Source organism: Acinetobacter sp. KAM396, from assembly GCF_021602765.1.
Taxonomy (GTDB): Bacteria; Pseudomonadota; Gammaproteobacteria; order Pseudomonadales; family Moraxellaceae; genus Acinetobacter; species Acinetobacter towneri_A.
In genome coordinates this window covers 1-57,671 of record NZ_BPPH01000014.1, presented here as the reverse complement: position 1 = coordinate 57,671, position 57,671 = coordinate 1, and the positions used below count along the sequence as shown (strand labels likewise).

56 protein-coding genes, 2 pseudogenes and 1 riboswitch are annotated in these 57,671 nt (G+C 42.2%); of the genes and pseudogenes, 28 read left to right on the top strand and 30 right to left on the bottom strand.

The window, feature by feature from the left end:
* Positions 1–15 precede the first annotated feature (15 nt).
* The 10 genes from L6C30_RS08900 to L6C30_RS08855 all read right to left on the bottom strand — a co-directional run bounded on the left by L6C30_RS08900 (position 16) and on the right by L6C30_RS08855 (position 8,504).
* Positions 16–855 carry a type II secretion system protein N gene (locus L6C30_RS08900; RefSeq protein WP_019838110.1) on the bottom strand — a complete coding sequence of 280 codons (840 nt, stop codon included), beginning with the start codon at positions 853–855 and terminating at the stop codon, positions 16–18.
* On the bottom strand, positions 855–1,595 hold the full coding sequence (gene gspN / locus L6C30_RS08895; RefSeq protein WP_236162888.1) for a type II secretion system protein N: 741 nt from the start codon (positions 1,593–1,595) through the stop codon (positions 855–857). The genes L6C30_RS08900 and gspN overlap by 1 nt, the downstream gene beginning before the upstream one ends.
* 162 nt (positions 1,596–1,757) lie before the next feature.
* Positions 1,758–2,084 carry an H-NS family nucleoid-associated regulatory protein gene (locus tag L6C30_RS08890; protein ID WP_019838112.1) on the bottom strand — a complete coding sequence of 109 codons (327 nt, stop codon included), beginning with the start codon at positions 2,082–2,084 and terminating at the stop codon, positions 1,758–1,760.
* Between the two features lie 160 nt (positions 2,085–2,244).
* Positions 2,245–2,661 (bottom strand): thioesterase family protein, encoded by a 417-nt coding sequence (locus tag L6C30_RS08885; RefSeq protein ID WP_019838113.1) that lies wholly within the window; start codon positions 2,659–2,661, stop codon positions 2,245–2,247.
* A 9-nt stretch (positions 2,662–2,670) separates the two neighbouring features.
* The gene (locus L6C30_RS08880; protein WP_019838114.1) at positions 2,671–3,864 is read right to left on the bottom strand and encodes a hypothetical protein; all 1,194 of its coding nucleotides are present in this window, start codon (positions 3,862–3,864) and stop codon (positions 2,671–2,673) included.
* A complete protein-coding gene (locus tag L6C30_RS08875) occupies positions 3,865–4,701 on the bottom strand; it encodes a hypothetical protein (protein ID WP_236162889.1) in 837 nt (278 codons plus the stop codon).
* Positions 4,698–5,477, bottom strand: a complete 780-nt coding sequence (locus L6C30_RS08870; RefSeq protein WP_019838116.1) for a uroporphyrinogen-III synthase — start codon at positions 5,475–5,477, stop codon at positions 4,698–4,700. The genes L6C30_RS08875 and L6C30_RS08870 overlap by 4 nt, the downstream gene beginning before the upstream one ends.
* Positions 5,478–5,498: 21 nt before the next feature.
* Positions 5,499–6,419, bottom strand: a complete 921-nt coding sequence (gene hemC / locus L6C30_RS08865; protein WP_230243889.1) for a hydroxymethylbilane synthase — start codon at positions 6,417–6,419, stop codon at positions 5,499–5,501.
* A gap of 122 nt (positions 6,420–6,541) precedes the next feature.
* On the bottom strand, positions 6,542–7,282 hold the full coding sequence (locus L6C30_RS08860; RefSeq protein WP_070154710.1) for a LytTR family DNA-binding domain-containing protein: 741 nt from the start codon (positions 7,280–7,282) through the stop codon (positions 6,542–6,544).
* A 67-nt stretch (positions 7,283–7,349) separates the two neighbouring features.
* The gene (locus tag L6C30_RS08855) at positions 7,350–8,504 is read right to left on the bottom strand and encodes a sensor histidine kinase (protein ID WP_019838118.1); all 1,155 of its coding nucleotides are present in this window, start codon (positions 8,502–8,504) and stop codon (positions 7,350–7,352) included.
* Between L6C30_RS08855 and argH the strand changes: the two genes are divergently transcribed.
* Positions 8,495–9,925 carry an argininosuccinate lyase gene (gene argH, locus L6C30_RS08850; protein WP_171257432.1) on the top strand — a complete coding sequence of 477 codons (1,431 nt, stop codon included), beginning with the start codon at positions 8,495–8,497 and terminating at the stop codon, positions 9,923–9,925. The two genes, L6C30_RS08855 and argH, sit on opposite strands and share 10 nt — an antisense overlap.
* Before the next feature lie 13 nt (positions 9,926–9,938).
* Positions 9,939–10,211: an oxidative damage protection protein gene (locus tag L6C30_RS08845; RefSeq protein ID WP_026438236.1), complete on the top strand. Its 273-nt coding sequence runs from the start codon at positions 9,939–9,941 to the stop codon at positions 10,209–10,211.
* A 548-nt stretch (positions 10,212–10,759) separates the two neighbouring features.
* On the opposite strand, the gene phoU is transcribed toward L6C30_RS08845, so the two are convergent.
* Together phoU and L6C30_RS08835 are read right to left on the bottom strand one after the other, a co-directional pair.
* A complete protein-coding gene (phoU, locus tag L6C30_RS08840; protein WP_019838121.1) occupies positions 10,760–11,482 on the bottom strand; it encodes a phosphate signaling complex protein PhoU in 723 nt (240 codons plus the stop codon).
* A gap of 154 nt (positions 11,483–11,636) precedes the next feature.
* Entirely contained in the window at positions 11,637–12,980 is a 1,344-nt protein-coding gene (locus L6C30_RS08835; RefSeq protein WP_236162890.1) for a TolC family outer membrane protein, read from the bottom strand.
* Positions 12,981–13,412: 432 nt separating this feature from the next.
* Between L6C30_RS08835 and L6C30_RS08830 the strand changes: the two genes are divergently transcribed.
* The 7 genes from L6C30_RS08830 to L6C30_RS08800 all read left to right on the top strand — a co-directional run bounded on the left by L6C30_RS08830 (position 13,413) and on the right by L6C30_RS08800 (position 20,191).
* The gene (locus tag L6C30_RS08830; RefSeq protein ID WP_019838123.1) at positions 13,413–14,477 is read left to right on the top strand and encodes a hypothetical protein; all 1,065 of its coding nucleotides are present in this window, start codon (positions 13,413–13,415) and stop codon (positions 14,475–14,477) included.
* Positions 14,478–14,576: 99 nt separating this feature from the next.
* Positions 14,577–14,724, top strand: a riboswitch (TPP riboswitch).
* Between the two features lie 102 nt (positions 14,725–14,826).
* A complete protein-coding gene (thiC, locus tag L6C30_RS08825; RefSeq protein WP_236162891.1) occupies positions 14,827–16,722 on the top strand; it encodes a phosphomethylpyrimidine synthase ThiC in 1,896 nt (631 codons plus the stop codon).
* Positions 16,723–16,799: 77 nt separating this feature from the next.
* Positions 16,800–17,420, top strand: coding sequence for an NUDIX domain-containing protein (locus tag L6C30_RS08820; protein WP_236162892.1), 621 nt, complete (start codon positions 16,800–16,802; stop codon positions 17,418–17,420).
* A 10-nt stretch (positions 17,421–17,430) separates the two neighbouring features.
* Positions 17,431–18,237, top strand: a complete 807-nt coding sequence (cpdA, locus tag L6C30_RS08815; protein WP_236162893.1) for a 3',5'-cyclic-AMP phosphodiesterase — start codon at positions 17,431–17,433, stop codon at positions 18,235–18,237.
* Between the two features lie 211 nt (positions 18,238–18,448).
* A complete protein-coding gene (dksA, locus tag L6C30_RS08810; protein ID WP_019838128.1) occupies positions 18,449–18,976 on the top strand; it encodes an RNA polymerase-binding protein DksA in 528 nt (175 codons plus the stop codon).
* 2 nt (positions 18,977–18,978) lie between these two features.
* A complete protein-coding gene (gene gluQRS / locus L6C30_RS08805; RefSeq protein WP_236162894.1) occupies positions 18,979–19,899 on the top strand; it encodes a tRNA glutamyl-Q(34) synthetase GluQRS in 921 nt (306 codons plus the stop codon).
* A gap of 52 nt (positions 19,900–19,951) precedes the next feature.
* Positions 19,952–20,191, top strand: a complete 240-nt coding sequence (locus L6C30_RS08800) for a zinc-ribbon domain-containing protein (protein WP_236162895.1) — start codon at positions 19,952–19,954, stop codon at positions 20,189–20,191.
* An 11-nt stretch (positions 20,192–20,202) separates the two neighbouring features.
* On the opposite strand, the gene ftsW is transcribed toward L6C30_RS08800, so the two are convergent.
* From ftsW to L6C30_RS08775, 5 genes are all read right to left on the bottom strand, one after another.
* Positions 20,203–21,399 carry a putative lipid II flippase FtsW gene (gene ftsW, locus L6C30_RS08795; protein WP_236162896.1) on the bottom strand — a complete coding sequence of 399 codons (1,197 nt, stop codon included), beginning with the start codon at positions 21,397–21,399 and terminating at the stop codon, positions 20,203–20,205.
* Positions 21,400–21,418: 19 nt separating this feature from the next.
* Positions 21,419–22,765 (bottom strand): UDP-N-acetylmuramoyl-L-alanine--D-glutamate ligase, encoded by a 1,347-nt coding sequence (gene murD, locus L6C30_RS08790; protein WP_236162897.1) that lies wholly within the window; start codon positions 22,763–22,765, stop codon positions 21,419–21,421.
* Positions 22,766–22,936: 171 nt separating this feature from the next.
* Positions 22,937–23,188 carry a DUF6587 family protein gene (locus L6C30_RS08785; protein ID WP_070154718.1) on the bottom strand — a complete coding sequence of 84 codons (252 nt, stop codon included), beginning with the start codon at positions 23,186–23,188 and terminating at the stop codon, positions 22,937–22,939.
* A 32-nt stretch (positions 23,189–23,220) separates the two neighbouring features.
* Entirely contained in the window at positions 23,221–25,077 is a 1,857-nt protein-coding gene (locus tag L6C30_RS08780) for a ferrous iron transporter B (protein WP_236162898.1), read from the bottom strand.
* Positions 25,074–25,334, bottom strand: a complete 261-nt coding sequence (locus tag L6C30_RS08775; RefSeq protein WP_019838134.1) for a FeoA family protein — start codon at positions 25,332–25,334, stop codon at positions 25,074–25,076. Before L6C30_RS08775 ends, L6C30_RS08780 begins: the two co-directional genes overlap by 4 nt.
* A gap of 184 nt (positions 25,335–25,518) precedes the next feature.
* Here L6C30_RS08775 and xerD point away from each other — a divergent pair, with 184 nt between their 5' ends.
* The 4 genes from xerD (at position 25,519) to thrC (ending at position 30,076) form a co-directional block, all read left to right on the top strand.
* Entirely contained in the window at positions 25,519–26,436 is a 918-nt protein-coding gene (gene xerD / locus L6C30_RS08770; protein ID WP_236162899.1) for a site-specific tyrosine recombinase XerD, read from the top strand.
* 123 nt (positions 26,437–26,559) lie between these two features.
* Complete coding sequence (locus tag L6C30_RS08765) at positions 26,560–27,375, top strand: DsbC family protein (RefSeq protein ID WP_070154722.1); 816 nt, start codon at positions 26,560–26,562, stop codon at positions 27,373–27,375.
* A 199-nt stretch (positions 27,376–27,574) separates the two neighbouring features.
* Positions 27,575–28,879 carry a homoserine dehydrogenase gene (locus L6C30_RS08760; protein WP_070154724.1) on the top strand — a complete coding sequence of 435 codons (1,305 nt, stop codon included), beginning with the start codon at positions 27,575–27,577 and terminating at the stop codon, positions 28,877–28,879.
* Between the two features lie 57 nt (positions 28,880–28,936).
* A complete protein-coding gene (gene thrC, locus L6C30_RS08755) occupies positions 28,937–30,076 on the top strand; it encodes a threonine synthase (RefSeq protein WP_230243873.1) in 1,140 nt (379 codons plus the stop codon).
* 120 nt (positions 30,077–30,196) lie between these two features.
* On the opposite strand, the gene L6C30_RS08750 is transcribed toward thrC, so the two are convergent.
* A complete protein-coding gene (locus tag L6C30_RS08750; protein ID WP_230243872.1) occupies positions 30,197–31,285 on the bottom strand; it encodes a serine hydrolase in 1,089 nt (362 codons plus the stop codon).
* A gap of 215 nt (positions 31,286–31,500) precedes the next feature.
* Between L6C30_RS08750 and L6C30_RS08745 the strand changes: the two genes are divergently transcribed.
* From L6C30_RS08745 to L6C30_RS08735, 3 genes are all read left to right on the top strand, one after another.
* On the top strand, positions 31,501–32,136 hold the full coding sequence (locus L6C30_RS08745) for a response regulator (protein WP_004975702.1): 636 nt from the start codon (positions 31,501–31,503) through the stop codon (positions 32,134–32,136).
* A gap of 50 nt (positions 32,137–32,186) precedes the next feature.
* On the top strand, positions 32,187–33,752 hold the full coding sequence (locus L6C30_RS08740) for a PAS domain-containing sensor histidine kinase (RefSeq protein ID WP_236162900.1): 1,566 nt from the start codon (positions 32,187–32,189) through the stop codon (positions 33,750–33,752).
* 73 nt (positions 33,753–33,825) lie between these two features.
* Entirely contained in the window at positions 33,826–35,259 is a 1,434-nt protein-coding gene (locus tag L6C30_RS08735) for a sigma-54 dependent transcriptional regulator (RefSeq protein WP_236162901.1), read from the top strand.
* Between the two features lie 50 nt (positions 35,260–35,309).
* On the opposite strand, the gene L6C30_RS08730 is transcribed toward L6C30_RS08735, so the two are convergent.
* The 4 genes from L6C30_RS08730 to lptF form a co-directional block, all read right to left on the bottom strand.
* Positions 35,310–36,473, bottom strand: coding sequence for a S41 family peptidase (locus tag L6C30_RS08730; RefSeq protein WP_070154733.1), 1,164 nt, complete (start codon positions 36,471–36,473; stop codon positions 35,310–35,312).
* A gap of 24 nt (positions 36,474–36,497) precedes the next feature.
* Positions 36,498–38,045, bottom strand: a complete 1,548-nt coding sequence (gene gpmI / locus L6C30_RS08725; protein WP_236162902.1) for a 2,3-bisphosphoglycerate-independent phosphoglycerate mutase — start codon at positions 38,043–38,045, stop codon at positions 36,498–36,500.
* A 143-nt stretch (positions 38,046–38,188) separates the two neighbouring features.
* Entirely contained in the window at positions 38,189–39,259 is a 1,071-nt protein-coding gene (gene lptG, locus L6C30_RS08720) for an LPS export ABC transporter permease LptG (protein ID WP_236162903.1), read from the bottom strand.
* A gap of 1 nt (position 39,260) precedes the next feature.
* Positions 39,261–40,361: an LPS export ABC transporter permease LptF gene (gene lptF / locus L6C30_RS08715; RefSeq protein WP_019838145.1), complete on the bottom strand. Its 1,101-nt coding sequence runs from the start codon at positions 40,359–40,361 to the stop codon at positions 39,261–39,263.
* 158 nt (positions 40,362–40,519) lie between these two features.
* Between lptF and L6C30_RS08710 the strand changes: the two genes are divergently transcribed.
* From L6C30_RS08710 to L6C30_RS08695, 4 genes are all read left to right on the top strand, one after another.
* Complete coding sequence (locus tag L6C30_RS08710) at positions 40,520–41,968, top strand: leucyl aminopeptidase (protein ID WP_236162906.1); 1,449 nt, start codon at positions 40,520–40,522, stop codon at positions 41,966–41,968.
* Positions 41,961–42,371: a DNA polymerase III subunit chi gene (locus L6C30_RS08705; RefSeq protein ID WP_070154738.1), complete on the top strand. Its 411-nt coding sequence runs from the start codon at positions 41,961–41,963 to the stop codon at positions 42,369–42,371. The genes L6C30_RS08710 and L6C30_RS08705 overlap by 8 nt, the downstream gene beginning before the upstream one ends.
* Before the next feature lie 47 nt (positions 42,372–42,418).
* On the top strand, positions 42,419–43,039 hold the full coding sequence (locus L6C30_RS08700; RefSeq protein ID WP_019838147.1) for a hypothetical protein: 621 nt from the start codon (positions 42,419–42,421) through the stop codon (positions 43,037–43,039).
* A 143-nt stretch (positions 43,040–43,182) separates the two neighbouring features.
* Positions 43,183–43,401 (top strand): hypothetical protein, encoded by a 219-nt coding sequence (locus L6C30_RS08695; RefSeq protein ID WP_026438238.1) that lies wholly within the window; start codon positions 43,183–43,185, stop codon positions 43,399–43,401.
* A 108-nt stretch (positions 43,402–43,509) separates the two neighbouring features.
* Here L6C30_RS08695 and L6C30_RS08690 read toward each other — a convergent pair whose 3' ends face one another.
* The 7 genes from L6C30_RS08690 to glnK all read right to left on the bottom strand — a co-directional run bounded on the left by L6C30_RS08690 (position 43,510) and on the right by glnK (position 49,707).
* Complete coding sequence (locus L6C30_RS08690; protein WP_019838149.1) at positions 43,510–44,055, bottom strand: VTT domain-containing protein; 546 nt, start codon at positions 44,053–44,055, stop codon at positions 43,510–43,512.
* Positions 44,056–44,178: 123 nt separating this feature from the next.
* On the bottom strand, positions 44,179–44,838 hold the full coding sequence (locus tag L6C30_RS08685; RefSeq protein ID WP_070154741.1) for a riboflavin synthase: 660 nt from the start codon (positions 44,836–44,838) through the stop codon (positions 44,179–44,181).
* A gap of 34 nt (positions 44,839–44,872) precedes the next feature.
* Complete coding sequence (locus L6C30_RS08680; RefSeq protein ID WP_019838151.1) at positions 44,873–46,165, bottom strand: DNA adenine methylase; 1,293 nt, start codon at positions 46,163–46,165, stop codon at positions 44,873–44,875.
* A complete protein-coding gene (gene ribD, locus L6C30_RS08675) occupies positions 46,162–47,265 on the bottom strand; it encodes a bifunctional diaminohydroxyphosphoribosylaminopyrimidine deaminase/5-amino-6-(5-phosphoribosylamino)uracil reductase RibD (protein ID WP_070154794.1) in 1,104 nt (367 codons plus the stop codon). The genes L6C30_RS08680 and ribD overlap by 4 nt, the downstream gene beginning before the upstream one ends.
* Positions 47,266–47,301: 36 nt before the next feature.
* Positions 47,302–47,760: a transcriptional regulator NrdR gene (nrdR, locus tag L6C30_RS08670; protein WP_004975665.1), complete on the bottom strand. Its 459-nt coding sequence runs from the start codon at positions 47,758–47,760 to the stop codon at positions 47,302–47,304.
* Positions 47,761–47,899: 139 nt separating this feature from the next.
* A complete protein-coding gene (locus tag L6C30_RS08665; RefSeq protein ID WP_236162904.1) occupies positions 47,900–49,306 on the bottom strand; it encodes an ammonium transporter in 1,407 nt (468 codons plus the stop codon).
* A 62-nt stretch (positions 49,307–49,368) separates the two neighbouring features.
* Complete coding sequence (gene glnK / locus L6C30_RS08660) at positions 49,369–49,707, bottom strand: P-II family nitrogen regulator (RefSeq protein ID WP_004650081.1); 339 nt, start codon at positions 49,705–49,707, stop codon at positions 49,369–49,371.
* Positions 49,708–49,983: 276 nt separating this feature from the next.
* Between glnK and L6C30_RS08655 the strand changes: the two genes are divergently transcribed.
* Both L6C30_RS08655 and L6C30_RS08650 read left to right on the top strand, forming a co-directional pair.
* The gene (locus L6C30_RS08655) at positions 49,984–50,211 is read left to right on the top strand and encodes an accessory factor UbiK family protein (RefSeq protein ID WP_019838153.1); all 228 of its coding nucleotides are present in this window, start codon (positions 49,984–49,986) and stop codon (positions 50,209–50,211) included.
* A gap of 72 nt (positions 50,212–50,283) precedes the next feature.
* Positions 50,284–51,129, top strand: a pseudogene (locus tag L6C30_RS08650) (YifB family Mg chelatase-like AAA ATPase); the annotation flags it as partial.
* Between the two features lie 112 nt (positions 51,130–51,241).
* Here L6C30_RS08650 and L6C30_RS08645 read toward each other — a convergent pair.
* A complete protein-coding gene (locus L6C30_RS08645; RefSeq protein ID WP_023187978.1) occupies positions 51,242–51,949 on the bottom strand; it encodes a hypothetical protein in 708 nt (235 codons plus the stop codon).
* A 429-nt stretch (positions 51,950–52,378) separates the two neighbouring features.
* On the opposite strand from L6C30_RS08645, the gene L6C30_RS08640 reads away from it, so the two are divergent.
* The 6 genes and pseudogenes from L6C30_RS08640 to L6C30_RS08615 form a co-directional block, all read left to right on the top strand.
* Positions 52,379–53,461, top strand: coding sequence for an ImmA/IrrE family metallo-endopeptidase (locus tag L6C30_RS08640; protein ID WP_023187979.1), 1,083 nt, complete (start codon positions 52,379–52,381; stop codon positions 53,459–53,461).
* A 205-nt stretch (positions 53,462–53,666) separates the two neighbouring features.
* Complete coding sequence (locus L6C30_RS08635) at positions 53,667–53,846, top strand: hypothetical protein (protein ID WP_001141891.1); 180 nt, start codon at positions 53,667–53,669, stop codon at positions 53,844–53,846.
* Between the two features lie 114 nt (positions 53,847–53,960).
* Positions 53,961–54,974 carry a nucleotidyltransferase gene (locus tag L6C30_RS08630; protein ID WP_023187980.1) on the top strand — a complete coding sequence of 338 codons (1,014 nt, stop codon included), beginning with the start codon at positions 53,961–53,963 and terminating at the stop codon, positions 54,972–54,974.
* A complete protein-coding gene (locus L6C30_RS08625) occupies positions 54,974–56,686 on the top strand; it encodes a ThiF family adenylyltransferase (protein ID WP_023187981.1) in 1,713 nt (570 codons plus the stop codon). Before L6C30_RS08630 ends, L6C30_RS08625 begins: the two co-directional genes overlap by 1 nt.
* Before the next feature lie 5 nt (positions 56,687–56,691).
* Positions 56,692–57,153 carry a Mov34/MPN/PAD-1 family protein gene (locus L6C30_RS08620; protein ID WP_005314752.1) on the top strand — a complete coding sequence of 154 codons (462 nt, stop codon included), beginning with the start codon at positions 56,692–56,694 and terminating at the stop codon, positions 57,151–57,153.
* Between the two features lie 2 nt (positions 57,154–57,155).
* Positions 57,156–57,563 (top strand): annotated as a pseudogene (locus tag L6C30_RS08615) (dsDNA nuclease domain-containing protein); the annotation flags it as partial.
* Positions 57,564–57,671 lie beyond the last annotated feature (108 nt).

Genomic DNA, 57,671 nt, shown 5'->3' with positions numbered 1-57,671 from the left:
AACATGCCGATTCATTTAAAAATTTTGTTGTATGGTCATCACCTGATCACCACGTTTTATTTCTAATTTCACCTGACCTTCACGACGCGCTTGTTCTAATAACTGCGCATCGTTTTGCCCTTGCCCGACGTTTTGTCCATTTAAAGACAAAATACGGTCACCTGGCTGTAAACCCAGTTTATTTCTTAAAGCGGCTGGCGTACGTGTGGTCACTTCATAACCATTGCCCGTATTTGCCTCAACACCCATCTCTTTTAAATATTGTTCGCGATCTTCCTGTATACGCTGCACTGCCTGTCCAATGGCGTTATTCGGTTGTACGGACTGGGGGGGTGCCATTGCAGGCTCTTGGTTACCATTTGAAATTAAAGGTGCGATAGGTTGATTTAAACCATTTTCAATACCCTTAAACAATACTTCACGCGTCGCGCCACTGCTATGACGTAAAACCACCCGATCCCAATAAACTTCTGCCAATTGGTACTGACTCGAATCAATCACATCTCCAACACGGTATCGCTCTGCCACGTCATTCACTTTAATAACCGCAGAAGAAAACTGACTCGGTTGCCCAACCACCACACCTTGCAAGGTCATATTTAATTGATCATCGGCAGTGTTGCTACGCCCAAGTTCTTGAAACAATGCAAAGGATGAAGTATTCGGGATTTGTGGTTGCTGTGAACCTAACTCCACCCGATCAATTTGCATGACTTGGGGCGGCGCAACAACCCACCAAAATAAACTCGCCAGCTTCCAACACAGGTACAAAATCAAAAAAGTTAAAAGTACAGGCGCAGCACGATCAAACTGCTTCCAGTGCAAATTTTCCAATCGTTCAGAGAGTGTACGCATTAGAAACCTCCTTTAAATAGAGGTTGGCGAGTACTGATTACATAGGTATCTAAGCCCGCTTTACCCTCATAAGAGGCGATATTCATTAATAAGCGTTGCATAAGTTGTACATCTAACATCAAGCTTTGATCAAGCGCAATATTCAGCATTTTTTGTTCACGCTGATCGCGAATATCAAATAACAGTTTGCCATTTTCATCAGACAAGCTGCCTTTTAACGCAGGAATATTCATACGGTCTTGGCGCTGAGCAAAACGATACAGCAATTCGCCACCCGCCCACTGCAACTGTCCTTTGCTTTTGGTAAAACCTTGTTGTTTTTTAAAATTCAAATGAATATCTTTGAGTTGAATCGCATTACTTGGCCACTGCCAGTCCACAATACTTTTTAAGGTTTCTGGCGCAACTTGCCCATCTAAAGATTGCACCAAGACGCTACCAAAACGATAGCCAATAATGCCTTCGAGTTTAGTATTGCCACTGTGCACTTCAACATCGGCAGCGACACGTAATAAAACTAAATCTAAAGGACGTGTATTCCAACTTAAAGAGCCACGTAACTGTCCTTTATGCCAATCAGCTTGTCCTTTCCAAATATTACCACTCACATTGTGTAAGGTCTGATTATTTTTATAAAATTTTGAAATCAACCACGCTGCGGGAATTTGTAACAACACAAAAAACAAAAATGCAATGAGGGCGAAAATCCACCACGTGATGTATTTGGGTTTCTTTATCATGCCACCACGACCAACCTTACTAATTTTTCTATGAATGACTTTTTATAACACTCACACATTATGCACACTTTTTCGGCGTCGCCAATTCATACCGATAAAAAAACCAAGCTGTATTGCTTGGTTTTTGAACTCTAAGTCAAGTCAATGACAAATTGATGAAGCTTAGATTAGAAAATCTTCAAGTTTTGCGCCTTTTTCTATTTCAGCGACTAACCAGCGTGGTTTTTTTCCACGACCCGTCCAAGTATCTGTAGGATTGGTTTTGCTACGATAACGTGGCGCTACAGTTTTACGTGGGCTTTTCTTACGCTTGCTTTCGCCAACTTCCAAAATCTGCTCAATGCTTAAACCCAAATTGTCTGCAATCGCTAAAATTTGATCATAGGCATCTTCAATCGCTTGATCTTTTTTTGTTGCAATTAATGCTTCCGCTTCCGCTTGTAAATGCTTTAACTGTTCTACAGACAAATTGCTAATATCAGGCATCATACTTACTCCAAAAACTATGCTTTTTATATTCAGTTATTAAATTAAGCAGATTCATTCTATTTTTATCAAACCCAAGCGTCAATAAAAAACCCACTACTCTACATATAAATAACAGTCGGACATATTATGAACTGATTATTAAGATTTAATCAAGAATATGCTATGCAGTTTTTTCTATTTTATGGATCGCCGCGCGTACATTTTCAGGGATTAAGGTTTTTTGCATATTGACGCAATCCACACATACAATCACTGCCTCTGCCTCTGCCACCACCATTTGCTGTGCTTCACTATAAATTAAATAATGCATACGCATGGCACTATTACGCAACTCTTCTACCCGAACACCAATTTTTAAAATATCAGGATAAACCACGGGACGTATATATTTGCACTGATTTGAGGCAATTACAGTCAAAACATCTTGCTGTAAAATTTTTAAATGGTTCAAATAATACAAACGCGCATTTTCAATATAACGGTAATAAATCACATTATTGACATGCCCAAAAGCATCCATATCTCCCCATGCGACACGCTGCTCAAAAACAATTGGATAATCTGCTAATGTTAACACTACTCACCTTTAAATTTTAATTTCGACAAAATTAGAATTATTTTCAAAGATTAAATTTAACTGTTTTAATAATTCAGGCTGATCTTTTAAGTTAGATTTAACTCTTAAATAACTCATTAATACGTGTTCAGGATATAAATCCAGTAATTGTTCGGCTTCTGAATAACGTGCTGTTGCCGTAAAAATATGCCATTTAGCAAAACTAAATACAGGTAATACAGGATATTTCTGTTCCCACAAATTTATTTGCTGTTCAATTTTTGCATAATCAGGTTGCTGTTTTAACAACTGATGTTGGAACCATAAATAAAACACTTCCTGATTAAACTGTTCACTCAACATATGTACCGCAAGACGTTCATGTTGTGCAGCTAAATCAGGCAGACGCGATAACAACTTCAACCACAACACCTGAGTGGCATAAGGCTGACTGAAAATCTGCTCCCCTAAGTCGCAATAACGCTGTTGCAAGGCCTGTAAATTTTCTGCATCGGTCTGCTCAAATTGTGTTAATAACTGGGTTAGCCACTTTTGTTTGGTGTCTGCATCTAAATGCCCGTATTTGGTCGAACGCAAATAATGCCAAGGATATTGCGTGGCAAACTCACCCCACAAAGCAACTAAACGCTTTTGATAAGCTGTTTTGACTTTAAATAACCACGGCGATAATTCATGCTGATTCAGAAACTCTAAATGTGTCAAAGCTTGTTCAGGTTGCTGCTGCGCTAAATAAATTTCAATACGCTGTATTTCTGCCAATTCAAACGCCATGGCACTACTTTGATTTAATGCAGTCAACGCTTGCGGATATTGCTGTTGAATGGAATACATACGTGCTTCTATCACCCCTTTGAGGAAGCCTGACTGGGCAAATACCTGTCGAATAAATGTATGTTGATCTTCAGCAGCATCTAACAACCAAATGACCCCCAATTGCTCATAAGGATGCAGATTTTTAAAGTTAAATACGGTTTCAACCTTACGCTGCTCACGGCTAAAATAGCGTTTTAACAACAACCATAAAATTTGTAGCGAAACACTGATCGACAAGAAAAAAAACAACAACAACCAAATATTGGTTTGCAATTGCCATTCACGCCAATACACATAAACATAGCCTGAACCATACCCATAACTCAGTACACTCAGCAAAGCTATCAGTAGAATACTGACCACTACATAGGCGAGTAAAATCTGTTTCATTTATACCGCTCCCAATAAAGCACGCGTTTTTAAACTTGGCGTTGGAACGATATTTAAGTTTTTAATTTTTTCTAATTGCTGAACCAATTGCTGTACTTTCTGATCAGGTAATTGTTGTAATAACTGAATAATGTCATTCACTTCTTGTTGATATTGCACATATTGACCTTGCATAAATACTTGTCGAGCCAGCAATAGACGCAATTGTGCCTCTTTTAAAATAATCTGGCGCTGCATCAACTGTGTTGCCGGTTGCTTGGCTGATTCAATACTCAGCCATTTTTGCCAAATATAACGATCATCGACATCTGCAGGGTTCAGCTCAGGTTGTTGAACTTGCTGTTTTATGTGTTGATCTAACTGTTGTAACAACTGACTCACTTGTTGATATTTCGCATCGCGTATTGTTATAAATTGTTGAATTTGTTTCTGATCTTGCTGAATAACTTGGTGCAAACTTTGTTTCAAAGCTGGCGCTAAAGCATATTCGTTTAATTCACGGTCTAAATTTGCTAGCATTTCGGTTGCATAGTGAAATTGCTGTTGCTGTAAAGAAAATTCCACCAAGTCTAATTGCTGCGCCACCATCTCCATTGGCTGAATAGCATCTTCTTGCGGCGCAGCGCTGGATACTGCGGGCTGTTCTGCTGCACCTTGTGTATAATTACGTCGCTGTAAAGCCACCAGTTGATCATTTAAATTGGCAATATTTTTTTCTACTAAATGCAAACTTTGACTGAGTTGCTGTTGTTGCGTCGAAACTTGCATCACATCAAAACTTAATTTAACGATCCAAATCAACGCAATCAACATCACGATCACAACCAGTTTTTTCATAGCTTTCCTTGCATGAGCATCATGTGCTGCAATATTAATTCTGTTTTTAAATGGGTCAACTTCAATACTTTATATTTTGCATGATGCTGCGTTTGATAATCGAGTAAAATTTTCTCTAAACGATCACCTAATACCCAATAATATCCTCTGTTCAGTAAATCAAATTCCTGCTGAATCAAGCTCAGCCAGTTTAACCAACTGGCTTCACTGCTAATCATCATGATAAATTCTGAAGATTGTATTAAACGTGCGCGTACTGCCTGCATTTTTCCAATAGAACTGGCAGGACATTCCCGCCGATACAACACAAAATTATGGATCTGCATCCCCTGATCAATCAGTGTTTGCATCATAAATTGCCGACCGCCCTCACCACGCCAAAAAGCAATTTGTGTGCCCACTTTTAAATTTTGCAAACACGGCAAACTCAGCATCCCTTCGGAGGTTTCAACCTGCGGGACTTCGCTATGAACACCATATCCGCGTAAAACTTCTGCAGTTTTCTCACCCACAGCCACCCAACGTATATGTTGCAAATCCTGCAAGGATATTTGGCTTTGGGTTAAATATTTCATCCCAATATCGACTGCAGTAGGACTGACCACCACAATAATATGTGTATGTGGCAACTGAGTGTATAAATTAGCCAGTTGCTCTGACCACGGCTGTGCAGTAAGCTGCAACAAGGGCAAGTCAATGACCTCAATATGCTGTTGTTGCAAAGCCTGAGTTAAGACCTCTGCACGATCTTTAGGTCGGGTATTAATGAATAGCATGGGCTTCTGGCGCAATATGGACTATTGATACAAGGCTTTCAGTAATTCACCCGCACCTTGTGCCAATAAAGCTTTTGCCAATTCTTCACCTAGCATTTCAGCCTGTTCAGGTGCACCATGTTGCACAGCTTTAAGAATGGTTCGCCCATCGACACTACCAACACGACCTTCAATCTGCAATTGACCATTCTGCAAAGTTGCATAGCCTGCAATTGGTACCTGACAACCGCCTTCTAAGTAAGCATTAAAAGCACGTTCGGCACGTACACACACATTGGTTTCAGCATGCATTAACGGCAAAATCAAATCCAGAACCGCCTGATCTTGGCTACGACATTCCAGACCCAAAGCCCCTTGCCCCACTGCAGGTAGGCTCACATCCGGCTGAATAGTATGGCGAATGCGCTCTGCCAAGCCCAAACGCCTTAATCCTGCACTGGCTAAAATAATTGCGTCATACTGACCATCATCTAGCTTAGACAGGCGCGTGCCCACATTGCCACGTAAATCAATAATCTCTAAATCTGGACGTGCTTTTAAAATTTGACATTTGCGGCGCAAGCTTGAGGTTCCGACTTTAGCGCCCTGTGGTAAATCTGCAAAACTGGCATAATGGTTCGATACAAAGGCATCGAACGGGTCTTCACGCTCACAAATGACCGCCAAGCTTAACCCTTCAGGCAATGCCATGGGTACATCTTTCATGGAATGTACGGCTAAATCGGCACGACCATCCATTAAAGCAGCTTCTAATTCTTTGACAAATAAGCCTTTCCCCCCAATTTTTGCCAGTGGGGTATCTAAAATTTTATCGCCCTGTGTGACAAAAGTCACCAACTCAACAGTTAAATCGGCATGCATCGCCTCTAAGCGGGCACGAATGTGTTCAGCCTGCCATAACGCAAGCGGGCTTTGTCGAGTGGCAATTTTCAGGGTTTTCATCATAACAGCTAAGCAAGATAAATAAGTTCATCTAAACTTAACCTGATCCCCTAAAAATGCAAGCCTATTTCTTTACTGATTTATCAATCTGTTGCGTATTCATCTGCGATGAGAATGATCAATTAGAGTTTTTGGATGCGTTCTCGCAATAAAGGTAAATGTCGTCGACTAACAGCCAAACGCTCATCTAGCTCGCGGCAACGCACCTGATACTGTCCTGAATTGACCACTTCTAGCCCCTCCAAAAACTGAATCGAGACCAAAGCATTTCGGTGAATGCGAATAAATTGATCACCAAATTCGCTTTCTAAATCTTTCAGCGTTTCATCAATCAAGACACTGCCATTTTTATGACGCACCGTGACATATTTCTGATCGGCTAAAAAATAATAGATATTTTCTAGAGGCACCAACTCTACACCACGATAGGTTTTCGCAGCAATTTGGTGACGTTTTATTTTTAATTCGTCCATATTTTCTTTTTGTTTTAAATGACTCATCTGCGCTTGCGTGAGTTTTGTTAAATGATCTAAAACCTGTTGCAATTCCTGTTGCATAATAGGTTTTAACAAATAGCCTTCCGCATGGGACTTAAATGCCTCAAGTGCATGTTGATCGTAGGCGGTACAAAACACAATGGCTGGCGTTGGGTCAAGCTCACGCAAATGTTGAGCGCAACTTAAACCATCCATTCCCGGCATTTGAATATCTAATAATATGACATCCGGCTGATGTTCATCTGCCAGTTCAATCGCCTGTTGCCCATGAGCTGCCGTTGCTACTACATGATGCCCCAATTGAGTGACCAAACGTGATAATCGCTCTCTTGCTAGAGGCTCATCATCACAAATTAGGATGTCCATTTCCCCTCCTTATGATTTGAATACTTTATTTTTATCAAGTTAAGAAAAATTTGAACAATCACAATTTTTATTTATAGCGATATTGCAATACCGTTGTGTACATACCTTTCCCTGCATAACTTTGAAAAGTGACACTTCGTCCATAATAAGCCTGTAAACGCTGTTTCACGTTTTGTAGCGCAATACCGTGTCCTTGTCTTAAATTTATTTTATCGCTGACATACGGATTTGTAATGACAATATTGACTTGGTTTTGCAATATTTCGATCAATATACTTATCGTACTCTTTGCTAAAACTTTTTCAACTCCATGAAAAATACTATTTTCTAACAAGGGTTGTAAAGTTAATAAGGGAATTTGTACCTGACTGAGCAGTTGCGGTTGTTCAATTTTCCATTCTACGGTCAGTCGTTCACCTAAACGAATTTGTTCTATATCTAAATATCGCTGACAAAGTTCAATTTCATCTTTCAGGCTTACCAGTTTTAATTCTTGCAAACTGGCACGAAATAAACGTGATAAATTGAGCAGCATTTGCTCGGCTTTATCGGGATCTATGGCAATGAGACTAATCACATTATTTAAACTATTGAATAAAAAATGTGGATGAATACGCGCCTGCATGGCATGTACCCGCGCTTGTAATTCACTGTGCTGTTGCTGAATTGCCTGTTCACGTACATAAATATACCGAAAGCAAAATGCGCCCAATAATACACCATAACTCAAATGCAGTCCGACACCATGTAACAGATCATCTATACCAAATTGTTGTAGATGAAATTTTTGCCCAAAATGCAACAATGTATTTAAACTGAGTGTGGTCAGCAACACGATGCCTTGCAGCAGCAAAAAGCTGACCAAAAAAGATAAACTCAAGCCCATGCGTAAAAAACGTGCTTGAAAAAATTCCACCAAGGCCGCAAAACATAACACCACCCAATTGATGTAAAGCACGTATTGCAGCACCCGAGCAAAACTTAAGCCGTGCCAACCTTGAGCTTCAGCCAATGCCAAGACCATCGCCAAGGCATTACTGCCAATAAATAATTCAATTAGATATTGCCAACGTCCTATTTTCGTAAAAAAATACAGCTCATGTTGTTCTGCCTGCGTATCAGCATAAGTTTGATTGGCTTGTTCTTCGGCAAGTGAATCTGAATTTGTTATACTCTTGTCCAAATCACCGCTTTTTACTTTATTGAGCCGATATGACCACATCTTCTAATTCCTCAAATCCGTCACAAGCCCAAACTTCGGGTATGTGGGGCGGTCGTTTCTCTGAAGCGACTGATGCTTTTGTTGCTGAATTTACAGCATCTGTTCAATTTGACCAACGCTTTTATAAACAAGATATTGCTGGCTCAATTGCGCATGCAACGATGCTTGCCAAAGTAGGCGTACTTACAACTGAAGAGCGTGACGATATTATTCAAGGTTTAAATACCATTCAGGCTGAAATTGAAGCAGGTCAATTTGAATGGCGTATTGATCTTGAAGATGTCCACATGAACATCGAATCACGTCTTACTCAGCGTATTGGCATTACAGGTAAAAAATTACATACAGGTCGTAGCCGTAACGACCAAGTAGCAACCGATATTCGTTTGTATGTCCGTGACGAAATTGATGCCATTTTAGAATTATTAAAAAAATTACAACACGGCATTTTGAGCTTGGCAGCCAAAAACACCCATACCATTATGCCTGGTTTCACCCATTTACAAACCGCACAGCCTGTGACTTTTGGTCATCACCTTATGGCGTGGTTTGAAATGCTGGTACGTGACTCTGAGCGTTTAATTGACTGCCGTAAGCGTGTTAATCGCATGCCTTTAGGCTCTGCTGCTTTAGCAGGGACTACTTACCCAATTGACCGCGCTTTTACCGCAGAATTATTGGGCTTTGAAGCTGTATCTGAAAACTCGTTAGATGCCGTATCTGACCGTGATTTCGGAATTGAGTTTAACGCCGCTGCATCTTTAATTATGATGCACTTGTCGCGCATGTCTGAAGAATTGATTTTGTGGACATCGGCACAGTTTAAATTTGTGAATATTCCCGACCGTTTCTGCACTGGCTCATCTATTATGCCGCAGAAGAAAAACCCAGACGTGCCTGAATTGGTGCGTGGTAAAACAGGTCGTGTTTATGGTGATTTAATGAGTCTATTGACCCTGATGAAAGGTCAACCGCTTGCCTACAACAAAGACAACCAAGAAGACAAAGAACCATTGTTTGATGCAATTGATACTGTACGCGGCTCGCTCATGGCATTTGCCGACATGATTCCTGCCTTAGTACCGAATATTGCAGAAATGCGTGAAGCAGCATTGCGTGGTTTCTCTACCGCAACCGACCTTGCAGATTACTTGGTGAAAAATGGCGTAGCCTTCCGTGATGCGCATGAAATTGTAGGTAAAGCCGTAGCCTTGGGTGTTCAAGAAGGTAAAGACCTGTCTGAACTGAGCTTAGCGCAATTACAACAATTCTCTGACTTGATTCAAGCCGATGTATTTGAAAAAGCCTTAACCCTTGAAGCTTCTGTAAATGCACGTGATCATATTGGTGGTACTGCACCTGCACAAGTCGCTGCAGCAATTGAACGTGCTCAAGCACGTCTTGCCCAACTTTATGCCTAACCGGGAAGTCGCTATGTCTAAACAAGTGTTTTGTCGTAAATATCAAAAGGAAATGGATGCGATGGATTTTGCACCATTTCCAGGTGCAAAAGGTCAAGAACTGTTTGAAACCGTGTCTAAGCAGGCATGGCAAGAATGGCTCAAACACCAAACTACACTCATTAACGAAAAGCGTTTAAATGTGTTTGAGGCCGATGCGAAAAAGTTTCTTGAAGAACAGCGTGAAAAATTCCTGAACAATGATGCTAGCTTAGAAGTCGCTGAAGGTTTAAAACCTCAAAACTAATTCCAAACCAGTATTTGCACTTGCATCATGCGATACTGAGATCACGCACTAATACCAAAGAAGAGTCTTCACGAAGGCTCTTTTTTATGCCTTTTTTTGCATGACCTACTGCCATGCAGCAAAACAACTGAAAGAAGATTCAAAAAATGAAAGCTGTTGCTGATTTTTTAAAGATGAACATTTACATTTTTAAGCCCTAAAAATAGTGGCTTAGGCGATGATTTCAAATAAAATCATAAAAAATAAATCACACGAATAACAATGTAATTCCAAAATACATTTGTACATAAAACGCTACATTCCACTACAATATACCACATGATTCTTGCGTGTGATTTTTCTATACTTATTTTGAGAAGATAAGCAAGGATCTCTCGCTATAATAAATATTCTCGATTTCAATCTCAGATTTCCCCCAAAGTCTGAGATTTTTTTATCCAAAATTCAGGCTGTTTCAAATCTTAAAGATCACCCAAAATCTAGAAGAATAATTTAAGCAAAAAAAAGCCCCATCGTCCGATGAGGCTGAATATTCAAAAAAACTGTACTTAGCGTTCCTGTACTTTTTCTTCAATTTCTTTAACGCTGGTATGACGTACGTCCAAACCTTTCACCATATAAATCACTTGCTCTGAAATATTTCGTGCGTGGTCACCAATACGCTCTAATGAACGTAAAACCCACATCACATTAATCACACGTGAAATATGTCGTGGATCTTCAATCATATAGGTCATCAGGGTACGTGTTGCAGATTGATATTCACGATCAATATCAGCATCGGCAAGTAAAACACGTAGTGCTTGATCGACATCTAAACGCGCAAAAGCATCTAGTGCATCATGAATCATGACACGCACCTGGTTACCAATATGACGTGTTTCCATATAGCCACGTGGTGAACCGCCTTCTTCACATAAGTTTTGAGCAATACGGGCAATTTTTGCAGCTTCATCACCAATACGCTCTAAGTCAGTATTGGCTTTAGACATGGCAATCACCATACGCAAATCAATTGCGGCAGGATGACGGCGCGCCAAAATTAATGTTAAGGCTTCATCAATTTCGGTTTCCATGCGGTTGACAGCATTATCTTGGAACTGAACTTCTACCGCCAAAGCTGCATCGGTATCCAAGAGTGCATGAATCGAGTTGGCAACCTGCTGCTCTACCAAACCACCCATGGTCATAAATTTGGTATTTACATCCTGCAAATCTTCATTGAACTGAGAAGAAATATGGTGACTTAACACAGGATTATTCGTACTCAAGGAATACACTCCACAACAAAAGGATAGACTGACGCAATAATTGAATATTAAAGCATAGCAATGATGACGCTTTTATGACATTTTCTCACCAAACTCTCAAGTCTGATCGTTTCCGTCTTTATACAACATACCTGATACAGATGACAAAATGATTTTATATGGCTTTCTGAATCAACCAAGCATTCATTTCCTGTATATCTTGTTCGGTCAACTGCCCAACTGCTGCTTTTAGCTGTAGCACATGCTTTAAATAATCATATTGCGCATTGAGATAATCCTGTTTGGCAGAAAAGGCGTTACGTTGTGCCAACAGTACATCTACCATGGTCTTTAAACCTTCCTGATATTGCGCTTTGGATGCTCGTGCCACCAAATCTGCAGAATTCATTGCAGCTTGCCGCGCCTGCAATTTGGCTTGATCGGTTTCGACTTGTAAATACGCCTGTTTCACATCGGTATTGGCTTTACGAATCGCAGCATCTAATTCAGCTTCAGACTTTTGTACCAAAACTGCTGCCTTTTGCACATTTTTATTGACCCGCCCACCGCTAAACACATTCCAGTTCATTTCAATCCCGACCTGATCGAACTGACCATCGGGCGACATGATACTTTCAGGGCTTTGCTTGGCATAACCATAACTGCCCACAGCTTCTACCTGCGGATAACGTGCTGCTTGCTCAACTCGACGTGCATCTTCGGCATATTGTCGCTGTAAACGTGCCTGCTGAATGGCCAAATTTTGAGTTTGTGCCAATTGTGACCATGCCTCTAAACTTTCAGGCACAGGTTTTTGAAATTGAAAGTCATCACGCAAAACCGCCAAACTTTCGTGATACGGTCCAATCAATTGTGCCAACTGCTCTTGTGCCAAAACCAACTGCACATGTGTGGCAATCCGGTTTGCCCGTGCATTTTGATACTGTGCATTGGCTTCACTAACTTCACTTTTCGCAACCAAACCCTCGCGCAGTTTGGCATTCATCATATTGAGCTGTTCGAGTAAGGCATGTTCTTCTTGTAAATATGCTGCAGTTAAAGACTGTTGTCGCAGTACGTTAAAATACGCTTCTGATACACTCAAAATATGTTGCTGTTGTTGTAAACGTAACGTGACTTCACTCAGGCTTAACGAGGTTTTGACTTGTTTTAGAGCTTGCCAAGCATCCCAACGGAATAAAGGCTGACGTGCTGTTAATGCGATTTGGCGTGAAGTTGAAGATGAAGATGAACTGCTTAAAAATTCAGGTGAGAAACTGACATCATTGAGCTGACTCATTTCCTGACTTTTACGCGTGATATTGCCTGACAAAGTCACAGTTGGCAGTAAATTGCCTTGCGCAAGCCCTAAATTTAATTGATCGGCCTGATATTGTAATTGCTGTGCGCGCCAAGTCGGATCGCTATTTTGAGCACGCTGATAGGCTTGCATTAAATCCAAAGCAAAAGCGCTTGAACTCATCCAACATAAGCATGTCACTAACATCATTTTTTTCATTATTATTCGATCGACCCACTGTGTAAATTCATCAATCCTACTGCAATGTATTTTTACACCGCCCATACTAAAGCGAATTTGCATTTTTTTCGTATGATTTTCATTAATTTGAAAATTTTTCATATTATTTCAATTCATTGCAATACCTAAGCAAAGCCATACACATACTAACAATCGCTGCATAAAGTGGTACTTACTCACAGGCATGTAACCAAACTCTAGCAGAATACTACAATTTACTCCGTGGCTTTGACTTTACAATACAAGCTCTCCCTTCGTCCTTCGATCCAAGTTTCTAAAACTGTGTGCTTCGCAGAGAATATTTGAAATTTAGAATTTTGGTATGAATGACTCATTTTGAATTTTTGGAATCCATTGTGCCTGAAATGAAGGTACTAGATGATGAATGAATACTCATGTTGAATTGCTGTAATGGTTAAATTTCTTCACGCCAGTAAACTTGCCCTGCTGCTTGGGAGTTGTCTGTGTTTGCTCGCTTGCCAAAATTCAGATACACCTCCCGTACCTGAACCACCAAAGGTAGAGACCAGTGCTAGCGAACCTGTAGATTTGACCCAAATGTGTGAAAACATTCAGCACAATATGCAGCAAATTGACAATACTCGCACCACGTTTGCGCTAGAACAAATCAATCAGGATTTAAAAGTCTGCCTACCCTTGCTGCCTTTAAATGAGCAATTAAATTTGCTTAATCTTTCGACCCAAATGTATCAGCGTTTTTTGCATGTGGAACGCAGCGCTGCAGAACAAGCAGCTTTTGATCAACATGCTTTTGATATGGCACAGCATCCGACCATTCAGCAAAGTCATTTTGAAAACTTTGCTTTGCGCGATCAATATTTATTGAAACACAAAGGACAAGCCTATTTAGAGCTATACGATGCTGGTGAAGCACAACAGGTTTATCGCCGTAGCCCGCAATATTTAGCCATTATTTTTGCCCCGTACATGCCCGATGCCGAGCAGATTTTTATTGAAAGAATGGCTAAAGACAATATGCAGCATAGTTTGCGTGATGGTGGGCTCACCCTTGATGCTACCGATTTGGCTGAACGCGCCTTATTTTGGGAAGATTACGTGCAGCGTTATCCTAAAAGTCACTTTATACGCGATGCACGTTACCTAGCCAAAGTGTATGCCATGCTGCTGTTTAAAGGCACAATCAATAATCCTGTTTCACAGGACTATGTCGATGAATCCAGTATCCAACCCGCCGTATTATTTGAAGTTAAAAAACTGGTAAAGTTGCAAAAATCACCCTTAGCAGAACAAGCGCGTAAATTTCTTGCTTTTATACACATGAGCAGTGAACAACGACTCACTGAAATTGCAGTACAGCCCACTGCACGTGAACAGCGTGATTACGGTGATTATGCCTTGGTCCATGCACAGTTGAATCAATATTTAAATTTAAAAAATATCTCAATCGATGCTAAACGTGATTGCTTTAGCGACGCCATTTGCATTACTCGTTAATTGTCCAAAGTCACTCAAGCCTCAAAGCCTTGTCAGGAAGTGCTAGAGAATAAAAGCCACGTGAAGTCTGCTTTTATACCGACAACGTGCTACTATTTATACAGCTTGACGGAGCGCGAGTAATTCCTCGCTGAGATTGTGTCCATTCTTTGTTGCTTGCTCAGTGGCCTGCAACACAGATTTAAACCCAAGTACCGTTGAACCTGATCAGGTTAAAACCTGCGTAGGAATCAAGCCACCTAAAAACCCAGCCACACGGTTAATGTTGAACTATTAAAGTCTCAACAACTCAATTGCAATGTTTTTGGTCGTGCTTGATTCGTTGATTTCATTCTTCAGGATCATTGCAATGAACCAATTAACGAATCTATCCCCTGCTGACATTTCTGCTCAACACGAGCAAGATGCCAAAGATTTAACCCGCATTTTGCCAGCATCGAAAAAAGTCTATATTCAAGGCTCACGCCCAGACATTCAGGTGCCAATGCGTGAAATCGAACTGACCGACACCCCAACAGGTTTAGGCGGTGAGCACAATCCACCACTTATGGTGTATGACACTTCAGGTGTATACACCGATCCAAATGTTGAAATTGATCTAAACAAAGGTTTGCCAAACGTTCGCGAAAGATGGATTGAAGAGCGTCAAGACACCGAAAAACTAGAAACCCTCAGCTCTGTATTTGGGCAAGAGCGTTTACGCGATATCCGAACTGCAGAGATTCGTTTTGCCCATATTCAAAAGCCGCGCCGTGCCAAAGCGGGTAAAAACGTCACCCAAATGCACTATGCCAAACAAGGCATCATCACTCCAGAAATGGAATATATCGCGATTCGTGAAAACCAACGCCAACGCGAAGGTGTCGATATGCGTCAACACCCAGGGCAAAACTTTGGGGCTAAAAACCTCACTGAAATCACGCCTGAATTTGTACGTCAGGAAGTGGCAGAAGGTCGTGCAATTATTCCTGCCAACATTAACCATCCAGAATGTGAACCCATGATTATTGGTCGCAACTTTTTGGTAAAAATCAATGCCAATATTGGTAACTCGGCACTGGGTTCAAGTATTGATGAAGAAGTCGCGAAAATGACTTGGGCGACCCGTTGGGGCGCAGATACCATCATGGATTTATCGACAGGTAAAAACATCCATGAAACCCGTGAATGGATTATCCGCAACTCGCCTGTGCCAATTGGTACTGTACCTATTTATCAGGCACTAGAAAAAGTAAACGGCATTGCCGAAGACCTCACTTGGGAAATTTTTAAAGACACCCTGATTGAACAGGCAGAGCAAGGGGTGGATTACTTCACCATTCACGCAGGTGTGTTATTACGTTATGTACCCCTCACGGCTAACCGCTTAACAGGCATTGTGTCACGTGGTGGTTCAATCATGGCACAGTGGTGTTTGGCGCATCATGAAGAAAACTTCCTTTACACACACTTTGATGAAATCTGCGAAATCATGAAAGCTTACGATGTATCGTTCAGCTTAGGTGATGGTTTACGTCCGGGTTGTATTCAAGATGCCAACGATGAAGCACAATTCAGCGAACTGCGAACTTTGGGTGAATTGACTCACCGCGCTTGGGAACATGATGTGCAAGTGATGATTGAAGGCCCGGGGCACGTACCAATGCACATGGTCAAAGAAAATATGGACTTGCAACTTGAAGTCTGTAAAGAAGCACCATTCTATACACTCGGCCCATTAACCACGGATATTGCACCAGGTTATGACCATATTACTTCTGCAATTGGTGCAGCGATGATTGGTTGGTACGGTACTGCAATGTTGTGCTATGTGACACCTAAAGAGCACTTAGGCTTACCGAACAAAAAAGACGTCAAAGACGGCATCATCACCTATAAAATTGCAGCACATGCGGCTGACCTTGCCAAAGGACATCCGGGCGCGCAAGCACGTGACAATGCCTTATCTAAAGCACGTTTTGAATTCCGCTGGGAAGATCAGTTTAACCTGAGCCTTGACCCAGATACCGCACGCAGCATGCATGATGAAACCATGCCAAAAGAAGCGCATAAATCTGCACACTTCTGTTCAATGTGCGGACCAAAGTTCTGTTCGATGAAAATCACGCAAAACGTGAGAGATTATGCACAAAATCAAAATGCTGCGAACAAAACGGAGCAAGTAGATGCAGAGGTCGAATCAGGTCTCAAAGCCATGAAAACCGCTTATCAGGAACATGGTCAAAAATTATACCATAAGCTCTAGTTTGTTTAAAAAGCGTTTGTATTCAATAAAATCTCAGTTAGGATGAAATTATGCTTTGCTCATCCTGATGAGAATTTATGAAGATTATTCAACAAGCAACTTATGGACAACACGATGCACAGATTCACCAACGTGAATACCTGTATCGTGGTTTTATTCAGGTTGAAAAAGTCAGCCTGAGCCATCGCTTGTTTAATCAAACTACATATACCCCAGTCCTTCAGCGTGAACTCATTCAACGCCCTGAAGCGGCTGGGGTACTCATTTATGATGCACCACAACAAAAATTTGCCCTGATTGAACAATTCCGTATTGGTGCAATTGATGATTGCGACTCGCCTTGGCAACTCGAAGTGATTGCAGGCGTGCTAGATGGCAATGAATCACCTGAAAGTTGCATTCGTCGTGAAGCTTTAGAAGAATCGGGCTGCGAGTTAAAAGAATTACAACATTTATTCAGTTTTTATCCATCTGCAGGGGCATGCGCAGAATTGTTCCACTTATATAGTGCGAACACTACCTTACCACAGGAAGGTGGCGTGTTTGGTATGCCTGATGAAGGAGAAAACATTCAATTACACATTATTGATTATCGGGAAATTCCAAACTTACTGACCAATGGTCGGCTAAAAAATGCACCTGTCATCATGGCATTGCAATGGTTACAACAACAAATTAAAACCGTAAAGGATGTCTAAGGGGTCAGGCATGACTTTATTCTCAAATAATCACCAGCAACGCTGGACCATTGTACAAATTTCCGATACGCACCTCATGAATCAGGAAGATTTAGAGTTTGTGCATATGAATCCTGAACGTAGCTTTCATGCGGTGATGCATGATATTCAACAGCAATACCCGCAGCTTGATGCTATTTTCCATACGGGCGATTTAGCACAAATACCCGTTACTGAAACCTATCAGCGTTATTTGCAGTTTATGCAGACTTTAAATACACCGCATTTCCAGATTCCGGGCAATCATGATGATGTAGCAATTTTTCCATTTCATTTACAGTCCAATCAAGTTCATGCAATTGAGTTGGGTAATTGGAGTGTCATTTTACTCAATACTGCAGTCAAAGGTCGGATCGATGGTTGGATGGATGCAGCACAATTACAACAGTTAGATCAGCTTTTACAGCAACATGCCCATCAGCAGGTGATTATTGCCTGTCATCACCATCCTTTTGATATGCAGTCCCACTGGATTGATCAGCATAAACTTAAAAATACCAAATCCTTAATTGATGTCTTGGCACGACACAACAACGTCAAATTAGTACTGTGCGGGCATGTGCATCAAGACTCACTCAATGAATGGCAAGGGATTCAGTTTTACTCTACGCCTTCAACCTGTGTGCAATTTAAACCGCATAGCCAGCACTTTGCGCTTGGGCCTGAAGCACCAGGTTACCGTGTGTTACATTTGAATGCAGATGGCAGTTATAGCACTCAAGTGCATCGGGTTGAGCATTTCGAACAACAAATAAATTTTGAAATTTCAGGTTATTAACTTTTCATTTTATTTTTTTTGCTTTACTTTATGCCTTCAACAAAAAATGCGATAACACATCCAAACATCAAAGACTATCCATAATCAAAAAAAGTCTATATGATGACGTCCCCCGAAGAAAGAATTCTTTCTGAGGGAGTGGATAAAAACACTTGCATATCACCATATTTTTCGCGTATGAATCTTACGCATATGATGAGGAATGTCCTACATGGCGAATGACAACCTAAATCAAGTCTTGGACGAACAAACAGATCTTGTAGAAGAAAAAGCTACAAAACGCGTGCGTAAGGCGAAGCCAAAGGCTTTAGAGGGTGGTTCTACAGCTAGCTTATTTGGTATTGCACCTTATCAGCCGAAAAAGAATGAAGAATACATGTCTGAAGGACAACTCGAACATTTCCGTCAAATTCTCATGGCGTGGAAAGAAGAGTTAATGTCAGAAGTAGATCGTACACTCAACACCATGCAAGACGAAAATACAGCTTTGCCTGATGTGAATGACCGCGCGACACAAGAAGAAGAATTTGCGATTGAATTACGTACTCGTGACCGTGAACGTAAATTGATTCGTAAAATTGAACAATCTATTGAAGCGATTAAAAACGATGATTATGGTTTCTGTGAAACTTGTGGTATCGAAATCGGTTTGCGTCGCTTAGAAGCACGTCCAACGGCAACACTATGTATTGACTGTAAAACTTTTGCAGAGATCAAAGAGAAGCAAAATAACGGTTAATTGTGACTGTTGAAAATTCCTTAGCGGAGCATACGCGTCAGCGAGATCATATTTCGCTGACACGCTACTCAGGTCGGTTCGCACCATCGCCAACTGGCCCTTTGCATTTTGGCTCTCTTATCACTGCCGTTGCCAGTTATTGCGATGCCAAAGCTCAGCACGGCACTTGGTTGGTACGTATTGAAGATACGGACATTCCACGCATCTACCCAGGCAGTGAAAGCCATATCTTGCGCTGCATAGATACCTTTCAATTTGAACCCGATGCCGAAATTATTTTCCAGAAAGATCGACTTGATCTCTATGCAGCCATATTACAACAATTGCAGCAACGCGGCTTGGTCTATGCCTGTCAATGCACCCGTAAAATGCTTGGCTCCAATCATATTTATGCAGGGACTTGCCGCAATTTAGGCTTAGATTTTACCAATCAAGCGATTCGGGTCAAAGCCACAGACCAAGAAATTTGCTTTCAAGACCGCTTGCAAGGAAAACAATGTTCCAACCTTGCACATGATTTGGGCGATTTTGTCCTGAAACGGCGTGATGGCATTATCAATTATCAATTGGCAGTGGTGGTGGATGATTATCTGCAAGGTATTACCCACGTGGTTCGCGGCGCAGATTTACTCGACAACACCGCACGGCAAATCTATTTGGGACAACTGTTAGGCTACCCTCAACTCACATACACGCACCTGCCTTTAGCCATGAATGCGCAAGGGCAAAAACTGTCTAAACAGAACTTGGCACAAGCTTTAGATTTAGCCCAAGCACCAAAGTTACTGCAAGCCGCTTTAACCGCTTTGAATCAGGCGACTGTCGAATTAGACACGCCTGCACGTATGCTCACACAAGCCATTCAACAATGGGATCTTTCACGTATTCCTGCAGGTACAACTTTACACGGCTATTATTTATAAAACTTAAAATTCAGTTATGCTCAAAGTGAAATGGATCATTTGAGGTTGTGTCATGTTTTTTATTTTTGGTGTGGGACCTAAAACCAAAGTAGTCGAGAAAAAGCAATTTAAATGCCCCGTTTGCCGCACCTGCAGTAACTATAAACTCAGACAGCAACGACAATATTTTTCCTTATTTTTTATTGCCTTGTTCCCTGTGTCTAGACGGCAAAACTCCACGGTCAAGTGTTTACATTGTGGAACAGTCATGCCAAGCATGGTGTTGCACCATACTCAGCACGAAGCGAAATAGAAGAATAAATTCTAGAAATTCGATTCCTCACGGCTTGGGTTAATTTCGTGCGTGCTGGCTTCAATTTTCAGAATCAAACTCACCATCACTGCACACATAATTAACGATGAACCACCATAACTAATAAAAGGCAGGGTCAAACCTTTGGTCGGCAACATGCCCATGTTCATGCCTGCGTTCACCATAATCTGCAATAAGAAAATAATACTGATGCCATAAGCCAAATATCCTGCACGTAAGTACTGGTTTTTTAGGGCACGATGACCAATTTTAATACAGGCAATCAGCATCGCAAAAGACAAGCTCAACACCACAAAAATGCCTAAGAATCCAAATTCCTCACCCAAGACAGCCAACATAAAGTCTGTATGTGCTTCAGGCAAATAGGACATTTTCTGGATACTATGCCCCAAACCCACGCCTACCCATTCACCGCGTCCAAATGCCATTAAAGCATTAGACAACTGATAGCCGACACCCAAAGGATCATTCCACGGGTTTGAAAACGACATTAAACGCTCAAAACGATAAGGCTCAAATACCACCAAAAACACAAAGGCGGCAATAATCGCGCCAAAAGCAATGCCAAACTGAATTAATGGTGCGCCCGCTAAAAAGAACACCCCCAACATGGTCAAGGCAATCACCACTGTCGCACCCAAGTCAGGCTCGGCAATCACCAAACCTACCGTGACTGCCATAATCACAGCAAGACGAATCAACCCTTTAATGTTATTGCGCACTTCTTCGGCACGGCGTACCACATAGTCAGCGGTAAAAATAGCCATCATCACTTTAGCGACTTCGGACGCTTGCAAGGTAAAGCCTGCGACTCGAATCCAGCGTTTAGAACCATTGACCTCAGTACCCACCAACAAGACTGCAGCTAACAAGGCAATGGTCACAATCCACAGAAAAAAGGTGTTGTTAAACCAGGTATTCAGCGGCACTCTATAGGCAATCACGGCAGCGCCCAATGCCACCACAATTGAAATGCCGTGACGCAATACATAGTGAAAGGCATTTTCATGCATACGCTCGGCATAAGGCATCGAAGCCGACGCCACCATGATTGAGCCAATACATAACAACGCCAGTACGCTAAAAATCAGTACATTGCGTACATTCACTTCCGCAGGCAGTTTAGGTAACCAGCGGTCATAGACCTGATTGAGTTTATTGATTGTTGCCTGAGCAAAGCCAGCCATATCTCACACCTTATTGTTGTTATACCAGTGCGTTGACATAAGCAACGAACTTGTGACCACGTTCTGGATAGCCCGAGAACATATCAAAACTTGCACATGCAGGTGACAATAGCACCACATCATGCGCCTGTGTATGTTGTTGGCAGATTTCAACGGCTTGTTGCAAGGTATCTGCAGTTAAGAGTTGGGTTGTTCCTGCAACTGCTGTTTCAATTTTCGTGGCATCTTCACCAATCAACACCGCCAATTTGGCATATTGTTGCAATGATTGACGTAGCGCAGTAAAGTCCTGCCCTTTGCCTTGCCCACCTAAAATAATCGCAACCTTGCCGCCTTGTGCCTGAATTGCTGCGCCCAAGCCATCTAAGGCCGCTAAAGTTGCACCAATATTGGTTCCTTTGGAGTCATTATAATAACGCACCCCATGTAATTCTTTGACGAACTCACAACGATGCTCCAAACCTTTAAAGGTTTTCAGCGTTTCCAGCATGCTGTGCATAGCTAAACCAATGGCTTCACCCAATGCCAAGCATGCTAATGCATTCGCAATATTGTGTGTACCTTGAATATACATCTCGGTACTTTTTAATAAACGCTCACGCCCACGTGCCAACCACATGCTGCCATCATCATCTTTTAACAAGCCATATTGATTTAAGTCAGGCGCATTTAAGCCAAAACTTTGCATAGGAGTTTGATCTGGCACTAACGGACGACTTAAAGCATCATCACGGTTAAACACCACTTTTTTCACACCCTGAAAAATACGATGTTTGGCGGTGTGATAACCCAGCATATCGCCATGACGGTCTAAATGGTCTTCACTCATGTTCAGCACCACCGCCACTTCTGCATTTAAATTCGAGGTGGTTTCTAGCTGAAAACTGGAAAGTTCTAAAATATACAGCTCAGGATTATCTTTGATCAGATCCAACGCAGGACGTCCTAAATTACCCCCTACTGCGACTTTTTTGCCTGCTTGCTCTGCCATTAAACCAATGAGCGTGGTAACGGTACTTTTCGCGTTTGACCCTGTAATTGCCACTATAGGTTTGTCGGTCGCGCGACGTAAAATCTGAATTTCACTCACCACAGGAATACCCTGTGCCATCGCAGACTGAATTTCAGGAAGTTTTGGATCTAGCCCCGGGCTAATCACAATTTCTTCTGCAGACAGCAATAAATCCTGATCAAACTGACCAAAGCGGGTTTCCACGTCGGCAGGAATTTGGTCATGCCCTGGGGGTGTGGGGCGAGAATCTGTCACAGCAACGCGGTAACCCTGATGATGTAAAAAATTAACTGCTGCAACACCAGAAATGCCTAGTCCTGCAACGACTTTTAAACCACCACGTTGTATTAACATTTTTTCCCCATTTTGTGCGCTAATTTTAAAACAGACAAAATAGTAGCACTTTGCTGTTTTGAATGCTTTTTCTGTTTGCAGTTCCTGCAGTTTTTTTTGTGTCAGTGCGTAAAAAAACCGTCATAATGCTGACGGTTTTTTAAAAAAGAATATCCCTACAGTGAATCAACTCTATTTCCACTTCACCGCTTGAACTTCAACTTTCTTTTCTGCGGTTTGGTCTGAATGATCACAACCACAACTACCACCACAGCCTGCCGCTGCTGCAGGTTTTAGCCACTTGGCCAAACCATGCCAGCCTTTTTCAGCACAGAAATTGGACAGTTTTAGAAAAACTGCGCTAGAGGTTTGAGGAAAGACTTTTTTAAAGACGACCACAGCACTCCACAGCACCAATGCAGCAACAATCAGAATTTCAATCATGTTTGTATTCTCCTGTAGGTCAAGCAAATACCTTAACCCAACAAATACGATGCTGTTTGATAAGTCAAAAATGACATGAAATAAGCCAAACCAAATAAATACACCGTCATAAAACTTACTGTACGCCATGAACCTGTTTCACGCTTTACGGTGGCCAAAGTCGCCAAACAATGCGGTGCATAAATAAACCACACCAATAACGACAAACCCGTTGCCAATGACCAGCCCAGTTCACCACCACCGCTAATTAAAGCAGCCAAGCCTTGAGACATAGCATCTTCATCCACTGCAGATAAGGCATAGACTGTGCCTAAGGCAGCCACGACCACTTCACGCGCTGCCATAGCAGGAATCAAGGCAATCACAATTTGCCAGTTAAAGCCCACAGGAGCAAAAATTGGCTGTAATACATGCCCCAGCATCCCTGCAAAACTATAGTCAATTGCAGGCATGGTCGCGCCTTCAGGAGGCTGCGGGAACGTACACAAGAACCACAATAAAATCGACAGTGCAAAAATAATGCCACCGACACGCTTTAAGAAAATTTTGGCGCGATCTAGCAAACCAATCCAAACACTTTTTAGGTCTGGAAAACGGTAGCTAGGTAGTTCCATCAACAAAACATGCTCAGATTTATCTTTTTGCAAAAATTTAAGTACAAAAGATACGCCCAAGGCACTCGCAATGCCTGCCATATACAGACCGAACAAGACTAGACCTTGTAAATTAAACATACCCCAGACGGTTTGATTGGGAATGAATGCAGCGATGAGCAAGGCATATACAGGTAAGCGCGCAGAACAAGTCATTAACGGTGCGACCATAATCGTAGTTAGACGATCACGTGGGTCGGCAATACTACGTGTTGCCATAATACCCGGCACTGCACAGGCAAAACTAGACAGCAATGGAATAAAGGCACGACCACTCAAACCTGCGCTAAACATCAGTTTATCGAGCAAGAATGCGGCACGTGGCAAATAGCCTGATTCTTCCAGAATTAAAATAAACAGGAACAGAATTAAAATTTGCGGCAAGAACACCACCACGCCGCCTGCGCCCGCAATAATGCCATCCACAATCAAGCTGTTCAGCAAAGGATGGCTAATGTTTTCGCCAATCACTTCACCTAACCAGCCAAATAAACTTTCGATGCCATCCATAAACGGTGCAGCCCAAGCAAATACCGCCTGGAAGACAATAAACATCATCACCGCAAGGCTGACTAAACCAAATACAGGATGTAAAAAGATTTTATCGAGGAAGTCGGAGCGTTTGTCTTCTTCATCTACAAACTGCACCACATCATGCAAAATGGTTTGAATACGCTGATGCTGGCTGCCTGTTAGGCCTGTCAATTCTGTCTGCGGAACAGCAAATTTACCCTGATCTAAGGCGTGCATTAAATTTTGAATACCTGAATCACGCACCGCAACAGTTTCCACCACAGGCACACCCAAACGCTCAGACAATTTTTGCGTATTAATTTGCATCCCGCGGCGGCGTGCTTCATCCATCATGTTGAGCACCAATAAAATTGGACGTCCCAACTCAATCATTTCAAGCACTAAACCCAAATGCAGTTTTAGGTTGGTCGCATCGACCACACACAAAAATGCATCTTGCTGACCTTCTTCAGCAATTTTGCCCTGAACCACATCTCGGGTAATGGCTTCGTCGGGACTGGTGGCTTCTAAGCTGTAAGTGCCAGGTAAATCTAAAACCCGCACCGCCTGCCCTGAAGGCAAGCTGAACTGCCCAAGCTTGCGCTCTACGGTAACACCCGCATAGTTTGCAACTTTCTGACGCTTCCCTGTCAAATGGTTAAATAAAGAAGTTTTACCGCAGTTTGGATTCCCTACAAGTGCGATACGTAAGGCATCGCTCATGCAGATGCTCCTTGTTCAATTTCTATGCGTTGAGCTTCTACTTTGCGCAAGGCAAAACGGGTAAATCCCACTTGAATTAAGATTGGATCTCCACCAAAAATACCTTTAGTGATCACCTGAACAGGCGTCCCAGGCACAAAGCCTAACGTTTCTAAGCGATTCGCAACCAAATCATTTAGGGATGTTGCACCATCGGCAGTCCGAAGTACCTGACGGATGATGGCTGTTTGTTTTGCTTTGAGTTCTGACAAACGCACCGTGAAATTCCTATACTATTTTGCCCATTATATACGCAAATGAGAACAATTAACAAATAAGGTCAACTTACATTTGAATGTTTTATATCACATCGACAGCCCTGCTGAATTGGATTAGAGTAGAAAATAACGCTGCTTATTATCAAATTTCTCAATTAATTTTGTGATTTCCACTGTGATGCCTATGCTGAACAAAAAACCTCGTATTCCTGCTGCAATATTAATTCCAGAAGCTCTGAGTTTTTTGGAAGGCTATCGCAACGATTTGATTGCACAAAGTGTTAGCCCGCATACTCGCAATGCCTATTTGTCCGATTTAATTCAGTGCAGCAATTATGTCAGCAAAGCTATGCCTGAATGGGATCATGACGATATTTCGGATGTACTCATCGAACTCACCAAACAACAAAAAAGCCCCCGCTCTATTGCACGTTGCCTGTCTGCGCTGCGTTCTTTTTATAAATTTTTAAGAGAACACAAACTACGTTCTGACAACCCTGTTGCTGCGCATAAAACTCCAAAATTAGGTCGTGCCTTACCCAAAGATTTATCTGAAGCCGATGTGGAAGCTTTAATTCACGCCCCAGATATCAATACTGCACTGGGGTTACGAGATCGTGCCATGCTTGAAGTCTTATATGCTTGTGGTTTACGGGTGACGGAGTTGTTGAATTTACGTTTAGAATTGATCAACCTAAAACAAGGCTATTTACGAATTGTAGGTAAAGGCAATAAAGAGCGTTTGGTACCCATGGGGCAAGTCGCTTGTGAGTGGATAGAAAAATATTTAACCGAATCGCGTCCGCAACTGTATAAAAGTGCCACCGATTATCTATTTTTAACGGTGCAGGGCGGCATCATGAGCCGTCAAAATTTCTGGTATGCCATTAAACGCTATGCCCTGCAAGCAGGGATTCAGGCCGAGTTATCGCCACACACATTAAGACATGCCTTTGCCACACATTTACTCAATCATGGGGCAGATTTACGCGTGGTACAAATGCTACTTGGACACAGCGATTTATCCACCACACAAATTTATACCCACGTCGCACAAATCCGTATGCAGCAATTGCATGCCCAACATCATCCACGGGCTTAAAATAAAAACCACGTAGAAGCATAGACTCTGTTGCCATTTTATAAATAGCAACAGAGTCTAACGATCATGAATATTTTTTGTTATGCTAGCGCTCTATTTTTTGCCAACAAGAAAGGGTTGTTTATGACATTTACCCGCTCGACACTTTTGATTGCCTGCTCACTGGCAAGTGCTTTTGCAATCACCGCATGTTCAAATGCAAACAACGACGATAAAAAACAAACCACGCTCACCGCTAGTGCCCCTGCTACGGGTGAAGCATCAACCCTAATTGAACGCAATGCACAACAGCGATTAAGCACGACCTTGCAACAACATTTTAAAACCGCAGGCATCAACGCCAAAATTACCGACATTAAAGCCACGGAAGTTCCAAATTTATTTTGGGTGAGTCTTGAAGGCATGTCATCGGTCTATGCCACCAGTGACGGCAAATACATTATTCAGGGTGATGTGATCCGTTTAGGTGACAAAGAACTGCATAACGTCAGTGAAAACCTACAAGCAGGTGTGAACAAAAAAATCTTTGCTGAATTAAAGCAAGAAGATTTACTGGTCTTTCCTGCCAAAGGCAAAACCAAACACGTCATTTATGTATTTACAGATGTCAGCTGCCCATATTGCCATCGTCTGCATGAACAAATGGATGAAATGAACGGCAAAGGCATTGAAGTCCGTTATATTGCTTGGCCACGTGGCGAACAGCACATGCCGAACATGGAAGCGATCTGGTGTAGCGAAGACCGTCATGCAGCCTTTAATGCGGTTATGAATGGTGCATCAATTGCGCCTGCCAACTGTAAAAACCCTGTTCGTGCTCAATATCAATTGGGCTTAAATATGGGCGTAAATGGCACACCTGCAATTTATAATGCCGAAGGCATATATTTAGGCGGCTATATGTCTACCGCTGAATTGATCAAGCGTTTAGACAACTAAAAATAGAGTTTCTGTGGATGCTGCATCATTGCAATACACCAAGATGCAGCATCTATAGAGCCATTATAAATAACGATTTCTTATGCGTTATTTTACTTTTTTTTATACGGTAAAGATAAGTGCGATCTGCCCTAGAGTCAGCGCGTTTTTTTAGCTATGATCTAGACTTGCTTAAAGTTATTAAAATATGGAGTGTGACGTGAAACCAGTTCGTCTGGCAATCCTCGGTCTTGGTACTGTGGGTGGTGGTGCCCTTAAACTATTAAAAGAAAATGCTGCTGAGATTAGACGTCGCACCGGTCGTGAAATTGAAATCACTTATGTAGGAACACGCCGTCCGCGTCCTGACCTAAACTTGCCTGAATCGGTCAAGCAAAGCTCAGACCTGATGGACATTGTCCGTCAACCCGATGTAGACGTAGTTGTTGAAGTGATGGGCGGTATTCACCCTGCTTATGACGTGATCATGGAAGCCATGAAACACGGCAAACAGGTCGTGACAGCCAACAAAGCCCTACTTGCAGAACATGGTAATGAGCTGTTTAAAGCGGCTGAAGATAATGCCGTACAAATTGCCTATGAAGCTGCGGTTGCGGGTGGCATTCCAATCATTAAAGTCATCCGTGAAGGTTTGGCTGCCAACAAAATTGAATGGTTGGCAGGCATCATCAACGGTACAGGTAACTTCATTTTAAGCGAAATGCGCGAAAAAGGTCGTGCCTTTGAAGATGTACTGAAAGAAGCACAAGAATTAGGCTATGCCGAAGCCGATCCGACTTTTGACGTCGAAGGTATTGATGCTGCACACAAACTGACCATTTTGGCTTCATGCGCATTTGGTATTCCGCTACAGTTTGACAAGGTCTTTACCGAAGGTATTGGCAAAGTGACCGCACAAGATGTGAAATATGCCGAAGAACTCGGTTTCCGCATCAAACACTTAGGGATTGCCCGTCGTACCGAAAAAGGCATTGAACTGCGTGTTCACCCAACCTTAATTCCTGAAGAAGAATTAATTGCCAATGTTAACGGCGTAAAAAATGCGGTCTTGGTACAAGCCAATGCAGTGGGTCCAACGCTCTATTATGGCGCAGGTGCAGGTGCAGGCCCAACAGCCTCTGCGGTGGTTGCCGATGTCATTGATATTGTCCGTGACATTTCTTATACCGAAGATGGCGCTGGTACAATTCCACAATTGGCATTTGAAGCCTTAACCGACTTGCCAATTTTAAGCCGTGAAGAAATGACTACGGGTTACTACATTCGCATTAATGCCGAAGACCAAACTGGCGTACTAGCCGATGTGACCACGATTTTAAGCCGTGCGGGAATCAGTATTGATGCCATCATGCAGCAATCACGCTTAAAAGACCTTATTCCTATCGTAATTCTGACTGACCCAGTCCTAGAATCGAAAATGGATGAAGCGTTACAACAAATTCAAGCATTGCCAACCATTCATGGCGAAATTGTACGAATTCGTTTAGAATCGCTTGATAATTAATCGGGTGAAGGGGAGTATTTCCCCTTGCCAAGCTCTACACACAATTGGAACATCATCATGTCGAATGCCAATCGTTATACTGGTTTAGTTGACCGTTATCGTGACCGTTTACCAGTGTCTACAACCACACGTGCAATCTCTCTAGGCGAAGGAAACACACCGCTGATTAAGCTTGAGAATATTCCACGCATTATTGGTAAAGATGTTGAAATTTATGTGAAGTATGAAGGCTTAAACCCGACAGGTTCATTTAAAGACCGTGGTATGACCATGGCAGTCACTAAAGCAGTTGAAGAAGGTTCAAAAGCCATTATCTGTGCATCAACAGGTAACACTTCTGCTGCAGCTGCTGCCTATGCTGCCCGTGCAGGTATCAAAGCATTCGTTTTAATTCCTGAAGGCAAAATTGCCATGGGTAAAATGGCACAAGCGATGATGTACGGTGCTATCACCATGCAAATCCGCGGTAACTTTGACGATGGTATGCGTCTAGTCAAAGAAATTGCTGACCATGCACCTGTTACCATTGTGAACTCAATCAACCCTTACCGCTTACAAGGTCAAAAGACCATTGCGTATGAAATTGTAGATGAGTTAGGTCGTGCACCAGATTACCACTGCTTGCCTGTAGGTAACGCAGGAAACATTACTGCACACTGGATGGGTTATACCGAAGCAGTTGCCAACCAACCTGCCGATCAATTCGAGCAAGTGATCTATGACGCAGCAACGGATAAATTCACAGGTCCAAACCCTGAAGGTCGCCCAGTCATGGTGGGTTATCAAGCTTCTGGTGCTGCGCCATTCTTACGAGGTGCGCCTGTAGAACACCCTGAAACTGTTGCAACTGCAATTCGTATTGGTAATCCACAAAGCTGGAACCATGCTAAAGCCGTTGTACGCGATTCAGAAGGTTGGTTTGATGAGCTCACTGATGCTGAAATCTTAGAAGCTCAACGCATGCTTTCAATGTATGAAGGTGTATTTGTTGAGCCTGCATCTGCTGCATCAATTGGTGGTGCAATGCGTGACATCAAAGCAGGTAAAATTAAAGAAGGTTCTGTGATTGTATGTACCGTAACAGGTAACGGTCTGAAAGATCCTGACACTGCCATGAAACAATGTGCAGATGCGGTGATGCTCTCTATTGATGCTACGATGCAACAAGTAAAAGACTCGATTCTTTCAAATATGTAAGTTTTGAATCGTGATCAAAAAAACCTGCATTAGCAGGTTTTTTTGTATTTGGAATCATGCAACTTTAACGGAAGTTGAGTCATACGATTGATAACTCAACGCTCCAAGCTGAATGTGCTCTTAAATACGTTTAGGTAACTGGCTTGCCCAACTCATTAAGCGGGTGGCGTCATTGGTACGTGCTTGTGAAGTAGCTGCACCCAAAAGCACCACCACTGCAGGACGGTTATTTAGAGTGGTATGCATCACCACACAACGCCCTGCTTCATTGATATAGCCTGTTTTAGACAGATTAATATTCCAACCACCATTACGTACCAGTGCATTGGTATTGTTAGATTTTAAAACACGATAACCCAAGTTAAAGTCATAGGTTGGCGTGGTTGAGAATTGGCGGATCAAACCATATTGCGAAGCGGTGCTGACCAAAATACCCAAATCACGCGCAGAAGATACATTACGCGGGTCTAAGCCTGTTGCTTCGGTAAAGCGAGTAGAATGCATACCCAATTCACGCGCTTTAGCATTCATTGCCGCTACAAAGGCATTTTTCCCACCTGGATAAGTACGTGCCAACGCGGCAGCAGCAGGGTTTTCAGATTTCATCAATGCAAACAGTAACGCTTCAGCACGATTTAACTTGTCGCCCACACGCAAGGTTGAACTTGAGTTTTTACCTGCCGCACCTGCAAAATCGATCGATTGCAAAGTGATTTGTTCAGACATATTCAAACGCGCATCAGAGGTCACCACTGCAGTCATTACCTTCGTCACAGAAGCAATCGGTAATGCCACATTGGTATTTTTGCTATACAGCACTTCACCTGTTTGTGCATCCATCACCAAAGCTGCACGTGCATTGACTGACGGTTGGCTACTATAAGCAGACGTATCTAAAATACGGACTGTTTTAGGTGCAGCCGAAGTAGGTGCAACACCATTGCTACTACGTACTGTCGTGGTAATTTTCGTTGAACCTGGCGGTGTAGGTTCAACAAAGCTCTCTAGGCTCGTCTGAGTGCTTGCACTTGTACTTTCTAGATCTCCATTTAAGAGTTGATCGGCTTGCTCCGAAGACCAACTTAAGGTCGCCTGACCGTCGCTCCCAGAGGAAGGATTGATGACAAGTTCAGCAAAACTGACAGAACTTAGGCTGAACATCATAGATGCGACCAGCACATGCATTAACGACTTCTTAGAATTTTTCACGACTGCTTACTCAACTCAGGGAGGTAAGATACATTTGCGTATTACCTCAAATATGCCTTACATTTAAAAATACAATAATGAATCGTTTTTGACACCATAGTGTGCAGAACTTTTCATTCTAGATTAAGAATAGCATTGCTAATTTTGTCGTTTCATTGCAAGCTAATTTTGCTTTATGTAACAAAAAAGATGATTTTTTCAAAGGGAGAGTGTAGGTGATCACAGTTTTAGTAGTCGACGATCATGAATTGGTACGTACTGGGATTTGCCGTATGCTCGAAGACCATGCCGATGTACAGGTGATTGGACAGGCTGAATCGGGTGAAGAAGCGATTACCTTAGTACGTCAGCATCATCCCAATGTGGTCCTGCTTGACGTGAACATGCCAGGAATTGGGGGTGTGGAAACGACACGTCGTCTGCTACAAACTGCTCCAGACACCAAAGTTTTGGCGGTGAGCGGTTTGGCAGAAGAACCTTACCCTTCTTTATTGCTGAAAGCAGGTGCAAAAGGCTATATCACCAAAGGTGCACCTGTCAGTGAAATGGTACGTGCCATTAAAAAAGTCATGCAGGGCGGTAAATACTTCAGTGCCGATATTGCCGAACAACTGGCTAGTTCATACTTATCTGACACACAACAATCGCCTTTTGATAGTCTTTCAGAACGTGAAATGCAAGTGGCGATGATGGTGGTGAACTGTATTAGCGCACAAGAAATTGCCGATAAGTTGTTTGTCAGTGTAAAAACCGTAAATACCTATCGTTACCGTATTTTCGAAAAATTAAATATTGATAGTGATGTCAAACTGACCCACCTTGCCATTCGTTATGGACTGATTAAACCCTAAATGTTCAAGAGTTTTCAACGCTGTTGATGCAAAGATAAGACCTTTATAATATGCCAGAATTAAAACAATATTCTGAGTTAAATCAGTATCATCTTGGCATGTGGTATGGTACTTACCGACTGCTGATTGCCTTTTGTTTGCTGCTGATTACCCTACTCACCTTTCAGCAGCTTGGCACACAATATCAATACCCAGGTTTATATCTGTACACCTTGGTTTGTTATTTTATTTTTAACTGCTTGCAACTGATCAGCTATAAATCCATCCCCTTTAAAATCACGCAACAACTGACCCTATTTTTTGCTGTTGATATTATCGCGCTGAGTAGCCTGACTTTTGCCAGTGATGGACCCAATTTATATTTAAGCCTACTGTTTGTGATCACGATTTTTGCGGCTTCACTCTTGCTGCAAAAGCGTAAAGCCTTAGCAATTACTCTAATCGCGATGATTATGGTGATTTATCAACACTTTGTTGGGAGTTTGCTGGACTTTTCATCACTCAATAATATTAGTCAAAGTGCGCTTTTGGCATTTTTATTTGGGGTGGTTTATGGCAGCGGACGTATTGCTGTACGACGTTTCCAAGTTTTGGAGAATCTAAACTTTTCACAGTCTTTGGAATTAAACCGCCTACAAAATATCAACCGTTATATTTTAGAACAAACCGAAATGGGCTATTTGGTTTTAGACGAAAATTGCCATGTCGTCCTTAGCAACCCTGCCGCCTGTCATCTGCTCGGAATTCATCCCAAATACGCACACGCGACTTATCCATTGTATAAAATTCAGCCCGATTTATTTGATCTGTTCAAATTTGATCAGTTGCATGATGGAGAAAAGTTTCAATTCGAATCGCAACTGAGTCATTTTCATGTGCACATACAGGTCCAAAAACTCAAAGTGCCACATCAAACGCTGACTTTATTGGCGCTGCAGGATGGACGTAAAATTAATCAACAAGTACAGCAACTCAAACTAGCCGCCTTAGGACAACTCTCTGCCAGTATTGCGCATGAAATTCGCAATCCTTTGGCAGCGATTGTACAAGCTAATAATTTATTTACAGGCAGTGACGCTGCCCAGCAACAATTGCTGTCCAACATGATCAGCAAACAAGCGACACGAATTGATAAAATTATTCATGACACGCTGAGCATGGTTAAAAACAAACAAACTACGCCTGTCGCGATTCAGCTCAATCAGTTTTTGCCGCAATTCATTCAGGAAGATTTACCTGATGCAGCGAGTCAAATTCAACTTACACTGACCGAACAACTGAGCATTCTGTTTGATGAATCACAATTACGCCAAGTGCTGATTAACCTGATTCGTAATGCTATTCGACACAATGCTGCACAGCAGCCCATTGAGATTACGGTCTATCCGGAAGCAACTTATATTTATATAGATGTGCGGGATTTTGGTGCAGGTGTCGCCAGTCAAGATCTCCTCTATCTATTCCAGCCATTTTTCAGTACCGAAATCAATGGAACTGGTTTAGGATTGTATCTATCGCATAGTTTTTGCGAGGCCAATCAAGCCAAGCTGAGCTATGTAGAACAAGAACAAGGCGCATGTTTCAGGATGAAATGTCTACGCGCCATTGGCCATTGAATAAACACGATTGATATTGGGTCAATCATGTTGCTATGGATTTGATTTAATTTTGTGTGGTTTTGGGGAAAATATGCACGCTGTTCAACCTTTGGTTTTATTGGTAGATGACGAAGAAGACCTTTGTACCCTCATGCAAATGACTTTGGCACGTATGGGTATTCAAACCCATGTCGCGTATCGTTTAGCAAAAGCCAAGCAGTTATTGGCAGAACATCAGTACGATGCTTGCTTAACCGACTTAAACCTGCCCGATGGCAATGGCTTACAACTGGTTGAATGGATTACCGAACAATATCCAAATGTGCCTGTTGCTGTATTGACCGCTTACGGCAATATGGATATTGCGATTGCTGCGTTAAAAGCGGGTGCATTTGACTTTGTCAGTAAGCCTGTCAATCAAATACATTTACAGCAACTCCTTGAAAAAGCACTGAACAAACCGTTCGACACCACCGATCATCACAGCCAAGATCAGCTCGAATATAAAATGTTGATTGGGCAGTCTTTGCCTATCCAGCAATTACGCAGTACCATCAAAAAAATTGCGCGCTCGCAAGCGCCTGTGTTTATTACAGGCGAATCGGGTACGGGAAAGGAAGTTGTAGCCAATTTGGTTCACCGCTTAAGCAACCGCAACGAAGGACCATTTATTGCAATTAACTGCGGCGCGATTCCCACCGAACTCATGGAAAGCGAGTTATTTGGACACAAAAAAGGCAGCTTTACAGGCGCGACTCAAGACAAACAAGGTCTGATTCAATCTGCACATGGCGGCAGCTTATTTTTAGACGAAATTGCCGAACTGCCACTGAGCATGCAAGTCAAACTGCTGCGTGCCGTTCAGGAAAAGCGCATCCGTCCTGTGGGTTCAGACAGCGAAATTGATGTTGATTTTCGGGTGATCAGTGCCAGTCATCAGGACTTAGAAAGTTTAGTTCAGCAAGGACGTTTCCGTCAGGATTTATTCTTCCGAATTCACGTGATGGATTTGGTCTTGCCTGCCCTGCGTGAACGTGGACAAGATATTCTATTATTGGCAGACCACTTCATTCAAAAAGTTGCGCAAGAATGGGGTATTCCTGCCAAACAACTGACGCCACGCGCCCAGCAATTTTTATTAGATCAATACTATCCGGGCAATGTGCGTGAATTACGCAATATAATTGAACGTGCCATTACCCTGAGTGATGAGGATGTTATTGATCTCAAACACTTACAAACTGCACCCTTACGCCAATTCAGCATAAGCAATACAGCAACAACTGAACCACAGCCTGTAGCAGAAATCTCGCAGCAGATCGTGACAGATGTTTTGTTGACAGGGCGTAAACTGCCTGAAGAAGGCTTAGAGGCCTATTTGGAAAAAGTGGAAAAAGACATTTTACTGAACGCACTGCACCTGACCCACTGGAATCGTACCTTGGCGGCAAAAAAATTGGGCATGTCTTTCCGTTCTTTGCGTTATCGTCTGAAAAAATTTGGATTAGATACTGAAGATGAGTAAACGCTAAACAATGAAGACTGTCTAAAAATGCGTTTTTACTCCGACTGGGCTTAACGACGGCTCAACAGTAAATCTGCCACATGCTCAAGATAAGCCTCTTCTTTCATTTCAGGACTTTGAATATATTGCTGATTCGGATGAATCCCGACCCCTTCAATCATCTGTTCACGTGGTGTGTAATAATGCGAAACTGTCATTTGTAAGGCAGCACCATCGCTGAGTGGAAACAGCTTTTGCACCACCCCTTTGCCATAACTTTTTTCGCCCATTACCCACGCTCGTGAATGGTCTTTTAAAGCAGCCGTAAAGACTTCAGCAGCAGATGCAGAGCGATGATTAATCAACACACCGACTTTTAAATTTTGAAATTCAAAACTTGGTAATGCCTGAAATTGTTGATCGCCTTCAGAACGACTTTTGGTCGATACAATCACACCCTGATTTAAAAATAAATCGGCAGATTCCACCGCAGCAGACAGTAAGCCGCCTGGGTTATTGCGCAGGTCAATCAAGACAGCTTTTAAGCGTGGCGTGCTATGTTCTTCAATTAAGCGTTTGATTTCATTGGCGGTATCTTGCTGAAACACACGTACTTTTAACAGCAAGACCTGATTAGAAAGCATCTGTGCCTGAAGATCAGTTTCTACTTTTTTGTTGCGAACCAGCATAATTTCAGGCTGATTAACCGCACGTTGTACACTTACAGTCGATCCCACCGAACCTGTGAGTAGGTTATTGACCTGATCTGGACTCAGCTTTTTCAGTTCTTGGTTATCAATTTTAAAGAGGCTGTCGCCATTTTTCAGCCCTTGTTTAGCCGAGTCGGCATTGGTACTTAAATTTTGAATCACCCAGTGTTGCTGGGCAACATCATAGCGCAAACTAAAATCAACCGAGGCCAAATCGCCTTCGGTATATTGTAAAAGCTGTTTATATTCTTCGGCAGTTAAATAGCGTGAATAACGATCTAAACCGCTCACCAAGCCACGAATGGCTTGCTGAAACAAGGCATCATCACTTTTTTCAGTCACATAGTTGTCTTTGACAATGCCATAGATTTGCACAAATTCCTGTATTGACTCTACAGGCACATCGACATAGTCCTGTTGTAGTGTAGGGCCATCCAACTCCAAATCTGGCGCAGCCCAAACACTCAAATGACTGGCACACAACACGCTTGCCAACACAACCGCATAAATTTTGTGAGCCGTCATTCCATCACCTACCTGTATCGAGGGTTATGCCTGTAGGCAAATTAAGTTACGACCTTGCATATCTGCAGGCACTGGCAATTGCATCAAATTTAATAAAGTTGGTGCAACATCTGCCAACACACCACCTTCTGCAATACTCGCCTGTGTTGGGCCGACATAAATGAATGGTACCAATTCAGTAGTGTGCTGAGTATGTACCTGACCACTGTCATAGTCTTGCATTTGCTCGACGTTACCATGGTCCGCGGTAATAATCATGTGACCTTGTTTTGCCATCACCGCTTCATAGACACGACCCAAGCAAGTATCTACTGCTTCAACCGCTTTGACGGCTGCATCAAAGACACCAGTATGACCTACCATATCGCCATTGGCATAGTTCACCACCAACAAGTCATATTCACCTGAGTTAATGGCTGCAACCAGTTCATCGGTTACTTCATAAGCGCTCATTTCAGGTTTTAAGTCATAGGTTGCCACGTTTGGTGATGGAATCAAGATACGTTTTTCACCTGGATATTCATCTTCACGACCGCCACTAAAGAAGAACGTCACGTGTGCATATTTTTCAGTTTCGGCAATACGCAATTGCGTTTTGCCCAAGTCGGATAAATACTCACCGATTGAGTTTTTCAAATCTTCTGGCATATATGCCACTGGCGCAGCAATGCTGGCTTGATAACGGGTCAGCATCACAAATTTAGACAATTGCGGCACAACTTTACGTTCAAAACCTGCAAAATCCTGTTCCACAAAAGCTTTGGTCAGTTCACGCGCACGGTCAGCACGGAAGTTCATAAACACCACGCTGTCGCCATTTTGAATTTTGGCAATTTCACCAATACGAGTGGCTTTAACGAACTCATCGCTTTCATCTGCCGCATAAGCCGCTGCCAAACCTTCAACTGCAGTTGCGGCAGTACGTACGGCCTCACCTTCGGTAAGTAAACGATACGCTTGTTCTACACGATCCCAACGGTTGTCACGATCCATCGCATAGTAACGACCAATCAGACTGACAATACGACCCTGATTTGGATATTGTGCAAATAATGCGTCCAGTTTTTCCAAAGAAGGCTGCGCGCTTTTGGGTGGCGTATCACGGCCATCTAAAAAGGCATGTAGATAAACTTTTGCACCGCGTTTTAATGCCAATTCTGCCATCGCCACGATATGATCTTCATGCGAATGCACACCGCCTTCAGACAATAAACCTAGCAGATGCACTGCACCGTTAGCTGCTTTGGCTTTTTCTACCGCATCGACCAACACTTCATGTTCAAAGAAAGCTCCGGTACGAATGTCTTTGGTAATACGGGTAAAGTCTTGGTACAGAACACGTCCTGCACCCAAGTTCATGTGACCGACTTCAGAGTTCCCCATTTGACCGTCTGGCAAGCCAACATCTTCGCCTGAACCAGAGATCAAACCATGCGGATGCTTTTCCTGCATAGCAGTCAAATTTGGTCGTTTCGCTGCTAAAAAAGCGTTGTCTTCGACCGCTTCGCGATGACCCACACCATCCATAATCACCAATACGTGAGGGATTTTGCCAGCAGTTGCATCCGCCATAATCAATACTCTTTTTCGTCTACAAATTAATCATGCTATCTTAACGAATTTTGCGTCAAGACTCTATGTTCAGAAGATGGGTTCCGTCACTGATTCAGATAGATTTACCCAATCACACGCAAATGTAGCATTATCGGCCGCACTTAACGCGCACGATGCAGTAAATAACCGCCGATGACAAACATTAGAATAATAGGGATAAACACGAACCACGCAGGCGATGGTGCATAGACCAAGCTCGCATAGCCCAAGAAATCTTGCAAATAAAAGAAGGTTAAGCCCACAAATAAGGCAATTACCAACCGAAAACCCATAGATTGCTGACGTAACGGCCCAAAAATAAAGGAGCAAGCAATCACCACCAAAGCAATGAGAGCAAAGGGCGCACCAAGTTTTTGCCAGAACGCCAGTTGATAAGTTTTTGGCACTTGACTGTATTCATGCATATAACTCATGAAACTCACCAATTGACTTGGGGATAAATCTTCAGGGTCAATAGTGACCATGTGCACATATTTAGGTTGCAATGCTAAAGCCAGTGCTTGCTGGCTATTTTTGGCTAAAGTAGCGTTACCCGCCTGCAAAATATCCATCTGTTCAGTTTGATTGAGCAACCAACTGCCATCTTTAACAAACTGTCCCTGATCTGCAGACAATGTGCCGCGCAAGCGATAATGATCATCAAAATCGACCACTTGCACGTTTTTGAGTTGACCTTGGGCATTGGCATAATCAATATAAATAAAACGATTACCTTCACGTGACCAATAACCACGGACTTCACCCAACTCCGCTACGCTTCGATGACTTTTAACACTCTTGGCCTGTTCGTTGGTATACGGGATCACCCACTCACTGAGTACAAACGACAGAACGACCAGCACCAAAGCGGAACGAATGACCCATCCCACAATACGCCACAGGCTAATCCCCGCAGAACGCATCACAATCAATTCACTGTTAGAGGCTAACGTACCCAAACCCAATACAGCACCAATCAGGGCAGAAATAGGCAAAATTTCATAGAGATAATTAGGCGCACCCCACAGTACATACAGCAATGCCTGCCATACACTATAGTTTTCATTGAGCGAGCCCAGTTCGCCCAAATAGCTAAATAACACCTGCAAACCCGATAAAATTGCGGTAGCACCAAACATCGCCAGTGCAGTGGTCTTGGTAACGTGTTTTGCAACTATAGGACGTGCCAACATCTTAAGACCTCACTCGCTGAATTTGCTGCTTAATTTTAGGTGCCAATTTTTGTTTACGTGAGAACAAGGCTGCGGCAATGGTATAAGCCAACAACACCAACGGATAAGCAAGCATACCCATTTCTTGTTTGCTGATACGGGTTTTAACCGCCATGAGCGCCACAATCAAACTGGCAAAAATTAACAACGCAGGAAACAGTTTTAAATAACGTCCCTGACGCGGGCTAACTTCTGACAATGCCACGGCTAAAAATAACGCCACTACAATCGCAAAAGGCACAAAAATACGCCATCCCAGTTCACTTGCAACCACAGGGTCTGCACGGTTTTTCCACAGTTGCGAGGTGGTTAAGGCTTCTACTTCAGCACTTTCAAATTTGGCTTCTTTGTCATTTTCTAAACGTAAACGATAACTTTGGAATTCTGCCTGTGAATACTTGGCTGTGCCTGGAAAGATTTCATAACGACGCCCTCCAACCAAATCCACCACATTGGCAGGATCATTTTCCAATTCTACCCGTGTCGCTTCTTTTGCCAAAATCATCACATCGGGACGACCTGCTTTTTCTGCACGTTGATAAAAGAAAATATCTTTCAGGTTTTTACGGTCTTCGGATAGATCACCTGCGTAAATGGTATATGGCCCTGAAGAAATAAATTCTTTGGGTCGCACCAAGTCAAAACCTGTGCGTACCGCTTGACTGGTGGTCAGTGCCTCAAACTGACGCAGTCCCCACGGTGATGCCCACAGCATTAAAAAACCTTGGACGATCAAAAATCCTAGCGTCATTGGCACCAATAAACGTGCCAATTGATGCCGACTCACGCCACTGCTGTTGAGCACTGCCATTTCATGGTCGACATATAAACGACCAAATACCAACATCAAGCCAATAAAGAAACCCAAAGGTAAGATCAGCGTCAAAAATTCAGGCAAGCGATAGCCAATGATGCTGAATAAAATACTCGCATCCAAACGCCCTTGTGCCGCCACGCCAAAATACTTGATCAAGCGACCACCCATCATGATCAAAGTCAGTAAGGCAATCACAACCAAGGATGTCGACACAACTTGCTTGACCAAATAACGCCGAATAATCAAATTATTTCTTCCAAAATGTGAGGGAATCCAATTCGCGTTAGTTTACCTGAATGTTGAAAATATAAAACCTATCGCCTTGTTATACATTGAAACTCGACACATAAAAATGTTTCAATGGTTGTATAGTTTGCACATCTAGATAGGCATAAAATCCAGTGATTAAATTTAGCTTAAGTCCATCATTCCAAGAACACAACGCGAGTGAATCTTTGTCAATTTTAGTGGCTGCAGAACATGTGCTACAAGCAACTGCCGCTTATCAAATCAAAGATTTAGACAGCATTATTCACGCAACACAATTTAAAGCAGGCTTCAATGAAAGTTTAAGTTTGCTGGCTAGCGTTGCCGAATGTGCCAATAGCAACTTGATCGGTTTGGGCAAAACTGAAGAATTACCAGCCGCAAAGCTGGCAAAAATTGCACAAAGCATTATCAAATCTTCACAAAAAAAATTTAAACAGATCAGCATTGACTTGTCTGCTCTGCCTAGCGAGTTACATTATGTATTTGCACTCAGCTTGACCCAAGCAGCCTATGCTTTTGATGAATATAAAAGCAAAAAGAATGAATTTCAGCTTGAACAGATCCACTTAATTGCCAAGGAAAGCTCACTGACTGCCGATCAGTTGCAGTTAATTGAAGCCATGCAATCGGGTCAAAACATGGCACGCGACTTGGGCAACCGTCCGGGCAATATTTGTTTCCCTGAATATTTGGCAGAACAAGCTCAAGCACTTGCGGCAGAATACCCAGATCTGCTCAAAGTCACCATTTTAGATGAAGCAGAAATGGCCGAATTGGGCATGGGTGCATTCCTTGCAGTCAGTCAGGGTTCAGACCGTCCTGGGCGCATCATTAGCCTTGAATACCAAGCGCAGCGTGACGAACCACCTGTGGTCTTAGTCGGTAAAGGGATTACTTTCGATACTGGCGGCATTTCACTCAAGCCTGGCTTAGGCATGGACGAAATGAAATTTGATATGTGTGGTTCTGCTTCAGTTTTGGGTACCATGCGCGCACTGTGCGAAGCACGTTTGCCAATTCATGTGGTCGGTACGATTGCTGCAGCAGAAAACATGCCTTCAGGCAAAGCCACTCGCCCAGGTGATATTGTGACCAGTATGAGCGGTCAAACCATCGAAATTTTAAATACCGATGCCGAAGGTCGTTTGGTGCTGTGCGATACCCTGACCTATGTAAAACGCTTCAACCCTGCTTTGGTAATTGATATTGCGACGTTAACAGGCGCCTGCGTAGTTGCATTGGGTTCGGTACTTACAGGCATGTTTACCCCAGATGACCAACTTGCGGCGGAATTGGAGACTGCGGGACACACCGCATTTGACCGTGTATGGCGCATGCCCGTGATCGATGACTATCAGGAACAACTGGATTCACCATTTGCCGATATTGGCAATATTGGTGGGCCTAAAGCAGGCGCAGTGACTGCAGCATGCTTCTTGCAACGCTTTACCCGTGACTATCGCTGGGCACACCTAGACATTGCAGGCACTGCATGGAATTCAGGCACCAATAAAGGCGCAACAGGTCGTCCTGTACCATTATTGATGCAGTTCCTCGCACAACGTGCAGGCAATAATGGCTAAAGTCAGCTTTTATTTGTTTGAAAAAAGTCCAGAGCGGCAGGTGGAAAGCACTTGCCGCTTATGCCGCAAAATTTTGCGGCAACAGGCCGCCCGCATTTGGCTGCATTGCCCTAACCCAGAGTTACAGCAAACATTGGACGAACATCTGTGGAGTTTTGATGCCAGTAGTTTTATTCCGCATGGTATTAACCAAAAACAGGCTAGCGTATGTATTTCAGCCGAACTACCGCAGCAATCAGACTGGATTGTGTTTAATTTTAACAGTCAGGCACTTGAAGCCTATGCAAAATTTAGTCACATTATTGAGATTATTGAAAATCACGAAGAAGCAAAAGTGCTTGGACGTGAAAAATTCAAACAATATCGACGTTTGGGCATAGAACCACAGACGTTTAAGCTTTAATTTTAAAAATTTTAAAAAAAATATAGCTCGGAATAAGGAGAGATGCAGTGACTTTAAATGTCGGCTCAGATTTTAAACAGCGCTGGTTAACTGCGCCTCAGGCTGTGCGCCAGACATTTATGGATGATCTGCATCGAATTTGTGAGGTCTTGCAACCTGAAACACAATTACACCAGTGGATTGCAGAAGATCAGCGTGCTCAGCAACAATCACAGGAAAAAATTGAACAAGCGTATGCTGACCTAAAAGCACGTTTGATTGAAGAAGCACGCCAACGTCGCCAATTGGCACTTGAACTCAAATTAGAACAGCGTCGTGCAGAACAAGCCGCTTATGCTGCACAGTTACAACAAGATGAAGTACAACGCTTCGCAGAACAAACTCAAGTACTTGAGCTGATGCGTCAAAGTCTGGATCAGGAAATTTCAAACTATACGGCGCGTTATGAGCAAAATCCTGAATTACCTACAGTGACTTTTAACCAAGCCGCAACTGCAGTAAATGATGATAAAATTACCTCTGAACTTGAAAGTGTACGTTTGCGCTTAGAGCTAGAAGCCGAAACTCAAATTGAGCAGGCGGTCACGGTCTTTCGTGCGCGACTGCATGCCGCAGCTCAAGAAGAAATTGACTATATCTTAAAAAATTCAAGTTTTTCTAAAGAATAAATTTACTTTTACCCCCTATTCGCCCATAGCCTTAAATCAAGTTTCATCAAAATGAAATAATTTTGTCTCATGATTGTCATCCAGAAAAAGTTGAATTTTCAGCTTTTATCTTCTTTAATAACTTTGACAATCTCGGGTTTCAAATGGATATCTTGACGAAAATTTCAGGCAAAATCGACCATCTTAATACGGGCGAACAGTGCAGTATTCGTGCTCAGGATTTATGGATCAGTCGTGCAGATTTCCAATCATTAAGCATTTATTTGTCTAAAGAAGCGGAAAAGGGTAAGTTTTCAATTCAAACAAACGATACTTTTAGCTCGCGCTTAGGTGGTACAGAATTAATTGTCACCAAACACTAAAACTGAACCAGACCAAAAGTCCACACGGTGGGCTTTTTTGTGGTCGTCAATCAGTTTTTTTGAGTTATCGCTGTTGATTTAGAATAAGAAAATAGGAAACATTAGGAATTAAATCCAATCACCCAACCAAGACAAAATATTGCCCAAACCATAACCTATTGCCATTAAAGAAAAAACCCACACGGCAGCACCCACCACATTATAAAAACTAAAAGTCGCCAAAGGCATGTGCCCAGACCCTGCCGCAAATGGTGCAAATGAACGTACAAACGGTATAAAACGCGCCATTAAAATAGTTTTGCCACCATGTTTCATAAAATAATGGTTGGTTTTTACAATATATTCAGGTTTGAAATAACGTGAATGTTGATGGAAATACTTCACACCTAGAATTCGTCCAGTGTAATAGTTGACGCTATACCCCAAGACCGCAGCGACAAAAAGCAAAACCCCCATATAGTGCAAATGCACCACATCGGTGGTGGAACACAAGGCACCAATGGCGATCAGCAAACTATCGCCTGGTAAAAAAAACATAAACACGGAACCTGTTTCTGCAAAAATAATCAGAAACAAAATGGCATAAATCCACAGACCATAATTATCGAGTAATAATGGCAGCCAGTGTTCCAAATTCATTAAAAAATCAATCATCTACATTAAGCCAAAGGGGTGTTTATGATGAAAAAACTATCTATATCTCTTTAATTATCCCTAAAAACAAAAAAACAGTCTAATTTTTCAATCAGACTGTTTAAATTTCATTCGGCTCAGTGCTTATTTTAAAAAGCCATTTTCTGACAAGAATTCCATGCTAATTTTGGACTGCTGCGTTGTTTCTGCCGCTTTATCGCCCAAGAGCAAACGCTCAATATAACGTGCCAAGACATCCACTTCTAAATTGACCTTGCTACCAACTTTCCATGTGCCAATATTGGTACGCTCTGCCGTGTGCGGAATTAAATTCAGACTAATGACATTACCGCGTAAATGGTTAATGGTCAGGCTAATCCCATCAACTGTCACCGAACCCTTTTCTGCCAAGTATTTGGCAATTTCTGCAGGTGCAGTCACTTCATAGTAAATCGAACGTGCATCTTCACGTACCAGCGTAATTTCACCAACTGCATCAACATGGCCACTTACGATATGCCCGCCAAAACGTGTGGTCGGCAGCATGGCTTTTTCAACATTCACAGGCTGCCCCACTTTCCATGTGCCTAAAGTGGTACGGTTTAAACTTTCACGGGAAACATCTGCGGCATACCAATTGTCACCCCATTCAATCACAGTCAGGCAAATACCATTGGTGGCGATTGAATCGCCCAAATGCACATCCGACATATCCAAATCGGTCTGAATACGCAAACGTAAATCACCGCCCACACTTTGCAGGCTTTCTACTTTACCTAAACTTTCAATAATGCCTGTAAACATAATCTTCTCTCTCATTCACTGAGGATTTGTGGATTTACCACAACGCCAATTGGGTACTCACGCCTGAGGTATCTACACCACCCAATTCTGCAAAGTGGTAGAGTTGTCCTAATAACTGGCGAATAGGTGGGCCGGACTTGGCATGCGTATCAGTAATCACAATAAATTCTAGTACGCGCGCCCGCTCGGACTGGCGCTGTTTACTCACGCGATAACGCGGAACATCTTGGGTCAATAACGTCACTCGACCGCGTTTTAAATTGGCTTGTAACAAGTCTGTGGCACTAATATTACCATCAGTAGAATAACTGGTTAGAATAAAACGTGCATTAATGGTGTCCAATAAGGTTTCATACGCCTCTTTGGCATGTTTGGATGAGTTGTATGGACTTGGACGTTCTTTGCGCCATGCACGGTCAATACCACTTTTAAAGCCTTTGGTGTCTGGGGTTGGTAAGTCGACCTGATCCCATAAGGTTAAGGCATTTAAGACATGATAGTTGCTGCTATAAGCATGTTGATTATACGGTGGGTCTAAATACGCCACATCCACCTCAAAACCACTCATTTGATTGGCAAGATGCTGTGCATCGACACACCACATTTCTGCAGCAGGTTTATTGGCTTCGCCAATGTCACAAAAACGGCTTGGCGTGAGCCACAATAACGATTCTATTCGTTCGAGCGCAGTTTGAGTTTTGCCGCCCCAGCCATGGTGGAAGCTTTTAAACACGCCACTGGTATTACTGACAAAACTGGCAGAATACAGCAACGGTGCCAATAATGCTGACATTTCGACATCATCAATGGCACCCTGCGCTTGCCACGTGGCAATTTGTTGACGAATCGCATCTATGCGCATGCCGTTTCGACGTTTAAAGAACAAACGGTCACGACTTGGGTCATAAATCTCGTCATTGCGCGGACATAAATTATGCGTCACCCAGCCTTTGACTTCAGGCAAACGGTTCAAATAATCAATGGCTTTTTGATAGCCGCCTAATTCTTTAAATGCAGGTGCTTCAGTGCAGGCCAAAATCGCATGGTTTAAGGCATGGCTGTACGGTTCCCAATCATTGGCAATCACGCGATAACCATTTTGGCGCGCCAAACGTGATACCACTCCTGAACCTGCAAAAAAATCGGCAAAAATTGGGGCACGACCATTTTTAGGATGCAGCGTTCCTGTCTGTTCAAGCGCTTCTAAAATCAGATGCAGCAAACGGCGTTTATTGCCCAAATAAGGCACTAACTGATGAAATAAATACTCATCAGTAGTGCGTGCCGCATGACGGCGTTTATGATAAACCGTTGACTCTGAACTCATAGTGTCTCTTGAGAAGGAATTAACCTAAGGCGCACGTCATCACCCAATTGAGTGACATCGTAAAGTTTAAATCGAAGTTGCTCTGACATCTGCTCAAATTCTGCATTAAACATGGTACGAGCCGAGCTCCCTAACAATGTAGGCGCCACATAGCTGATCACTTCATCTACCCAACCTTCCTGCAAGAAAGCAGTCGATAAGGTTGCTCCCGCTTCAATCAATACATCATAAATTTGATGTTGCTGTACCAATTGGGCAAGTAAGGTTTCTAAAGGCTGTACCGCCAATTGTATCACGCCTAAGGCTGCCAACTCTGCACGATATGGTCCCATCACCATCACCGTTTCAGGCTGCTGCAAAATTTGTGCGCTCAAAGGCAAACGACCTTGACGGTCTAAAATAATCCGTTTGGGTTGTACCACGCTGTGAGTGTCATCTACACTCGCTAAGTGGCGTACATTAAGCAGACAGTCATCGGCCAGCACTGTGTCGATACCCGTTAATACTGCAGCAGAGATTGCCCGCCAATGCTGCACATCAGCACGGGCAGCTGTGCCAGTAATCCATTTAGATTCACCCGAAGCCATTGCCGTGCGACCATCCAAACTTGAAGCTACTTTTAAACGCACATAGGGCATGCCCGTAGCCATGGCTTTTAAAAAGCCTAAATTTAACTGACGCGCTTCAGCTTCTGCCACACCGACATCAACCTGAATACCCGCATCTTTTAAAATTTGAACGCCCTTACCTGCCACCAATGGATTTGGGTCTGGACAAGCCACAACCACTTTGACCACGCCTGCATCGACCAACGCTTTGGCACAAGGTGGAGTGCGTCCATAGTGCGCACACGGCTCCAAAGTTACATAGGCTGTTGCACCACGTGCCTGTTCACCCGCTTGACGCAAAGCAAACACTTCAGCATGCGGTTGTCCTGCACGCGGATGATGCCCTTCGCCCAACAATTGTGCATCTTTAACGATCACACAGCCGACATTTGGATTAGGTTTGGTGCTGTATTGCCCCAAACGTGCCAACTCAATCGCACGACGCATCCAAAAAAGATCATTGGGAGGTAAATTGGAAGTGAATTCAGTCATATTCAGATGTTGTCTGCTTTTTGCTGACATGAGAATTTATTGCTCACGTAACTGCATTTGTTCAATTTGACGGCGAAACGCTTCGACATCCTGAAAGTCCTGATACACCGAAGCAAAACGCACATACGCCACGTGATCCAATGCAAATAAAGCCTGCATCACAATTTCACCAATGGTACGTGATTTCACATCACGCTCACCCAAACGGCGAATTTGCAGTTGGATGTCACTAAGTACCGTTTCAATTTGCTCTTGGGTCACAGGACGTTTTTGCAAAGCATGCATCAGTGAACGGCGCAACTTGGCTTCATCGAAAGGCTCACTTTTACCATCGGATTTAATTACCCGAGGCATGACCACTTCATAACTTTCAAAGGTGGTAAAGCGTTCACCACAGCCAATACACTCACGACGTCGGCGAATTTGGCAGCCTTCTGCCGCCAAACGTGAGTCAATCACTTTACTGTCTGCAGCGTTGCAAAATGGACAATGCATAGCGGTTTAATTGCACAAATTTAAATGAAAATGCAGTGTAGCAAAATTTCCAAACTTTGTAGAGTTTTACGCAACATATAGAAAAAAAACAGCCCCGAAGGGCTGTTTTACACAATATATTGATTATGTGCTGTCTGAATTATTCTACACGTTCACCATGTTGACTTAAGTCGAGTCCCATACGCTCATCTTCTGCAGCCACACGAATACCAATTGTTAGATCAATTACTTTTAAGATGATGAAAGTCAGTATAGCTGAGTAAGCAATGGTCGCTAACACACCTTCAACTTGCACCCAAAGTTGGCTCATCAAGTTGCTTGGTGCAGCATCGCCCATAATAAACTCGCTGGCAAAGAAGGCGGTTAAAATTGCACCGACAATACCACCTACACCATGTAGTCCAAAGGCATCTAGAGAGTCATCAGCTTTCAGGGCGCGTTTTAAGGCAGTAATACCCCAGAAACATACGACACCACCAATTAAACCCATCGCTAATGCACCACCGACAGTCACAAAACCTGCTGCTGGCGTAATCACGACCAAACCTGCAACTGCACCCGATGCAGCACCTAATACCGAACCTTTACCACGTACCAGTTTTTCAACAACAAGCCATGCGATTGCTGCGGCTGCGGCTGCCACTTGAGTCACAACTAAGGCATAACCCGCTGCACCATTCGCGCCTAAAGCAGAACCACCGTTGAAACCGAACCAACCCACCCAGAGTAAACTTGCACCCAGTACAGTCAAAGTCAGGTTATGCGGAGCCATAGATTCACGGCCCAAGCCCATACGTTTGCCCAACATGTATGCAGCAACCAAACCTGCAACACCCGAGTTAATATGAACAACAGTACCACCAGCAAAATCAAGTGCACCATCATTGCCTAACCAACCACCACCCCATACCCAGTGGGTAATTGGTGCATAGACCACGACCACCCAAATCGCGATAAAGGCAACAAAGGCACCAAACTTCATTCTTTCTGCAATTGAACCACTGATAATGGCCACAGTAATAATGGCAAAGGTCATTTGGAAAATCACAAATAGAATTTCAGGAATACTGCCACTGAGCGCATCTGTACCAATGCCTGCCAACATCACTTTATCTAGGCTACCAATAAAAGCATTGCCTTCACCAAAAGCCAAGCTATAGCCCACTGCCACCCAGGCAATACTGACCACGGCTGCTGCTACGAAACTGTAAGCCATAGTATTGAGTACGTTTTTCTTACGTACCATACCGCCATAAAACAGTGCTAAACCAGGAATGGTCATAAGTAAAACTAAAGCAGTCGAAACTAAAATCCAAGCGGTATCGCCTGTATCTAATACAGCTTCTGGTTCAGCCGCTTCGGTAGTGCTGATTTCTGCTACAGCTGCAACTTCTGTTGCATTTGTTGTTTCGATAGGAGATGTTTCGACAGTGGTTACTGCCACATCTGAAGATGGAGTGGTGGCTATTGCGGCTTCTTCAGCCCAAGCAACAGAACCACCAAGGAGTGCGCCCGATAGACTCAGCGCGAGTAGCATTTTTTTCATTTGTGTCCCCCGACCTTTGTTTTTGTGAGTTATTAGGTACTCAGCAAACTTCATGCCATCTTTTAAACAGCGTCTGCACCCGTTTCACCTGTACGAATACGGATGACTTGTTCGAGGTTAGTTACAAAGATTTTGCCATCACCAATTTTGCCAGTACTAGCAACACGAGTGATTGACTCAATCACCGAATCGACCATTTCATCGCTAATTGCGATTTCGATTTTAACTTTAGGCAAGAAGTCAACGACGTACTCGGCGCCACGATATAGTTCGGTATGACCTTTTTGGCGACCGAAGCCTTTGACTTCTGTTACGGTGATCCCTTGAACACCAATTTCAGATAATGCTTCACGCACATCATCTAACTTAAAGGGTTTTACAATTGCAGTTACGAGCTTCATGTGTGTTTTCCTTCGGCTTAATTCACCAGTAAGGTTTTATGTTCAAATTCCATGCCAAAGTTCTAAGGTCGGGGGAAATTAGAAACCCTGACATGAGTTTTCTTTATACCTTATTTTATACATTTATATGGTTTTGATCTTCAAAAAATAGACATATTTACTAGAAGATTTACGATTTTACTCATCGAATAAATCCATATTTCGTCTGAAATGCTATAGTCTATTCAAGACCAGTGCTACACTGCCTCCATTTTCTCCATCTTTGTGGAAACAACAATGATTGAAACTTTATTACAAGCCATTTTGGAACAAATTGAACAACCTAAAAAAGATTTAGAACATAATTTACGTGCTTTGCTCAATGAAGCGGTCACCAAAATGGATTTGGTCTCGCAAGATGAGCTAGACCGCCAACGGACTGCGCTCAATAATGCCAACTTACGTTTAAATGAATTGTTAAAACAGGTTGAAGTACTAGAACAGAAAATCCAACTCAAAAAATAAGCACCAATTGAGTGCTTAAGTACAAAAACCAAACATTATAAAAATAACGCACCAAAACGGATCATAATAAAAATGTCTTTTGCCAAAGTGTATACACGGGGGCTGCTCGGCTTGCACGCCCCTGCAATTGAAGTTGAAGTCCATCTAAGTCAAGGTTTACCTTCTTTAACCATTGTCGGTCTAGCCGAAGCTGCCGTACGTGAAAGTAAAGATCGGGTACGCTCTGCCATTATTAATAGTGGTTTTCAATTTCCGACTAAACGTCTGACCATTAATTTAGCGCCTGCCGACTTGCCCAAAGATGGGTCGCGTTTAGACTTAGCCATCGCCTTAGGTATTTTAATTGCATCGGGACAATTGCCCGAACAGAGCACTGACGGTTTAGAATTTATTGGAGAATTGGCTTTAGATGGTCAATTACGCCCCACCACAGGCACACTCAGTATTGCGATTGCCTGCCAACAGGCACAGCATCGTTTGGTTTTACCTGAACAAAACGCACAAGAAGCTGCACAACTGCCAGACTTTGAAGTCTTTGCCGCCGCACATTTAAAACAAGTTTGCGAACATTTGGCACAAAGCCAGCTTTTAGATAAAGTCATCGCGACTGCACAGCCACAGTTATCACACTCCGCATTTGATTTAGTCGATGTGAAAGGCCAATTGCGCCCACGACGCGCTTTGGAAATTGCAGCAGCAGGTGGACATTCACTGCTATTTAAAGGCCCACCCGGTACAGGTAAAACCTTATTGGCATCTCGGCTTTCCAGTATTTTACCGCCCTTAAATATGCAGGAAAATTTAGAAGTTGCCAGCATCTATTCTGTGGCCAATAGCCCGCATACGTTTGGACAGCGTCCCTTTCGTGCGCCGCATCATACCGCTTCTGCTGTGGCATTGGTCGGTGGAGGCTGTCATTTACAAACAACTATGCGACATTCCAAACAACTATGCGACTTAGAAAATGGAAGCGATAGTATATTGAGAGAAAAACAGTTTTGCACTGTTGTTCTCTCATTTCCTATTTAGTTCACCAAGAGGTTAAATTAGAATAATAGTCTGGTTGGCCTATACCATGATTAAGAAAAGTTTCTTCAGTTTTAAGCATTCTATCAAGCAATCTTTTTTTCAATGCCTCATTAGCATTCATATGTAGAAATTGCATTGCAAACACCTGTAACATGCCATTAAGGGTCAGCAATATACTTTCAATATCCTCATAGGCACAGACAGGTTGTTTACCTTTAAATAGCACATTCAGTAGCTCACCACGACCATGTGTGAAAGTTGAATACTTCTCGTACAAAGCTTTACCTTGCTTTGTGAATTGCTTGAAGTGTTTATGAAAATCTCCATTGTCTGGGTCTTCAAAATTATCTAAAGCTGTACTCATCTGAAAAAAACTAGCAAAGTCTTTTGGTTGAGTAATTAACATTTCAACATCTGTCCCTTTAGGCTGTTCTATAAACTCTAAATAAAAACACCTAACATATATTTCTAGCATCGTACGAGCTACGACGACAGCGGAGGAAAAATGATCTTCTTTCATAAGTAATTTAAAGGAAAGATAATGCGTTTGGAACAACTGAAAATATGCTCTATTAATACGCTGATATTGATCATCCTCGTCTATCTGAACTGAAGCTGAAATTTTATTTACTTCATTCTGAGTCTTATCAAGCTCTCTAATTATAAAGTGAATACGTTTTTTTCCATCCTTATTCAAGTTCATTTTCATTTTAAATCCTTTATTTAATTACACTCTGGGAGAAAAGGAAACAATCGTCCTTAAACCTAATTTTAGCAAGAATAAATCACTTTAGAATTCCCTCCAAATGGTCAAATATTTAATAAAAATACATTTTCTAAATAATCGAAAGTCAAACTGCCCCTTATAAGAACACTGATCATCCTCTATCTTTACCCAAATATTTTAATGCTCAAATTTTGACATAAAATTCTATAGTGAAATTAAAATCTTTCAAATAGAAGATAAAATCAAAAACACTATATGTTGTGCTAAAAACCAAAATGACCACTACATAAAGCAATGTAAGGTAAAAAAGAAACAATTTAGGAATAATTTGAAGAAAAATTTGCATAAGGTTTTTTGTTCAGTTATCATTCGATTAACTTGATCTGTAAGTCAATGATCTTGGAGGTGAATATGACTCATTTCAATCCTGACATGCTTAGTATTGCACGAAACTTTCGTGGTCTTAGTCAAACTGAACTAATTGCTGAAATGGGACAGTCTATTACTCAGGCTTCATTATCTAAAATTGAAAGTGGGGACTTAAAACCCTCCGATGAAGTTATCCATAATCTATCCAATGCCCTACATTTCCCTATACGATTTTTCGAACATATTGAAAAGCTAAATGCACTGCCAATTAGTTTGCATGCATACAGAAAAAAAAGCTCTACCACAGCTAAAGCATTGAGCCGCATGAATGCTGAAATGATGTTAAAAATGGGCCATGTACAAACATTAGAATTATTCACAAATGTGCCAAAAAGAAAAAACTCCTTACCAACTTTTAAAATTGGCCTAGATGTAAACACTCCTCAAGAAGCGGCTAAAAAGCTTAGATCATTGTGGGCGTTAGGAAATGAACCTCTTGAAAACCTAACTGCCACTGTGGAAGATGCCGGGGTTTTAGTCTTTTTATGCGACTTTAAAGATAATAATGTTGATGGCGTATCCTTAAAAATGCATGGTGTGTCTCCATGCGTATTTCTAAATGCAAACCAGCCAAATGATAGAATACGCTTCACATTAGCACATGAGCTTGGGCATTTGGTCCTCCATGAAGAGCCATCTGAGTTTATGGAAAAAGAAGCAAATGACTTTGCTGCCGAATTCTTAATGCCAGAAGAAAAAATTATTGATCAATTAGTTTCAACCAATTTAGCTCATTATCTAAGACTTAAAAAGGAATGGAAAACCTCAATGGCGGCCTTAATCTATAGGGCGTCAGAGTTAGGAACTATAACTTCAAGTCAAAGTGCCAATTTATGGCGGCAAATGGCTATGCGTGGTTATCGTAAAGTTGAACCAAATGAATTGGATCGAGAAGCGACATATAGAGTAGCTTCAATGCTTTTTGACTACGCAATAGATGCAAAAAAAACATCAGCATCTGTCATTAGTGAGTTATCTCAATTATTTGACTTATATGAAGATGACTTTAAAAAACTATATTATTTTGACCTAGATTCAATGGAGACTATTGAGATGGTTTCGTAAATTAAAAAGCCGACTCTATTGGGTAGAGTCGGCTTGATAGATTTTCACACAGGAAAGGCATATGGCTCTAAGCCCTACGCATACCTCATGTTAGATCTGGCTGTCAGAACCCCATTCTAACATTTAGGCCCGTAAATCTCAAGATTTACCCGCTTATTTTGGTATGCGCCCTGAAAAACGAGCCGCCAAAATAGGAGGGCTAACAATGCCTACCGAAAATCAAGACTTCGTGTTTTGTAAATCTTATCGCCATAAATCTGGAAAAATTATTGTCCATCCAACTGGATATTTTAAATTTCCCAGAACTCGGCCATTGAAAGAAGAAAAGGATACTATCCGTAATAAAAAATCGGATGATCCTGATAACTCAAACTCAATATCGTAAACAAGGTTAAATAACCTACTGCTATGCAACAAAGTTCACAGTAGTAGGTTACTTAATTTTTCTGATCGCACTTAATTTTATGCCCCATTTTAGTACATGGGCTCAGAGAGAATTATGACAACTCAACAGCAGTTTCTTGACCTACTTTCCGATATTGAACCATCTACAACAACAGTTAATGATTGTTCAAGCGCACATAATACGCTTCGTAATGCTTTAAAAGTGCATAATGAATTCAGCAAAGTACATGTGCATACGTTCTTATCAGGTTCTTATAAAAGAAATACGGCAGTACGTCCGACTACTATAGGCGGTATCACACAAAGACCAGATGTAGATATTATTGCCCTTACAAATCACACAATTAACGATAATCCTCAAATTGTCCTTGATGCAGTACATACAGCATTAAAGGATATTGGATATACCGATCTCACCGTTAACCGTCGTTCAGTAAATGTTAAGTTGAAAAAAGTTGATATGGATGTTGTCCCTATCATTTCAGATGGATATGGTGGCTATCTGATTCCAGACATTCATCTTGAAGAATGGCTAGTTACCAACCCTCCAGCCCATACCGAGTGGACTGTTGAGGTGAATAAAAATGCAAATGGGCGATTTAAGCCTCTTGTGAAGCTATTTAAATGGTGGCGTCGTGAGAACTTGTCTGATTTAAAACGACCAAAAGGATTCATTTTAGAATGCCTGGTTGCCAAGCATATGAATTACTACGAATCCAACTATGAAAAGTTGTTTGTTTATCTTTTAGAAACAATCAGGGATTCTTATGGGATTTATGCGTCACTAGGCATAATTCCACATTTAGAAGATCCTGGTGTTGCAGGCAATAATGTTTTTTCTGCGGTCACAGCAGATGAGTTCAAAACCTTTTATGAAAAGGTAAAAGAACAAGCTGCTATTGCACGAAATGCCTTAAATGAAACAGATGATGATAAAGCATTAGCTCTATGGCGGCAGGTCTTGGGTAATCGTTTTCCACGTTCGGCATCACACAAAAGTGCAAATTCTGCTGATATGGCCAGCTCTTTAATCCGTTCAGCTTTAGGTGCAGGATTAACATTTCCATCAACCCCTGTTTATCCAAATAAACCAGGAGGCTTTGCGTAATGGAACTGCTAAAAACACCATTAGAACGCTTAATTCAAGAACGGCAGTTATTGACCGATCTTGAAAATGAGGAAAACAGTTTTAAGATTCAGGAGTGGAACTCAACAAACACTAATGAACTGCATTTAAACTTCTCTCTCAAGATAGGAACTATAGATTTTAATGGTGTTTTAGTATATCCAGAGCTTTTCCCAGAGCTACCAGCATATATACGTCCACAAAAATCTGGTGAAAGATGGAGTATCTTGCACCAGTACGGTGGTTCAGGAGTGCTGTGTCTAGAATACGGTCCAGATAATTGGAATACAAATATCAGTGGAGTGGAACTAATTAGAAGTGCCCGGATTCTTTTATTAACAGACGCAATGACTGTATTGGAGATGGATGTAGAACCTGTGCCATCTAGGCATTCTGAAACAATAGGTCAAAAATTAAGAGGTATTTCAGAAAGGTTCATTGAAACACCAATGTTACGTCACATACTCTTGGGTAGTGACCCTGAAAAAATGGACTTTAAGGTTGCCATCTCAAGCATTCGGGACAAGACCGTTATTGTTCCAACAAATATTCAAAACAAACCTCTACCTGACATCGTCCCATCATTTTCTAATGAAAGATTTGAATTGTCTGGATGGGCAATAAGAGTTGATTCTGTTCCTTTATTAAAGGAATCTGTAAATGATCGACTTTCGTTAGAATCCTCTTTAGGCAATTTATGGCCTACTCAGGAGGAATTCACAAGTTCCATAAAGCCTCTATTGTTATATGACTTAAATGGTAACTTGGAACTATTCTTAATTAATAATACAGCACCACTTTTCGTAAGTTATCCAGCTATTAATCTACATGATGATCAGAATCAAAGATTGCCAGCACAATTTAGCAATATCAATGATGCAAAGATAGTAATCGTTGGTCTTGGATCGTTAGGAAGTAAAATTGCAATTTCACTGGCGCGGTCTGGCTGTAAAAACTTTCTACTTATTGATGATGATATTCTGGCACCCCAGAATCTTGTCCGTAATGAACTCAACTGGTTAGATGTTGGCTTTGCTAAAACCCATGCTGTTGAAAGAGCATTAAAACGAACTGCATTAGACATGCAGATTGAAACGTATGAAATGCAAATTGGTGGCCAGGAAAATCCTCATTTAAATTCCAATATCGCTAATGCCATTGGTACATGTAATCTGATTATTGATGCGACAGCAAACTCACATACATTTCTAACCTTAGCTGCAATTGCTAAAAGAAAACATATACCAATGGTATGGGGTGAAATCTTTGGTGGCGGTGGTGGAGCAATGATGGCCCGTAGTCGCCCAACGTTAGATGCCTCACCTTTAGAGCTTCGCAATCATATTTATGGTGTCTTACAAACGTTGGAACCAATCCCAGAAGGCAAAGTTAATAATTACGGCTTTCAAACACAAAACCAAACATATATTGCATCAGATGCAGATGTAACGGCTCTTGCAGCGTCTATGACTCAGTTCACATTAGATACTTTATGTACAGTTGATGAGCAATCCTCTTATCCATATTCAGCATATTTAATAGGGTTCCGTAAATATTGGATATTTCAATGTCCTTTTGATACTCATCCTATCGATTGTTCAGGTGCGTTAGTAACAGAATCTCCTACGGATAAACAGATATCTGAAAGTGAAAATGGCAATTCTATTGAAGAGCCTGAACCGATGAAAGGTTAATACTAATGCTGAAAATATCCATTCCTACTGATATACAAATTTTACTGATAAAAGCCCTGTTGAAGTCTGGAACCCACGAATGTGGCGGTGTTTTAATGGGTGAGCATATAGGTACAAATCATTTTAGAGTTAGCTCATTAACTGTTCAAAAGAGTGGAACGATCGCATCCTTTGTACGTGGAATTACGGATGCTATTAAAGCAATTCGCCTTTTTCATAAATCAACAAACAATAATTATCAAAAATTTAACTATTTAGGTGAATGGCATAGCCATCCTCTCTTTAGTGTACAACCCAGCAGTAAAGACCATCACACCATGAGGGAATTGGTGTCCGATCCAAAAGTTGGGGCAAATTTTGTAGTCTTACTGATTTTTCATTTAAAAAACAATCATCTTGAGGGCAGTGCCCACACCTACCTACCAGATGGTTCCTGTTACCCATCCACCCTGGATTTAGAGAGATAATAATGAGTGCAAGTCTGTTAGAAAAACAATCAACTGGTGGTGCAATTGCACGAGTAGGGTTTGATTATCAGGATGCCTTTGTATTAAAGAACCTGCCACTATGGCTATCTGAAAGTGCTTTTAGTCACATTGTGAGTGAATCAATAGGTGATGTTGAGGTTTGCTACTTCTCTTCAGAGAAAGATTTCCAGCGTGTCATGTATGAAGCTAAAAATCATTCGCTGACTTCTACAGACTTCTGGAAAGAAATTAAGCGCTTCAAGGAGGCGTTTGATATTCCATCAAGTGAATATACTCGCTTTAGTTTAGTATGCCCACTCTATACCTCTACACTTCACCCATTTCTTGCCCAGATTGAGAGAATTAGAGGCGTTGGCTCTTCATACAGTGCCGATTCTGTGATTTTACGTAAGCATCCGGCTAACACAGCCTTACCAAGCGATCCTATAAGCCTTAATTTAGTTCCCACCTAAAAACAAGTGGGGACTTAATCCATGAACATGGATATATATTCAGCA

Excerpts from the sequence above, each read along its gene's own strand:
- L6C30_RS08705 (WP_070154738.1), top strand. The coding sequence starts at position 41,961 with ATGGCTAAAGTCAGCTTTTATTTGTTTGAAAAAAGTCCAGAGCGGCAG.
- L6C30_RS08880 (WP_019838114.1), bottom strand. The coding sequence starts at position 3,864 with ATGAAACAGATTTTACTCGCCTATGTAGTGGTCAGTATTCTACTGATA.
- L6C30_RS08695 (WP_026438238.1), top strand. The coding sequence starts at position 43,183 with ATGGATATCTTGACGAAAATTTCAGGCAAAATCGACCATCTTAATACG.
- lptG (WP_236162903.1), bottom strand. The coding sequence starts at position 39,259 with ATGTTGGCACGTCCTATAGTTGCAAAACACGTTACCAAGACCACTGCA.
- L6C30_RS08780 (WP_236162898.1), bottom strand. The coding sequence starts at position 25,077 with ATGAGCGATGCCTTACGTATCGCACTTGTAGGGAATCCAAACTGCGGT.
- gspN (WP_236162888.1), bottom strand. The coding sequence starts at position 1,595 with ATGATAAAGAAACCCAAATACATCACGTGGTGGATTTTCGCCCTCATT.
- glnK (WP_004650081.1), bottom strand. The coding sequence starts at position 49,707 with ATGAAGCTCGTAACTGCAATTGTAAAACCCTTTAAGTTAGATGATGTG.
- nrdR (WP_004975665.1), bottom strand. The coding sequence starts at position 47,760 with ATGCATTGTCCATTTTGCAACGCTGCAGACAGTAAAGTGATTGACTCA.
- hemC (WP_230243889.1), bottom strand. The coding sequence starts at position 6,419 with ATGAAAACCCTGAAAATTGCCACTCGACAAAGCCCGCTTGCGTTATGG.
- L6C30_RS08685 (WP_070154741.1), bottom strand. The coding sequence starts at position 44,838 with ATGTTTACAGGCATTATTGAAAGTTTAGGTAAAGTAGAAAGCCTGCAA.
- dksA (WP_019838128.1), top strand. The coding sequence starts at position 18,449 with ATGGCGAATGACAACCTAAATCAAGTCTTGGACGAACAAACAGATCTT.
- L6C30_RS08855 (WP_019838118.1), bottom strand. The coding sequence starts at position 8,504 with ATGTGGTCATATCGGCTCAATAAAGTAAAAAGCGGTGATTTGGACAAG.
- thrC (WP_230243873.1), top strand. The coding sequence starts at position 28,937 with ATGTCGAATGCCAATCGTTATACTGGTTTAGTTGACCGTTATCGTGAC.
- ftsW (WP_236162896.1), bottom strand. The coding sequence starts at position 21,399 with ATGGCTGGCTTTGCTCAGGCAACAATCAATAAACTCAATCAGGTCTAT.
- L6C30_RS08680 (WP_019838151.1), bottom strand. The coding sequence starts at position 46,165 with ATGAGTTCAGAGTCAACGGTTTATCATAAACGCCGTCATGCGGCACGC.
- L6C30_RS08735 (WP_236162901.1), top strand. The coding sequence starts at position 33,826 with ATGCACGCTGTTCAACCTTTGGTTTTATTGGTAGATGACGAAGAAGAC.
- L6C30_RS08875 (WP_236162889.1), bottom strand. The coding sequence starts at position 4,701 with ATGAAAAAACTGGTTGTGATCGTGATGTTGATTGCGTTGATTTGGATC.
- L6C30_RS08900 (WP_019838110.1), bottom strand. The coding sequence starts at position 855 with ATGCGTACACTCTCTGAACGATTGGAAAATTTGCACTGGAAGCAGTTT.
- L6C30_RS08740 (WP_236162900.1), top strand. The coding sequence starts at position 32,187 with ATGCCAGAATTAAAACAATATTCTGAGTTAAATCAGTATCATCTTGGC.
- L6C30_RS08800 (WP_236162895.1), top strand. The coding sequence starts at position 19,952 with ATGTTTTTTATTTTTGGTGTGGGACCTAAAACCAAAGTAGTCGAGAAA.
- L6C30_RS08635 (WP_001141891.1), top strand. The coding sequence starts at position 53,667 with ATGCCTACCGAAAATCAAGACTTCGTGTTTTGTAAATCTTATCGCCAT.
- L6C30_RS08845 (WP_026438236.1), top strand. The coding sequence starts at position 9,939 with ATGTCTAAACAAGTGTTTTGTCGTAAATATCAAAAGGAAATGGATGCG.
- thiC (WP_236162891.1), top strand. The coding sequence starts at position 14,827 with ATGAACCAATTAACGAATCTATCCCCTGCTGACATTTCTGCTCAACAC.
- ribD (WP_070154794.1), bottom strand. The coding sequence starts at position 47,265 with ATGACTGAATTCACTTCCAATTTACCTCCCAATGATCTTTTTTGGATG.
- L6C30_RS08625 (WP_023187981.1), top strand. The coding sequence starts at position 54,974 with ATGGAACTGCTAAAAACACCATTAGAACGCTTAATTCAAGAACGGCAG.
- L6C30_RS08730 (WP_070154733.1), bottom strand. The coding sequence starts at position 36,473 with ATGACGGCTCACAAAATTTATGCGGTTGTGTTGGCAAGCGTGTTGTGT.
- L6C30_RS08645 (WP_023187978.1), bottom strand. The coding sequence starts at position 51,949 with ATGAAAATGAACTTGAATAAGGATGGAAAAAAACGTATTCACTTTATA.
- L6C30_RS08630 (WP_023187980.1), top strand. The coding sequence starts at position 53,961 with ATGACAACTCAACAGCAGTTTCTTGACCTACTTTCCGATATTGAACCA.
- L6C30_RS08860 (WP_070154710.1), bottom strand. The coding sequence starts at position 7,282 with ATGGACATCCTAATTTGTGATGATGAGCCTCTAGCAAGAGAGCGATTA.
- gpmI (WP_236162902.1), bottom strand. The coding sequence starts at position 38,045 with ATGGCGGATGCAACTGCTGGCAAAATCCCTCACGTATTGGTGATTATG.
- L6C30_RS08620 (WP_005314752.1), top strand. The coding sequence starts at position 56,692 with ATGCTGAAAATATCCATTCCTACTGATATACAAATTTTACTGATAAAA.
- L6C30_RS08640 (WP_023187979.1), top strand. The coding sequence starts at position 52,379 with ATGACTCATTTCAATCCTGACATGCTTAGTATTGCACGAAACTTTCGT.
- murD (WP_236162897.1), bottom strand. The coding sequence starts at position 22,765 with ATGTTAATACAACGTGGTGGTTTAAAAGTCGTTGCAGGACTAGGCATT.
- L6C30_RS08690 (WP_019838149.1), bottom strand. The coding sequence starts at position 44,055 with ATGATTGATTTTTTAATGAATTTGGAACACTGGCTGCCATTATTACTC.
- L6C30_RS08765 (WP_070154722.1), top strand. The coding sequence starts at position 26,560 with ATGACATTTACCCGCTCGACACTTTTGATTGCCTGCTCACTGGCAAGT.
- xerD (WP_236162899.1), top strand. The coding sequence starts at position 25,519 with ATGCTGAACAAAAAACCTCGTATTCCTGCTGCAATATTAATTCCAGAA.
- L6C30_RS08890 (WP_019838112.1), bottom strand. The coding sequence starts at position 2,084 with ATGATGCCTGATATTAGCAATTTGTCTGTAGAACAGTTAAAGCATTTA.
- cpdA (WP_236162893.1), top strand. The coding sequence starts at position 17,431 with ATGACTTTATTCTCAAATAATCACCAGCAACGCTGGACCATTGTACAA.
- L6C30_RS08820 (WP_236162892.1), top strand. The coding sequence starts at position 16,800 with ATGAAGATTATTCAACAAGCAACTTATGGACAACACGATGCACAGATT.
- L6C30_RS08655 (WP_019838153.1), top strand. The coding sequence starts at position 49,984 with ATGATTGAAACTTTATTACAAGCCATTTTGGAACAAATTGAACAACCT.
- L6C30_RS08835 (WP_236162890.1), bottom strand. The coding sequence starts at position 12,980 with ATGAAAAAAATGATGTTAGTGACATGCTTATGTTGGATGAGTTCAAGC.
- L6C30_RS08785 (WP_070154718.1), bottom strand. The coding sequence starts at position 23,188 with ATGATTGAAATTCTGATTGTTGCTGCATTGGTGCTGTGGAGTGCTGTG.
- argH (WP_171257432.1), top strand. The coding sequence starts at position 8,495 with ATGACCACATCTTCTAATTCCTCAAATCCGTCACAAGCCCAAACTTCG.
- L6C30_RS08870 (WP_019838116.1), bottom strand. The coding sequence starts at position 5,477 with ATGCTATTCATTAATACCCGACCTAAAGATCGTGCAGAGGTCTTAACT.
- L6C30_RS08665 (WP_236162904.1), bottom strand. The coding sequence starts at position 49,306 with ATGAAAAAAATGCTACTCGCGCTGAGTCTATCGGGCGCACTCCTTGGT.
- L6C30_RS08830 (WP_019838123.1), top strand. The coding sequence starts at position 13,413 with ATGGTTAAATTTCTTCACGCCAGTAAACTTGCCCTGCTGCTTGGGAGT.